Origin of the sequence: Cupriavidus sp. IDO (genome assembly GCF_000812465.1) — a bacterium.
GTDB lineage: Bacteria > Pseudomonadota > Gammaproteobacteria > Burkholderiales > Burkholderiaceae > Cupriavidus.
Genome location: NZ_JWMA01000040.1, coordinates 1 through 55,590 on the forward strand (window position 1 = coordinate 1; position 55,590 = coordinate 55,590).

Annotated in this window: 55 protein-coding genes and 3 pseudogenes (1 of these 58 only partly in view); 29 read left to right on the forward strand and 29 right to left on the reverse strand. The window is 66.8% G+C overall.

Annotation, left to right across the window (positions count from 1 at the left end; genetic code table 11):
* The first annotated feature begins 155 nt into the window (after positions 1–155).
* Positions 156–776, forward strand: coding sequence for a hypothetical protein (locus RM96_RS13445; RefSeq protein ID WP_052279497.1), 621 nt, complete (start codon positions 156–158; stop codon positions 774–776).
* Between the two features lie 203 nt (positions 777–979).
* On the opposite strand, the gene RM96_RS13450 is transcribed toward RM96_RS13445, so the two are convergent.
* Positions 980–1,642, reverse strand: a complete 663-nt coding sequence (locus RM96_RS13450) for a DUF429 domain-containing protein (protein WP_039011148.1) — start codon at positions 1,640–1,642, stop codon at positions 980–982.
* 822 nt (positions 1,643–2,464) lie between these two features.
* Between RM96_RS13450 and RM96_RS13455 the strand changes: the two are divergent.
* From RM96_RS13455 to cobA, 10 genes and pseudogenes are all read left to right on the forward strand, one after another.
* Positions 2,465–3,181, forward strand: a pseudogene (locus RM96_RS13455) (cytochrome D1 domain-containing protein); the annotation flags it as partial.
* A 65-nt stretch (positions 3,182–3,246) separates the two neighbouring features.
* Positions 3,247–3,543, forward strand: a complete 297-nt coding sequence (locus RM96_RS13460) for a c-type cytochrome (RefSeq protein WP_193752452.1) — start codon at positions 3,247–3,249, stop codon at positions 3,541–3,543.
* A 46-nt stretch (positions 3,544–3,589) separates the two neighbouring features.
* Positions 3,590–3,916 (forward strand): c-type cytochrome, encoded by a 327-nt coding sequence (locus tag RM96_RS13465; protein ID WP_039011151.1) that lies wholly within the window; start codon positions 3,590–3,592, stop codon positions 3,914–3,916.
* Positions 3,847–5,085, forward strand: coding sequence for a cytochrome D1 domain-containing protein (locus RM96_RS13470; protein ID WP_082016540.1), 1,239 nt, complete (start codon positions 3,847–3,849; stop codon positions 5,083–5,085). The genes RM96_RS13465 and RM96_RS13470 overlap by 70 nt, the downstream gene beginning before the upstream one ends.
* Positions 5,086–5,095: 10 nt before the next feature.
* The gene (ahbB, locus tag RM96_RS13475) at positions 5,096–6,082 is read left to right on the forward strand and encodes a siroheme decarboxylase subunit beta (protein ID WP_039011152.1); all 987 of its coding nucleotides are present in this window, start codon (positions 5,096–5,098) and stop codon (positions 6,080–6,082) included.
* Positions 6,079–6,540, forward strand: coding sequence for an Lrp/AsnC family transcriptional regulator (locus RM96_RS13480; protein WP_039011153.1), 462 nt, complete (start codon positions 6,079–6,081; stop codon positions 6,538–6,540). The genes ahbB (RM96_RS13475) and RM96_RS13480 overlap by 4 nt, the downstream gene beginning before the upstream one ends.
* A 5-nt stretch (positions 6,541–6,545) precedes the next feature.
* Positions 6,546–7,055: a siroheme decarboxylase subunit beta gene (gene ahbB / locus RM96_RS13485; RefSeq protein WP_039011211.1), complete on the forward strand. Its 510-nt coding sequence runs from the start codon at positions 6,546–6,548 to the stop codon at positions 7,053–7,055.
* Positions 7,056–7,057: 2 nt separating this feature from the next.
* Complete coding sequence (gene nirJ, locus RM96_RS13490; RefSeq protein WP_039011154.1) at positions 7,058–8,221, forward strand: heme d1 biosynthesis radical SAM protein NirJ; 1,164 nt, start codon at positions 7,058–7,060, stop codon at positions 8,219–8,221.
* Positions 8,218–9,723, forward strand: coding sequence for a nitrite reductase (locus RM96_RS13495; RefSeq protein WP_274520185.1), 1,506 nt, complete (start codon positions 8,218–8,220; stop codon positions 9,721–9,723). Before nirJ ends, RM96_RS13495 begins: the two co-directional genes overlap by 4 nt.
* A gap of 9 nt (positions 9,724–9,732) precedes the next feature.
* Positions 9,733–10,486: pseudogene (gene cobA, locus RM96_RS13500) on the forward strand (uroporphyrinogen-III C-methyltransferase).
* Here the strand turns inward: cobA and pobA are convergent.
* Positions 10,487–11,656 (reverse strand): 4-hydroxybenzoate 3-monooxygenase, encoded by a 1,170-nt coding sequence (gene pobA / locus RM96_RS13505; RefSeq protein WP_039011155.1) that lies wholly within the window; start codon positions 11,654–11,656, stop codon positions 10,487–10,489.
* 127 nt (positions 11,657–11,783) lie between these two features.
* On the opposite strand from pobA, the gene RM96_RS13510 reads away from it, so the two are divergent.
* Entirely contained in the window at positions 11,784–12,677 is an 894-nt protein-coding gene (locus RM96_RS13510; protein WP_039011156.1) for a helix-turn-helix domain-containing protein, read from the forward strand.
* Between the two features lie 4 nt (positions 12,678–12,681).
* On the opposite strand, the gene pcaDC is transcribed toward RM96_RS13510, so the two are convergent.
* The 4 genes from pcaDC to pcaH form a co-directional block, all read right to left on the reverse strand.
* Positions 12,682–13,857: a bifunctional 3-oxoadipate enol-lactonase/4-carboxymuconolactone decarboxylase PcaDC gene (pcaDC, locus tag RM96_RS13515; RefSeq protein ID WP_039011216.1), complete on the reverse strand. Its 1,176-nt coding sequence runs from the start codon at positions 13,855–13,857 to the stop codon at positions 12,682–12,684.
* A gap of 28 nt (positions 13,858–13,885) precedes the next feature.
* A complete protein-coding gene (locus tag RM96_RS13520) occupies positions 13,886–15,274 on the reverse strand; it encodes a 3-carboxy-cis,cis-muconate cycloisomerase (protein ID WP_082016541.1) in 1,389 nt (462 codons plus the stop codon).
* A gap of 91 nt (positions 15,275–15,365) precedes the next feature.
* Positions 15,366–15,935 carry a protocatechuate 3,4-dioxygenase subunit alpha gene (pcaG, locus tag RM96_RS13525; protein ID WP_039011158.1) on the reverse strand — a complete coding sequence of 190 codons (570 nt, stop codon included), beginning with the start codon at positions 15,933–15,935 and terminating at the stop codon, positions 15,366–15,368.
* 4 nt (positions 15,936–15,939) lie between these two features.
* Positions 15,940–16,641 carry a protocatechuate 3,4-dioxygenase subunit beta gene (pcaH, locus tag RM96_RS13530; RefSeq protein WP_039011159.1) on the reverse strand — a complete coding sequence of 234 codons (702 nt, stop codon included), beginning with the start codon at positions 16,639–16,641 and terminating at the stop codon, positions 15,940–15,942.
* Between the two features lie 94 nt (positions 16,642–16,735).
* Here pcaH and RM96_RS13535 point away from each other — a divergent pair, with 94 nt between their 5' ends.
* Positions 16,736–17,683, forward strand: coding sequence for a LysR substrate-binding domain-containing protein (locus RM96_RS13535; RefSeq protein ID WP_039011160.1), 948 nt, complete (start codon positions 16,736–16,738; stop codon positions 17,681–17,683).
* 16 nt (positions 17,684–17,699) lie between these two features.
* On the opposite strand, the gene RM96_RS13540 is transcribed toward RM96_RS13535, so the two are convergent.
* Positions 17,700–19,085: an MFS transporter gene (locus RM96_RS13540; protein ID WP_039011161.1), complete on the reverse strand. Its 1,386-nt coding sequence runs from the start codon at positions 19,083–19,085 to the stop codon at positions 17,700–17,702.
* A gap of 450 nt (positions 19,086–19,535) precedes the next feature.
* Here RM96_RS13540 and RM96_RS13545 point away from each other — a divergent pair, with 450 nt between their 5' ends.
* Both RM96_RS13545 and RM96_RS13550 read left to right on the forward strand, forming a co-directional pair.
* On the forward strand, positions 19,536–20,930 hold the full coding sequence (locus RM96_RS13545; protein ID WP_039011162.1) for a selenium-binding protein SBP56-related protein: 1,395 nt from the start codon (positions 19,536–19,538) through the stop codon (positions 20,928–20,930).
* Between the two features lie 13 nt (positions 20,931–20,943).
* Entirely contained in the window at positions 20,944–21,615 is a 672-nt protein-coding gene (locus RM96_RS13550; protein ID WP_238587255.1) for a hypothetical protein, read from the forward strand.
* Positions 21,616–21,628: 13 nt separating this feature from the next.
* Here the strand turns inward: RM96_RS13550 and RM96_RS13555 are convergent, their stop codons facing one another.
* Positions 21,629–22,057, reverse strand: a complete 429-nt coding sequence (locus RM96_RS13555; RefSeq protein ID WP_039011163.1) for a RidA family protein — start codon at positions 22,055–22,057, stop codon at positions 21,629–21,631.
* Positions 22,058–22,166: 109 nt separating this feature from the next.
* On the opposite strand from RM96_RS13555, the gene soxR reads away from it, so the two are divergent.
* Positions 22,167–22,658 (forward strand): redox-sensitive transcriptional activator SoxR, encoded by a 492-nt coding sequence (soxR, locus tag RM96_RS13560; RefSeq protein ID WP_039011164.1) that lies wholly within the window; start codon positions 22,167–22,169, stop codon positions 22,656–22,658.
* A gap of 24 nt (positions 22,659–22,682) precedes the next feature.
* On the opposite strand, the gene RM96_RS13565 is transcribed toward soxR, so the two are convergent.
* Positions 22,683–23,363, reverse strand: coding sequence for a Crp/Fnr family transcriptional regulator (locus RM96_RS13565; protein WP_052279498.1), 681 nt, complete (start codon positions 23,361–23,363; stop codon positions 22,683–22,685).
* Between the two features lie 110 nt (positions 23,364–23,473).
* On the opposite strand from RM96_RS13565, the gene RM96_RS13570 reads away from it, so the two are divergent.
* Complete coding sequence (locus tag RM96_RS13570) at positions 23,474–24,244, forward strand: class II aldolase/adducin family protein (RefSeq protein WP_039011166.1); 771 nt, start codon at positions 23,474–23,476, stop codon at positions 24,242–24,244.
* A 13-nt stretch (positions 24,245–24,257) separates the two neighbouring features.
* Positions 24,258–25,187, forward strand: coding sequence for a 2-hydroxyacid dehydrogenase (locus RM96_RS13575; protein ID WP_039011167.1), 930 nt, complete (start codon positions 24,258–24,260; stop codon positions 25,185–25,187).
* Between the two features lie 764 nt (positions 25,188–25,951).
* On the opposite strand, the gene RM96_RS13585 is transcribed toward RM96_RS13575, so the two are convergent.
* Together RM96_RS13585 and ytfE are read right to left on the reverse strand one after the other, a co-directional pair.
* Positions 25,952–28,240 carry a nitric-oxide reductase large subunit gene (locus tag RM96_RS13585; RefSeq protein WP_039011169.1) on the reverse strand — a complete coding sequence of 763 codons (2,289 nt, stop codon included), beginning with the start codon at positions 28,238–28,240 and terminating at the stop codon, positions 25,952–25,954.
* 35 nt (positions 28,241–28,275) lie between these two features.
* Complete coding sequence (gene ytfE, locus RM96_RS13590) at positions 28,276–28,959, reverse strand: iron-sulfur cluster repair protein YtfE (RefSeq protein ID WP_039011171.1); 684 nt, start codon at positions 28,957–28,959, stop codon at positions 28,276–28,278.
* 157 nt (positions 28,960–29,116) lie between these two features.
* Here ytfE and norR point away from each other — a divergent pair, with 157 nt between their 5' ends.
* Entirely contained in the window at positions 29,117–30,640 is a 1,524-nt protein-coding gene (gene norR / locus RM96_RS13595; protein WP_039011173.1) for a nitric oxide reductase transcriptional regulator NorR, read from the forward strand.
* Between the two features lie 55 nt (positions 30,641–30,695).
* On the opposite strand, the gene ubiT is transcribed toward norR, so the two are convergent.
* Genes ubiT through ubiU form a run of 3 tightly spaced genes read right to left on the reverse strand, consistent with a single transcriptional unit; the run spans position 30,696 to position 33,172 of the window.
* On the reverse strand, positions 30,696–31,163 hold the full coding sequence (ubiT, locus tag RM96_RS13600; RefSeq protein WP_039011174.1) for a ubiquinone anaerobic biosynthesis accessory factor UbiT: 468 nt from the start codon (positions 31,161–31,163) through the stop codon (positions 30,696–30,698).
* Positions 31,160–32,101: a U32 family peptidase gene (locus RM96_RS13605; RefSeq protein ID WP_238587256.1), complete on the reverse strand. Its 942-nt coding sequence runs from the start codon at positions 32,099–32,101 to the stop codon at positions 31,160–31,162. Before RM96_RS13605 ends, ubiT begins: the two co-directional genes overlap by 4 nt.
* 42 nt (positions 32,102–32,143) lie before the next feature.
* Entirely contained in the window at positions 32,144–33,172 is a 1,029-nt protein-coding gene (ubiU, locus tag RM96_RS13610) for a ubiquinone anaerobic biosynthesis protein UbiU (protein WP_039011178.1), read from the reverse strand.
* 250 nt (positions 33,173–33,422) lie between these two features.
* Between ubiU and RM96_RS13615 the strand changes: the two genes are divergently transcribed.
* Both RM96_RS13615 and RM96_RS13620 read left to right on the forward strand, forming a co-directional pair.
* Positions 33,423–34,601: an NAD(P)H-dependent flavin oxidoreductase gene (locus RM96_RS13615; protein WP_039011179.1), complete on the forward strand. Its 1,179-nt coding sequence runs from the start codon at positions 33,423–33,425 to the stop codon at positions 34,599–34,601.
* 47 nt (positions 34,602–34,648) lie between these two features.
* Positions 34,649–35,437, forward strand: coding sequence for an SDR family oxidoreductase (locus RM96_RS13620; RefSeq protein WP_039011180.1), 789 nt, complete (start codon positions 34,649–34,651; stop codon positions 35,435–35,437).
* Between the two features lie 52 nt (positions 35,438–35,489).
* Here RM96_RS13620 and RM96_RS13625 read toward each other — a convergent pair whose 3' ends face one another.
* Together RM96_RS13625 and RM96_RS13630 are read right to left on the reverse strand one after the other, a co-directional pair.
* Positions 35,490–36,164: a Crp/Fnr family transcriptional regulator gene (locus RM96_RS13625; protein WP_039011223.1), complete on the reverse strand. Its 675-nt coding sequence runs from the start codon at positions 36,162–36,164 to the stop codon at positions 35,490–35,492.
* Positions 36,157–37,495: pseudogene (locus RM96_RS13630) on the reverse strand (hypothetical protein). The gene RM96_RS13625 and the pseudogene RM96_RS13630 overlap by 8 nt, the downstream one beginning before the upstream one ends.
* 420 nt (positions 37,496–37,915) lie before the next feature.
* On the opposite strand from RM96_RS13630, the gene RM96_RS13635 reads away from it, so the two are divergent.
* From RM96_RS13635 to RM96_RS13645, 4 genes are all read left to right on the forward strand, one after another.
* On the forward strand, positions 37,916–39,925 hold the full coding sequence (locus RM96_RS13635) for a type IV pili methyl-accepting chemotaxis transducer N-terminal domain-containing protein (RefSeq protein ID WP_039011182.1): 2,010 nt from the start codon (positions 37,916–37,918) through the stop codon (positions 39,923–39,925).
* Entirely contained in the window at positions 39,922–40,578 is a 657-nt protein-coding gene (locus RM96_RS13640) for a response regulator (RefSeq protein WP_039011183.1), read from the forward strand. Before RM96_RS13635 ends, RM96_RS13640 begins: the two co-directional genes overlap by 4 nt.
* 218 nt (positions 40,579–40,796) lie before the next feature.
* Entirely contained in the window at positions 40,797–40,955 is a 159-nt protein-coding gene (locus tag RM96_RS37085; protein WP_082016542.1) for a DUF3309 family protein, read from the forward strand.
* A 113-nt stretch (positions 40,956–41,068) separates the two neighbouring features.
* A complete protein-coding gene (locus RM96_RS13645; RefSeq protein WP_039011184.1) occupies positions 41,069–41,257 on the forward strand; it encodes a DUF3008 family protein in 189 nt (62 codons plus the stop codon).
* Between the two features lie 84 nt (positions 41,258–41,341).
* Here the strand turns inward: RM96_RS13645 and RM96_RS13650 are convergent, their stop codons facing one another.
* The 3 genes from RM96_RS13650 to RM96_RS13660 all read right to left on the reverse strand — a co-directional run bounded on the left by RM96_RS13650 (position 41,342) and on the right by RM96_RS13660 (position 43,414).
* Positions 41,342–41,983, reverse strand: a complete 642-nt coding sequence (locus RM96_RS13650; protein WP_052279499.1) for a ParB-like protein — start codon at positions 41,981–41,983, stop codon at positions 41,342–41,344.
* A complete protein-coding gene (locus tag RM96_RS13655; RefSeq protein WP_039011185.1) occupies positions 41,976–42,407 on the reverse strand; it encodes a hypothetical protein in 432 nt (143 codons plus the stop codon). The genes RM96_RS13650 and RM96_RS13655 overlap by 8 nt, the downstream gene beginning before the upstream one ends.
* A 149-nt stretch (positions 42,408–42,556) precedes the next feature.
* Positions 42,557–43,414: an SDR family oxidoreductase gene (locus RM96_RS13660; protein WP_039011187.1), complete on the reverse strand. Its 858-nt coding sequence runs from the start codon at positions 43,412–43,414 to the stop codon at positions 42,557–42,559.
* Positions 43,415–43,687: 273 nt separating this feature from the next.
* Here RM96_RS13660 and RM96_RS13665 point away from each other — a divergent pair, with 273 nt between their 5' ends.
* Entirely contained in the window at positions 43,688–44,572 is an 885-nt protein-coding gene (locus RM96_RS13665; protein WP_039011188.1) for a BON domain-containing protein, read from the forward strand.
* A 23-nt stretch (positions 44,573–44,595) separates the two neighbouring features.
* Positions 44,596–45,249, forward strand: coding sequence for a ParB-like protein (locus RM96_RS13670; RefSeq protein WP_039011189.1), 654 nt, complete (start codon positions 44,596–44,598; stop codon positions 45,247–45,249).
* 14 nt (positions 45,250–45,263) lie between these two features.
* Here RM96_RS13670 and RM96_RS13675 read toward each other — a convergent pair whose 3' ends face one another.
* The 4 genes from RM96_RS13675 to RM96_RS13690 are packed head-to-tail and all read right to left on the reverse strand — an operon-like array spanning position 45,264 to position 49,053.
* Positions 45,264–46,316 (reverse strand): DNA topoisomerase IB, encoded by a 1,053-nt coding sequence (locus RM96_RS13675; protein ID WP_238587262.1) that lies wholly within the window; start codon positions 46,314–46,316, stop codon positions 45,264–45,266.
* 52 nt (positions 46,317–46,368) lie between these two features.
* Complete coding sequence (locus RM96_RS13680; protein ID WP_039011190.1) at positions 46,369–47,301, reverse strand: alpha/beta hydrolase family protein; 933 nt, start codon at positions 47,299–47,301, stop codon at positions 46,369–46,371.
* Positions 47,288–48,460, reverse strand: a complete 1,173-nt coding sequence (locus RM96_RS13685) for a DUF3182 family protein (protein ID WP_052279500.1) — start codon at positions 48,458–48,460, stop codon at positions 47,288–47,290. Before RM96_RS13685 ends, RM96_RS13680 begins: the two co-directional genes overlap by 14 nt.
* 32 nt (positions 48,461–48,492) lie before the next feature.
* On the reverse strand, positions 48,493–49,053 hold the full coding sequence (locus RM96_RS13690) for a low affinity iron permease family protein (protein ID WP_082016543.1): 561 nt from the start codon (positions 49,051–49,053) through the stop codon (positions 48,493–48,495).
* A gap of 293 nt (positions 49,054–49,346) precedes the next feature.
* On the opposite strand from RM96_RS13690, the gene RM96_RS13695 reads away from it, so the two are divergent.
* Positions 49,347–49,688, forward strand: a complete 342-nt coding sequence (locus RM96_RS13695) for a BON domain-containing protein (protein ID WP_039011191.1) — start codon at positions 49,347–49,349, stop codon at positions 49,686–49,688.
* 151 nt (positions 49,689–49,839) lie between these two features.
* Here RM96_RS13695 and RM96_RS13700 read toward each other — a convergent pair whose 3' ends face one another.
* The 5 genes from RM96_RS13700 to RM96_RS13720 form a co-directional block, all read right to left on the reverse strand.
* The gene (locus RM96_RS13700) at positions 49,840–50,295 is read right to left on the reverse strand and encodes a PRC-barrel domain-containing protein (RefSeq protein WP_039011192.1); all 456 of its coding nucleotides are present in this window, start codon (positions 50,293–50,295) and stop codon (positions 49,840–49,842) included.
* A gap of 69 nt (positions 50,296–50,364) precedes the next feature.
* The gene (locus tag RM96_RS13705) at positions 50,365–50,952 is read right to left on the reverse strand and encodes a hypothetical protein (RefSeq protein ID WP_039011193.1); all 588 of its coding nucleotides are present in this window, start codon (positions 50,950–50,952) and stop codon (positions 50,365–50,367) included.
* A gap of 41 nt (positions 50,953–50,993) precedes the next feature.
* Positions 50,994–51,326, reverse strand: a complete 333-nt coding sequence (locus tag RM96_RS13710; protein WP_039011194.1) for a hypothetical protein — start codon at positions 51,324–51,326, stop codon at positions 50,994–50,996.
* 219 nt (positions 51,327–51,545) lie between these two features.
* Positions 51,546–52,391, reverse strand: a complete 846-nt coding sequence (locus RM96_RS13715; protein ID WP_238587257.1) for a sensor histidine kinase — start codon at positions 52,389–52,391, stop codon at positions 51,546–51,548.
* A gap of 137 nt (positions 52,392–52,528) precedes the next feature.
* A complete protein-coding gene (locus tag RM96_RS13720; protein ID WP_039011196.1) occupies positions 52,529–53,932 on the reverse strand; it encodes a sigma-54-dependent transcriptional regulator in 1,404 nt (467 codons plus the stop codon).
* Between the two features lie 271 nt (positions 53,933–54,203).
* On the opposite strand from RM96_RS13720, the gene RM96_RS13725 reads away from it, so the two are divergent.
* Positions 54,204–55,226 carry a sigma-54 interaction domain-containing protein gene (locus tag RM96_RS13725; protein ID WP_039011198.1) on the forward strand — a complete coding sequence of 341 codons (1,023 nt, stop codon included), beginning with the start codon at positions 54,204–54,206 and terminating at the stop codon, positions 55,224–55,226.
* On the opposite strand, the gene RM96_RS13730 is transcribed toward RM96_RS13725, so the two are convergent.
* Positions 55,211–55,590, reverse strand: the final stretch of a protein-coding gene (locus RM96_RS13730; protein WP_082016544.1) for a PAS domain-containing hybrid sensor histidine kinase/response regulator. It continues 1,660 nt past the right edge of the window; the window shows 380 of its 2,040 coding nt (coding positions 1,661–2,040); its start codon lies beyond the right edge, outside the window; the stop codon is at positions 55,211–55,213. The genes RM96_RS13725 and RM96_RS13730 overlap by 16 nt on opposite strands.

Below are 55,590 nucleotides of genomic sequence, written 5' to 3' on the forward strand. Positions count from 1 at the left end.
CTCCATTACGCCGGTGATCTGCTGGCGCCATTACGCCGAAGATCTGGTGGCACCATTACGCCGGCGACGGATTGGCACCATCATGCCGGCGATTCACACGCCCTGATGAATTCTGGGGCAAGGTCAAAGGGAACTTGCAGGCGGGAAGAATCCGAATGCTATTTGTCGCTGACCACATCCCCAAGGAACTCAAGCGCATCGTCGAGTTCTTGAACGTCCAAATGGACCCTGCGGAAGTACTTGCGCTCGAAATTCGGCAATACATAGGCGAGAACCTCAAGACCTTTGTGCCTACCATCATCGGTCAGACATCCGAGGCTGAGGTTCGCAAGAGTGCAACCAAAAAGGAGCGCCTCTGGGATGAGTCTTCATTCATGGTCGCACTTCGGGACAAGGACCCTAAAGGCGAGCCATATGCCAGACGGCTCCTGGACTGGGCATCTGCACACAGCACGATTTGGTGGGGGCGAGGCTCGTTGCACGGTTCCTTTGTGCCGATGATTAGCTCGACGCCTAAGGCACAGGCTCTTCTGGCTATGTATACCTTCGGGAAGGTACAGCTGTATTTGAAGCCTCTCTCCGCGAAAGCCCCATTTAGCGACGCAGAGAAGATGCAACAGGCCATTGAACTCATTAATGCCGCACTGCCAAGTCCACTGCCCTCCGATGCCGCTGCCAAGACACCTCAAGTCCGTCTGGCTGACCTCAGCGAGCAGGAGTTTGCTCGGTTCCTCAGCGCTCTTGAGTGGATGGTTCAGACGATTCATGCTGCATAGCATGCGTCTAACCATTCCATGACCACCTCAGCGCGCCGTTACGACAGAAAATGCTTGCCAACTTGATTGGCCTTTCGCGAGCAGAGTTGAGTCTTCTTCATCATGCAGCCAACGGAAGACGTCAACCTGGCGCCAGCGAAGCGGGAAGTTGGGGCCAAGCGTTGGGGCCAGTACCGTAGAGGCTTCTTTCCGTGGCGCGGAGCTCAAAGGAGGGAGCGAATATCCCAGATGTCAGCATCGGGCACAAAGATGTATCCGCCAGGGGCGTCCCCGTAGGCTCGCGTTTTCCCCAAGAGCAAGAGCTGTGCTGTCAGTGCACAGAGCGCAGCATCCACGGCATCAATAGAGGTTAGAGACCTGGTATCGATGCCCGCATCTTCCAGCAACATGCGTCGCTGAACGCGCTTCAGTTTGGCCGAGGCGACCTCTTTGCCGAGAAGCGAACAGGTAATAGCGTGCGGAAACGTCTCGAAGGTGACCCGTCCCCCGGGGTAGCGCCTTTCGGGCAGAAGCGGGTGTGTCGGTGCAAAGGTCTTGAAGACCCCCTCGCCGCTAAACATCCAGCCATAGAATCCGCTGGTACTTGCCCGGGCTCGCTCCTCTATCGGAGTCGAAAAGCAGAATATTCTCTCCTTGGCGAGTTCTTTCTCGGCAAGCCGTCCCGCTCCATCCTGACTCCACCGGCATGGCGAGTCGATGCCGACGGCTGCAACGTTGTGCCGAAGACATTGCTGGTACAAATCGTCCGGATTGCTGCTCTTCCCGACGCAGACAACGTCGCGGCCTCGCAAGATGACAAGGTGACATCCCTTTCTTGCGCCTCCGATATCGATGCCAGCAACGGTGCCTGAAGCATTCGTTTCCAATAACGTCTCCTACTCTCGCTGACAAATTTGGCTTGACTACGGTCGTGCTAACGAGGCCGTTGGCGCAGTAGCATAATAACCGGCCTCTCCGCACTTACTTGGCAAGCACGCTGACCTGGAGACTTGCCATGCTCCGTCGCACGCAAGGATGCTGCCGACCCGTCCCTTGCACGTAGGCTTGAGGACTGGCAGCTGCACTACAACGGTGTCCTGGCCTGCGGGCCGGCAGCGACGCCGGGAAGCCGCAGCCGACGCAGTTAAGGCGCATTCGACGTTAGCCAGAAAGCGACATCCGTCTGGCGCCAGCGAAGTGGAAAATTGGGACCAAGATGCGCAGGTGGTGGCAAAGAATGCGGCTTGGTTTTCGCGCGACGAAGAATGGTGGCAGGGGTGACCGTGAAGATGGCTGCAAGGTCGTGGGCGTCGAGATAGGTGGGAAGCTCGCTGGGATGCGAACCTAGGAAAGCGGAGAGTGTCTGCATCCTCCGTATAGCACTCCGCTTGCGGAGCCGAATGTGAGTACAGACATATAAATCTCGGGGCTAGACTCGCCAACTCCGCGGGAACCGAATCTGGAAGTCAGGTTTTGAATCTGGCCGTAGTTGCCTGCTGCTCCGACGCAAGGTCTCGACAGTCAGCGGTCAATGCAACCGGGCAAGAAAAATCTAGGGTCGAGGCGGCCGCCATGAAGCCTCTATCCTTGCCTGGCTCTGCAACATTAGAAGCGCCCAATTCGGCTCCACGCTTGGCTCTTCAGTCTTTTCAGGGGTGGCCTTTGGTCACTTTTAATGCAGACTTTGGCCACTTGTAATGTAAAGAGCCATCAACTACTCCGACCTGAAGAACCTCAAGACCACGACCATTGACTCGGCCAAGTTCCTGCATGACGGCGGTTTCGATTCCACCGGGCGCTACTTCCTGGTGGCGGCCAATGCCTCCAACAAGATCGCCGTGGTCGACACCAAGGAAGACAAGCTCGCGGCGCTAATCGACGTGGGCAAGACACCGCATCCGGGGCGCGGCGCCAACTTCGTGCATCCGAAGTTCGGCCCGGTCTGGGCTACCAGCCACCTCGGCGATGAAACCATTAGCCTGATCGGCACCGACCCCACCGGCCACAAGGCGCAGGCCTGGAAGGTGGTGCAGACGGTCAAGGGCCAGGGCGGCGGTTCGCTCTTCATCAAGACGCATCCGAAGTCTTCCAACCTGTGGGTGGACACGCCGCTGAACCCGGACGCCAAGCTCAACCAGTCGGTGGCCGTGTTCGACACGCGCAACCTCGATGCCGGCTTCAAGGTGCTGCCGATCGCGGAATGGGCGAACCTGAAAGGCGAAGGCGCCAAGCGCGTGGTGCAGGCCGAGTACAACAAGGCCGGCGACGAAGTCTGGTTCTCGGTATGGGGCACCAAGGACGGCGAGTCTGCCCTGGTGGTGGTCGATGACAAGACGCGCACGCTGAAGACCGTCATCAAGGACCCGCGCCTGATCACGCCAACCGGCAAGTTCAACGCCTACAACACCCAGCACGACATCTACTGAACGCGCGCCGCAGCGGGACGGCCACGTGCCGCTGCGCCGCTCTCCGGAGCCAAACCATGAACGCAATGAAAGCCGTCATCGCCATGATCGCCGCCGCCGTGCTGCCCGCCACCGTCCACGCTAGCCAGGAACTCGCCGCGGGCAAGGCCTGCATGGCCTGCCATGCCATCGACAAGAAGCTGGTCGGTCCGGCCTTCAAGGACGTAGCCGCAAAGTACAAGGGCAGCAAGGATGCCACCGCGCAGCTTGCCAATTCGATCCTCAAGGGCAGCAGCGGCAAATGGGGAGTGGTCCCCATGCCGGCCAATCGCGTGAGCGAAGCCGAAGCCGACACGCTGGCCAAATGGGTCCTCACGCTCTGAGCCGCATCGCCGGGCGCGCCGTGCGGCGCGGCATCATCGTCGCCGCATGGCTGTCGGCAGCGCCTGTCCTTGCACAAGCCCCGCCCCGCCCACGCCGGCCCGCCAGGTACAACTGGCCCACTGGCTGCGCGACGACTGCGGCGCCTGCCACGGCATGACGTTGCGCGGCGGACTCGGACCGCCGCTCACCGCTGCTGCGCTTGCAGCCAAGCCGCGCGACGGACTGGTCGCCACGATCCTGTACGGCCGGCCCGGCACCGCGATGCCGCCCTGGCAACCCTTCATGACGCAAGACGAAGCCCAATGGCTGATCGAACGACTACAGGCAGGGCAGGCACCTGCCGCTGCTTCCTACGCTTCTCCGGCCGACTGATCGGACTGCTCGCGGCTGCCTTGCTCGTCGCGTGCGCCAGCCTGACCGGGACACCAGACACCGTACGCGGGACCGGCGATCTCGGTGTCGTGATCGAGCGCGCCGCAGGCCGCGTCCAGGTGGTTGAGACCTCCGGCATGACCCGCCTCGCCACGGTTGACGGGCTGGGCGACCTGTCCCATGCCAGCGTCGTGTTCTCGCGCGACGGGCGCTTTGCCTATGTCTTTGGCCGCGACGGCGGGCTCTCGCGCGTCGATCTGCTGCAAGGGCGAATCACGCATCGCGTGATGCAGGCCGGCAACAGCATCGGCGGCGCAATCTCGCAAGACGGCAAGGTGGTGGCTGCGCAGAACTACGCGCCGGGCGGCATCCGCCTGATCGATGCCACCACGCTGGAGCCGCTGGCCGACATTCCGGCAATCGGCAGCGATGGCCGCCGCTCCAAGGTGGTCGGGCTTGCAGACCTGCCCGGCCGTCGCCTGGCCGCCAGCCTGTTCGAATCGGGCGAGATCTGGATCATCGACATCGCCGATCCGCGCCACCCGCAGGTCACGCGCCTGCCTGCAGGACGCGAACCCTACGATGGCCTCGTCACGCCAGACGGCCGCTGGTACCTGGCCGGCCTGTTTGGCGAAGACGGCCTGGCACTGGTCGACCTGTGGCAGTCGCCGCCCCGCTCGCGCAAGGTCATGTCCGGCTACGGGCGCGGCACGGCGCCGCTGCCGGTCTACAAGATGCCGCACTTGCGCGGCTGGGCGATGGCGCAAGGCCTGGCATGGCTGCCGGCGGTGGGACGCCACGAAGTGCTGATCGCCGATCCGGCCCACGGCTGGCAGGAAGCCGGCCGCGTCGAACTGGCCGGGCAGCCGGTCTTTGTCATGGCGCGCCCGGACGGCCGCCAGGTCTGGGTCAACTTCGCCTTTCCGCACAACGACACCGTGCAGGTGATCGACACCGCCACGCGCGAAGTCGTGCGCACACTGCGCCCTTGTCGCGGCGTACTGCACATGGAGTTCACACCCAAGGGCGAAAGCGTCTGGCTGTCGTGCCGCGACGATAACCGCGTCGAGATCTACGACACCGCCACCTTCGACCGCCTCGCCACGCTGCCGGCGGACAACCCCAGCGGCATCTTCTTCACCGTCCGGGCGCAGCGCTTCGGCATGTAAGGCAACTGCCATGTACGACGAACGACAGCTATATGACAGCATCCAGCATGACTTCCCGCTGCATCCGAGTCCCTACCAGCTCGTGGCGGGCGCGCATGGCCTGTGCGAGCACGACGTGCTGAGCCTGCTGGCGCGCGACCTCGGCGCCGGCCGGATCAGCCGCATCGGGGCAGTCTTCGCGCCCAACGTCATCGGCGCCAGCACACTTGGCGCGCTCGCGGTGGAGCCTGCGCAACTTGACCGCGTGGCCGCGCGCGTCAGTGCCTGTGCCGCCGTCAGTCACAACTATGCGCGGCAGGGGCACCGCTACAACCTGTGGTCCGTCGCCGGTGCATGCGATCGCATCGCGCTGGACGCCACGCTCGCCGCCATCGCGGCGAAGACCGAACTGACGCCACTGGACCTGCCACTGGAGCGCGAGTACCACATCGACCTCGGCTTTTCGCTGAGAGGCCATGCGGCACACAGGCGGCACCGCATGACGAAAACCCCGCCACGGCAACAGCTCACCAATGACGACTGGCGGCTGGTTGCGGCACTGGAAGCCGGCCTGCCGCTGACGCCGCGCCCGTATCACGAGCTGGCGCTGCGATGCCGCATGCCGCTGGATCGCCTGCTCGACCGACTGGCGCAATGGTCGGACAGCGGCGTGATCCGGCGCCTCGGCGTGATCCTGCATCACGGCGGCTTCGGCTACACCCACAACGCCATGTGCGTATGGGACGTTCCCGACGGACGCGCCGATGCGCTTGGCATGCGGCTCGCGCGCATGCCCCGGGTCACGTTGTGCTACCGGCGTGCGCGGCGCCTGCCGGACTGGCCTTACAACCTGTTCGCCATGATCCACGCGCGTGATGCGCAGGATCTCGAAACCGCCATGCAGCGATTCGACGAACAGGCGGGACTCGGACAGGTACCGCATGCCGTCCTGGTCGGCACCCGTTGCTACAAGCAGCGCGGTACGCGCTACGCCACCCAGCAGCCGGTGCACGCATGAGCGTCACGCCGCAACTGGATGACCTGGATCGCCGCATCGTCAACGCGCTGCAGCGCGGCCTGCCGCTCACGCCCCGCCCCTATGCGGACGCCGCGCGGCCGCTCGGCATCGACGAGGCAACGCTGCTGGGCCGGCTGCAGTCGCTGCTGCGCCGGGGCGTGCTGACGCGCTTCGGCCCCCTGTATCAGATCGAGCGCGCCGGCGGTCGCTTCGTGCTGTGCGCCTGCCACGCGCCCGCCGAGCGGCTCGAGGCCGTGATCGGCGCCATCAACGCTCATCCTGAGGTGGCGCACCACTATGCGCGCACGCACTATCTCAATCTCTGGTTCGTGCTGGCGGTCGGCCATGCCGCGGACGTCGCGCCAGCACTGCACCGCATCGCTGCCGATGCCGGCGTGGAGATCCTGCCCTTTCCGAAGGAGCGGGAGTTCTTCGTCAATCTTTACCTGCCCGCATGACGACCATGACCGATACCGCCGGGACGCCGGACGCCATCGACCTCGTCCTGATGCGCGCCACGCAAGGCGGCTTGCCGCTCGTGCCCGCGCCATATGCCAAGATCGGCGCCTTGCTGGGCATCACCGAAGACGCGGTGATCGCGCGGCTGGCCGCGATGCAAGCGCGCGGCACGCTGCGCCGCATTGGCGCCGTACCCAATCACTATGCGCTGGGCTGGCGCGCCAACGGCATGACGGTGTGGGACGTGGACGACGCCCGCATCGATGTGCTGGGCGAGCAGATCGGCATGCTGCCCTTCGTCAGCCACTGCTACCGCCGTCCGCGACGCCTGCCGCACTGGCCGTACAACCTGTTCGCCATGGTCCACGCGCGCACCCGCGAGGAGGCCGCGCCACTGGTGGCGCGCATTGCCGCCGTACTGGGCGACGCCTGCCATGCGCATGACGTGCTGTGGTCCACCCGCATCCTCAAGAAGACCGGCCTGCGCCTGCCGCCGGCCACGGAAAGAGACTGATCATGTTCCGCCTGTCCCGATTCATGGAAGCCCTGCGCCACGCAGGCCCGGTGCCACCGCCACGCAGGCCCGCCGGCCCCGTAGTGATCTGGAACCTGGTGCGCCGCTGCAACCTCAACTGCAAGCATTGCTATTCGACCTCCGCCGACACCGAATTCAAGGGCGAGCTGAGCACGGCGGAAGCGCTGGACGTACTCGGCCAGCTCAAGGCCGCACGCGTGCCCGCGCTGATTCTCTCCGGCGGCGAGCCGCTGTTGCGCCCGGATCTCTATGAGGTGGCCGCACGTGCGCGGGCGCTGGGCCTTCACCTCTCGCTGTCCTCGAATGGCACGTTGCTCGATGCTTCGCATGCGGAGCGGCTCGCAGCAACCGGCTTCGACTACGTCGGCGTGAGCCTGGATGGCCTGCAGGCCACGCATGACCGCTTCCGCCGCAGCCCCGCCGCGTTCGAGCGGGCCCTGGCCGGCCTGCGCGCAGCGCGCGATGCCGGGCTGCGCGTGGGCGTGCGCATGACCCTGACCGAGGCCAACGCCGCCGAGCTGCCCGCGCTGGTGGGCCTGACCGAAGCCGAAGGCATCGACAAGTTCTACCTGTCCCACTTCAACTATGCGGGACGCGGCCGCAGCCACCAGTCCGACGACGCCCGCCACGCCGGCACGCGCGCCGCGCTCGACTGGCTGTTCGATCACGTCTGGGCACGCACGCAGCGCGGCCACGCCGGCGACTTCGTCACCGGCAACAATGACGCCGACGGCGTGTACCTGCTTCATTGGATCGCCCGCCGGCATCCCGCAAGGCTCGCCGACATGCGCCAGCGCCTGCTCAACTGGGGCGGCAACGCCACCGGCGTGGGTGTGGCCAATATCGACAACCTCGGCAATGTGCACCCGGACACGATGTGGTGGCAGGTCACGCTCGGCAACGTGCGCGAGCGCCCCTTCGGCGACATCTGGGCCGACCGCAGCCATCCGCTGATGGCGGGGCTCGCCGCGTCGCCGCGTCCCTTGCAGGGCCGATGCGCGCGCTGTGCGCACCGCGCCATCTGCAACGGCAATACGCGCGTGCGCGCGTGGGCGGTCAGCGGCGATCCGTGGGCCGAGGATCCCGGTTGCTACCTGCGTGATGACGAGATTGCAGCGTCGCCTGACGCGGAGGCGCTGGTATGAGTGTGCGCACGTTGATGCGAGTCATCACAGCCCTTGCCGCGGTCCACGCGTCGCTGGCGTCCTCAGCTGGCACAACCGCGCCCGCTGCTGCGGTGCACTATAGCCAGCACTGCGGGGCCTGCCATGGCACGGATCGTCTGGGCGGCATGGGGCCGGCCCTGCTGCCGGAAAGCCTGGAGCGCCTGCGCCCAGCAGAACTTGCCGATGTGTTGCGCCACGGCCGCACTGCCACGCAGATGCCGGGCTTTGCAGCACAGCTCGACGAAGCGGCGCTCGACGGCCTCGCTGTGTGGCTGCGCACCGCGCCCGCCATCGCGCCGCACTGGGACGCCGCCGACATCCGAGCCTCGCACGTTGTCTACCACGCCCCCGGGGCACTCCCGGCTAAACCGGTATTCACCGCCGATCCCACCAACCTGTTCCTCGTGGTGGAGGCCGGCAGCCACCACATCAGTGTGCTCGACGGCGACCGGCTCGAACGCATTCACCGCTTCCGCACGCGCTTTGCCCTGCACGGCGGCCCCAAGTTCAGCCAGGACGGCCGCTACGTCTATATGGCCAGCCGCGACGGCTGGGTGAGCAAGTACGACCTGTGGAACCTGACCTATGCGGCCGAAATTCGTGCGGCGCTCAACACGCGCAATGTCGCCGTGAGCGATGACGGCAAGTGGGTACTGGCCGGCAATACGCTGCCCGGGACCCTGGCGCTGCTTCGCGCCGACGACCTGTCGCTGGTGCGCGTGTACGACGTGCGAGGACGCGACGGCAAGCCTTCGCGCGTCTCGGCCGTCTATGACGCGGCGCCCCGCCACAGCTTTATCGCCGCGCTCAAGGACGTTCCGGAGGTGTGGGAACTGCCCTATGGCGATGCCGGCGTGCCTATGCAACCGCGCGTCATCGTGCTGGACGACGTGCTCGACGATTTCTATTTCGACCAGGGCTACCGCCATATCCTCGGCGCCTCGCGCGACGGACGCGGGCAGGTGATCGACATGGCCCGCGGGCGCCAGGTGACGGAACTGGAGGTGTCCGGCATGCCTCACCTTGGCAGCGGCATCACCTGGGTGCGCGATGGCCGCGAGGTAATGGCTTCGCCCAACCTGAAGCAGGGACGCATCAGCGTGATCGACATGGAGGACTGGCATACCGTCGGCACCGTGCAGACCAACGGGCCGGGCTTTTTCCTGCGCAGCCACGAAGACACGCCATATGTCTGGACCGACGCCATGATGAGCCCGCGCCGCGACACACTGCAGGTCATCGACAAGCAAAGCCTGCAAGTCGTCGGCAGCGTGACCCCGAGCCCCGGCCGCACCGCCGCGCATGTCGAATTCACGCGCGATGGCCGCTACGCGCTGGTCAGCCTGATGGAGCGCGACGGCGCCATCGTCGTATACGACGCGCAGACGCTGCGTGAGGTCAAGCGCATTCCGATGGACAAGCCCATCGGCAAGTACAACGTATTCAACAAGACAACCCGCTCGTCGGGCACCAGCCACTGAGGACGTCACATGAACAAGCCACTCCAATCAGGCAAGGTCTGGCTGGTCGGCGTCGGGCCGGGCGATCCTGACCTGGCAACGGTCCGCGCCACGCGCGTGCTCGCGCAGGCGCAGGTCTGGCTGGTCGACGACCTGGTCTCGCCGGAGATGTGCCAGCTCCGGCACGCATATCGAATGGGTCGGCAAGCGCGGCGGGCGCTGCTCGGTCAGCCAGGCGCGCATCCAGCAACTGACGCTGATGCACGCGCTGGCCGGCAAGGACGTGGCGCGGGTGAAAGGCGGCGATCCGCTCCTGTTCGGGCGCGGCGGCGAAGAATCCGCCTTCCTGCGCGCGCATGGCATCAGCGTCGAGGTGGTCAACGGCATCAGCAGCGGCATGGCGGCAGCGCAGGCGCTGGGTATCGCGCTCACGCACCGCGCGCACTGCCATGGCGTCACGTTCGTCACTGCGCACACCAGCAAGGACGGCAGTCCCGACTGGCGTGCGCTGGTCGCCGGCGGCACCACTCTCGTGATCTACATGGGCATGAGCCGGTTGGCCGCGATCCGCGATGCGCTGTTCGCGGCGGACATGCGGCATGACATGCCCGCCGCTATCGTCATGCAAGCGGGCGGCAAGGGTGAGCAATGCTGGACTGGCACGGTTGCCACGCTCGGCGATGCGATTGCTGCAGGGCTGGCCAGCCCTGCTGTGGTGATGGTGGGCGGTGTTGTATCGGAGGCGAACGTTCCCGTGCGGACGAGTGCGGTGGCAAGCGCCTGATCAGTACGGCAGGCCCACGTAGTTCTCCGCCAGCGCCCTGCAGGCCGCCTCCGAACTGATCAGGTAGTCCAGTTCCGCCTGCTGCATGCGTCGCGCGAAATCGTCCGCGTCCGGGAAGCGGTGCATCAGCGATGTCATCCACCAGGAGAACCGCTCGGCCTTCCAGATCCGGCGCAGGCATCGCGCGGAGTAGGCATCCAGCTCGCGCTTGTCATCATGCCGGTAGACGCCGACCAGGCCGTCGGCCAGGGTCAGCACATCGCTGGCGGCCAGGTTCAGTCCCTTGGCGCCGGTGGGCGGCACGATATGCGCGGCGTCGCCGGCCAGGAACAGGTTGCCGAAGCGCATCGGCTCGCAGACAAAGCTGCGCAGCGGCGCGATGCTCTTCTCGATGCTCGGGCCCGTCACCAGCGACTGCGCCGACTGCGGATCGAGCCGGCGGCGCAGTTCATCCCAGAAGCGCTCATCGGACCAGTCTTCCACCCGCTCGCTGGACGGCACCTGCACGTAGTAGCGGCTGCGCGTGCGGGAGCGCATGCTGCACAGCGCAAAGCCGCGCTCGTGGCTGGCGTAGATCAGTTCATCGGCGACCGGCGGGGTATCGGAGAGCATGCCAAGCCAGCCGAACGGATAGACGCGCTCGAAGGTCTGCGTGGCGGTCTGCGGCACGCTCTGGCGGCTGATGCCGTGGAAGCCGTCGCAACCGGCGATGTAGTCGCAGTGGATCTCGTGGGCCATGCCGTCCTTGCGGTAGCGGACGACCGGCCGGGCGCTGCCGAAATCATGCAGGCTGACATCCTGCGCCTCGTAGACCGTGGTAATGCCCGCAGCCTGTCGTGCCGCCATCAGGTCGCGCGTGACTTCGGTCTGTCCGTAGACGGTAACGCTGCGACCGACCAGCACATGCAGGTCGATGCGATGCCGGCGGCCGTCGAACGCGAGTTCGATGCCATCGTGCACCAGCCCATCCTCGCGCAGGCGCGCGGCCACGCCGGCGCGCTCGAGCGCATCGACGGTCACGCTCTCCAAAATGCCGGCGCGAATGCGCCCCAATACATAGTCGGGACTGCGCTGCTCGATGATGATGTTGTCAATGCCCGCCTTGGCGAGCAACTGGCCGAGAAGCAGGCCGGCGGGGCCGGCGCCGATGATGGCAACCTGGGTGCGCATGTCTTGTCTCCTTGTGGATATCGCTCTTCTGGCGCTAAAGATAGTCGCTGAGGGCCCGCACAGGAATGGACAGATCGAACCATTGACAGGACAATCGGAACATTGCTGGTAAACACCGAATACGCCCCTGAGACCCGTCCCGACCTACTCGCTGTATGGCGTGAATTCCTCGGAACCGCTGTCAGATCAGCTACATTTCGAGTCCATCGCCGTGCGCAGCCGCCTGCACGGTTGGGAGATCAAGCCCCACCGCCACGAGCGATTCCTGCAAATTCTGTACATCCATGGGGGCGGCGGCGAAGCGCTGCTGGAAGAACGCCGCGAGCCGCTGCGCAGCGGGTCGCTGGTGACGATGCCGCCGCGGCACATCCACGGCTTCGTCTTCACACCGGACACCGACGGCATGGTCGTAACCATGACCGACAGCCACCTGCGAACGCTGCTGGCCGGGGTGCCGGATGCGCTACCGCTGTTCGAGCACCCGCGCCACGACCGCGTGCGGCGTGGCGATGCGTTGGCGGAAGCCCTGTCGCTCTTTCGTGGGGAGATGGAAACGGTGTCCGCGTGGCGCGGGGCGTCGCTGTCGGCACTGCTGACGCTGGTACTGATCGGCATCTCGCGGCTGGCGAACGCTTCCGCGCCGGCCGCCGAGCGCAGCAGCAGCCGGCCCGCGCGGCATTTCCAGCATTTCCAGCAACTGCTGGAGGCGGACTACCGTGAGCAGAAAGAGATTAGCTATTACGCCGGCGCGATCGGCGTCACGCCGACACAACTCAACCGTGTGTGTCGCCAGACCTCAGGACAGTCGGCGCTGCAGATGATTCACGCACGCGTGCTTGCCGAGGCGCAGCGCGACCTGCTCTTCAGCGACCTGGAAATCAAGCACATCGCGCTGTCGCTCGGGTTCTCCGATGCGGCGTATTTCTCGCGCTTCTTCGCGCGGCTGGTGGGGCAGGCGCCGACGGAGTTCCGGCAATCGGGGCGGGCACGATTGCCGGCGTTTGCGGTGCAGTCAGGCTGATCGATCAGCCTGCCTTGTCCATCTCCGCAAAGACTTCCTCAGCCATGTGGAACGCTGAATTCGCCGCCGGCACCCCACAATAAATCGCGACCTGCAGGAGCACCTCCTTGATCTCATCGCGCGTCACGCCGTTGTTGGCGGCGGCACGCAGATGCAGCTTCAGTTCTTCCGAACGGTTCAGCGCCACCATCATGGCGATGGTCAGCAGGCTGCGGGTATGCCGCGGCAGGCCTTCGCGCGTCCAGATCTCGCCCCAGGCGTAGCGCGTGATCAGGTTCTGGAACTCCTCGTTAAGCGGCGTCAGCCGTGCGAGCGAGCGATCGACGTGGGCGCTGCCGAGTACGTCGCGGCGGACTGACAGGCCGGCTTCGTAGCGCGCGTGGTCGTCGGTCACCGGCAGGCGGCCGTTCACGAAATCGATCAGCGCAGCGGTGAAGCGGCCGGGCTGCTCGAAGCTGGAGATATGCGCGGCGGGCAGTTCAACCAAGCGCGCACCGGGAATCGCGTCGGCCAGCGCGCGGCCTTCCTGTGCGCTCGTGGACGGGTCGTGGCTGCCGGCGATGACCAGCACCGGCACCGTGATGGACGATAGCCCCTCGCGAAAATCCGCATCGCGCACGGCCGCGCAGTTGGCGGCATAGCCGCGCGGATCGAGTCCCGCGAGCACGTGGCGCAGGCCGTCCAGCGCGCGGTCGGCGGTGGCGGCAAACCCCGGCGTGAACCAGCGCTCGATGGAAGGCGCGACCATCACGGCCATGCCGTCGCGCATCACGGTGTCGATGCGCGCATTCCATCCGTCCGCATTGCCGATCTTTGCGGCGGTATTGGCCAGCACGATCCGCGAAAAGCGCTGCGGCGCATGGATGCCAAGCCACATGCCGGTGAGCCCGCCCATCGACAAGCCGCAGAACACCGCCTGCCCGATGCCCAGCGCGTCGAGGATGGCGATGACATCCTGACCCAGTTGCTCGATGTCGAAGGCATCGCCAGGCGCCGTCGAACGGCCATGGCCGCGCGTGTCATAGCGCACGACACGAAAGCGGCCCGCCAGCGCGGCGGCCTGTGGCTCCCACATGGTGTAGTCGGTACCAAGGGAGTTGGAGAAGATGATGGCCGGCGCGGACTCCGGGCCGTCGACGGTATAGAAGAGCCGGGCACCGGCGTGATCGAGATAGGGCAATGCAGTCTCCTTGGGGGGCTTTGGCCAGTCAGTGCGCTGCGCGCGCAGCAAGCGCGGCTTTCCACGCCTGCACCGACGCATCGGCAAATGTCGCTGACTGGCCCGCGTAGTTGGCGGGATCGGCAAGGCGATCGAGCGCAGCATCATCGAGCAGGCCCGCGTGGGCAGGATCCTCCTGCAGCGTGCGGGCCAGCGCGTCGCGCAGGCTGGTGCCTTCGGCCACGGCGCGCTGCGAGGCGCGCTCCACCAGGTGGTGCGCCTGCAGCCGGCCGATCCTGCCGCCGAGTTCCAGCATCGCCGCTTCGCCGAGGATCAGGCCGTGGGTGATGTCGAGGTTGGCACGCATGCGCGCCGCATCGACCTGCAGCCCGGCTACCACCTCGCCCATCTGGCGCAGCGCGCCGGCAGCGAGCGTGACGATCTGCGGCAGCGTGTCCCACTCCGCCTGCCAGCCGCCGAGCGCGCGCTCGTGTTCCTGCACCATGCCGGCCAGCATCGTCGCCACCAGCGGCGGCACGCGGACCGATGCCGTCAGCACCGCCGCGCAGCCGACCGGATTGCGCTTGTGCGGCATCGTGCTGGAGCCGCCGCGGCCGGGGCCAGACGGCTCGGCCACTTCCGCCACTTCGGTCTGCATCATCAACGAGATATCGCGTGCCATCTTGCCGAGCGTGCCGGTCAGCATGCCGAGCGTGGTGGCCACTTCGACCATGCGGTCGCGATGCGCGTGCCAGGGCAGTACCGGTGCTTCGAGGCCGAGTTCGCGGGCCAGCGCGGCCGTCACGCGCGGCGCGGCATCGCCAAGGCTGGCCAGTGTGCCGGCGGCGGCGCCGAACTGCAGCGAGCGGGCCTGTGCTCGCGTGGCGCCGAGGCGGCCGAGATCGCGGCGCAGCGCGTCGAGCCAGCCGGCGGCCTTCAGGCCGAAGGTGGTCGGCAGTGCGTGCTGGAGCCAGGTGCGCGCCACCATCGGCGTGGTGCGATGCGCCGCAGCCAGCGTCGCGCAGGCTTCGCCCAGGCGGACCAGGTCGGTGTCGAGCGCGCGCAGCGCGTTGCCGATCTGCAGCACCAGCGCGGTGTCGATGATGTCCTGGCTGGTGGCGCCCCAATGGACGAATCGCGCTGCTTCGGCATCGCGCGCGGACACGGCGGCGGTCAGCTGCCGGACGAAGGGAATCGCGAGGTTGCCGGCGGCGACTGCAGATTGAGCCAGGGCATCAAGGTCGATGACGCCGATGTCGCGGCAGACTTCAGAGATGACCTCCGCGGCAGCGGCCGGGATCACGCCGCACTCCGCTTCCACGCGCGCGAGCGCGGCCTCCACGGCGAGCATGCGTTGCACCGTGCCGGCGTCGGAGAAAATCTCCAGCGCGGCCGGGCTGCCGAACATGGGGTCGGTAAGGCGCGTAGCAGTTGGCATTGGGGCGTGAGGGGCGTATGGGGTCGTGACGTTGACGACAACCTGATTATGCGACGCGCTTTCGCGCCGGGGCGCATGCCCCGGCATATTTTCAGATATCGAAGAAGACGGTCTCGCCCGGCCCCTGCAGGACGATGTTCCAGCGCAGCGTGCCGTTGCCGGCGTCGCTGGCGATCAGCGTGCCGCGCCGCTCGGCCGGCACAAGCGCCAGCACGGCGTCGGCGGCGTTGGCCGCGGCCTCGTCCGGAAAGTACATCCGCGTAGCCACATGCTTCACCAGCCCGCGCATGAACACCGACACCATGATGTGCGGCGCCTGCGGCTGCCCGTCTGGCCCTGGCACGGTGCCGGGCTTGACGGTGACGAAGCGGAACGAGCCGTCGGCCTCGGTCGGCACGCGGCCGAAGCCGGTGAAGCCGGGCACCAGCGGCAGTTCGCGGCTGTCTTCGGGGTGGCGATAGCGGCCGGCCGGGTTGGCCTGCCAGATCTCGACCATGCCGTCCGGCACGGGCTCGCCGTTGCCGTCGGTCACGCGGCCTTCGATCACGATGCGCTGGCCGGCCAATTCCGGCGCGCTGGCGGTCAGGTCGGCGCAGTTCAGCGCGCTCAGGCCGATATGGAGATAAGGGCCGACAGTCTGGGATGCGGTGGCGTACAGCATGGGCTTACTCCGTCGGCGTGGCATCACGGCCACGCAGCACGATATCAAAATGGTAGCCAAGCGCGTATTCGGGCTGGGTGGTCTCCCAGTCGAACGCGGCGATGAGGCGGTTGCGCGCCTTCTCGTCGGGCACGCAGTTGAAGATCGGGTCGAACGGCAGCAGCGGGTCGCCGGGGAAATACATCTGCGTCACCAGCCGCGTGGCGTAGGCGTTGCCGAACAGCGAGAAGTGGATATGCTGCGGCCGCCAGGCATTGTGGTGGTTGCGCCAGGGATAGGCGCCTGGCTTGATGGTCTTGAACTGGTAGTGTCCGCTGGCATCGGTGACGGTGCGGCCTTCGCCCGAGAAATGCGGGTCGAGCGGCGCGTCGTGCTGGTCGCGCTTGTGCACGTAGCGGCCGGCGGCATTGGCCTGCCAGATCTCGACCAGCGCGTTCGGCACCGGGCGGCCGTTCTCGTCCAGCACGCGGCCGGTCACGAGGATGCGTTCGCCGATGGGCTGGCCACCGTTGCCGACGGTCAGGTCGTTATCGCCTTCGCGCACGAACTCGGCGCCGAAGGTCGGCCCCGTCACCTCGGACAAGGACTGCGGCAGCGCGATCAGGGGCTGGTCCGGCGAGCGCTTCTGGGTGGAGGCGTAGGGATCGAATCGGTATTCGGGCTGGGTGTCCCAGTAGGGACGACGGTACTGGGCAAGGCGGGTCATCGCGCAGTCTCCTTGTCGTTGGAATGTTCAGACTTTAAGCAACGCATAAAGTCATGTAAATTGAGATTTCAGCGAATTACGATGAATTTTTAGCATGACGACACCCTCTCCGCCCGCACTGGAAATCTTCCGCAACCGCGTGCGGCTTCGGCATCTCTACTGCTTCGTCGCGGTGTCGCAGACGCAGCACCTTGGCCGCGCCGCGGACCGCCTGGGGCTGACGCAGCCGGCCGTTTCCAAGACGCTGACCGAACTGGAGGAACTGGCCGGCACGCGCTTGCTGGTCCGGCAGCGCGCCGGCACCGAGCTGACCACGGCGGGCACGCGGTTCCTGCGTCACGCACTGCGCATCCTTGCCGATATCGACGCGGCCGCGGACAGCATGGCCGGCGCGGAATCGCTGCCGCAGGAACGCGTCCGGCTGGGCGCGCTGCCGAGCGTCGTGCCGGCAGTGCTGACCGACGCCCTCCTGCGCTTTCGGGCCGCACACCCGGAGGTCGGCCTTGCCGTGCAGACCGGCATGAACCGCAACCTCATCGACCAGCTCAAGGCGGATGTGCTCGACCTGGTCATTGGGCGCATGGATGACCCGGCCGCCATGGAAGGGCTGTGGTTCGAGTCCCTCGGCCCGGACTCACTGGTGCTTGCCGTGCGTCCCGGTCATCCGCTCGCCGCCAAATCGCGCCCGGCCCTGGTCGACGCCCTGTCATGGCCGCTGATCATTCCGGCCGTGGGCTCGATTCCGCGGCACAACACGGAAAGCCTGCTCGCCCGGCACGGCCTGCCCGTGCCGAACGGATGCGTGGAGACCTCCGATGCCTACCTGGGACGTCTGCTGGCGAGCCAGAGCGATAGCGTGTGGGCGGCGCCCCACTCTGCCACGAAGCGCGCGGTGGCCGCGGGCGAGCTGGTATTGCTGCCGGCCGATATGCAAGGCACCGAGGAGCCGATCGGCCTCCTGCGCCACCGCGACCGTACGCTGACGCCGATGGCGGAGGCGCTGGCGAACTGCATTCGCGCCGTGGCCCAGCCGCTTGCCTAGGGTCCTGTTCCGCCGCTCAGTGGCTTGCCATGCTTTCCCTGCCGCTGGCCGATGCCTCAGTGCCGGTCAGCGGCCGGCTGCCGAACTGCTTCACCATCAGCGCGCCCGCGGCAACAAACGCCGGCACGGCCAGCAAGGTGAAGATCGTATCGAAGCCGAGATGCTGGCGCAGCAGCTCGGCGCCGAGCAACGCACCGGTAATCCCGCCGAAGCGGCCGATGCCGAGCATCCAGGCCACGCCGGTCGCGCGCCCTTGCGTCGGGTAGAAGGCCGCGGCCAGCGAAGGCATCGATGACTGCGCCCCGTTCATCGCCGTGCCGGCCAGGAAGATCAGCACACCCAGCAGCGCCTGGCTGCCGGTGCCGTGGCCCACTGCGAAGATCAGCACGCCAGTCGCGGCATACGTGATGGCGATGACCTTGTTCGGATTGAAGCGGTCCATGAACCAGCCGGCCGCGATCGTGCCGATGCCGCCGCCGAGCGGAAAGAGCGCGGTCAGGAATGATGCGCGCTGGATCGTGAAGCCCGCATCCTTCATCAGCGTGGGCATCCAGCTCGTCAGCAGGTAGAAGATGACCAGGCCCATGAAGTAGGTGCACCACAGCATCACCGAACCCAGGCGAACACCGGGCGCCAGCACGGTGCCGATCGGGGATTTTGTCGCGGGGGCCTGTTCGCCGATCACGAACGCATTCGCCTCGCTCAGTTCCGCACCGGTCACGCGCCGGAGCACGTTGCGGATCTGGCCGGCCGGATAGTTGCGCAGGACCATGTAGCGCACGGACTCAGGCAGCAGCAGGACGAGCAGTACCGCGAGCACAAGGGGCAGGATGCCGCCGAGCAGGAGCACGCTGTGCCAGCCGAGGTGGGGAATCATCGCGGCCGCGACAAAGCCGCCGGCCGCGGAGCCAAGCGGAAAGCCGCAGAACATGGTGTTCACGAGCACCGCCCGGCGGCGCTGCGGCGCGAATTCCGATGTCAGCGTCACCGCATTGGGCATGGCGGCGCCCAGTCCTAGTCCGGTCAGGAAGCGCAGGACGGTCAACCAGCCGAGCGTTGGCGCGAACGCCGTGGCCAGGCTGCAGGCGCCAAAGAAGAAGACCGACAGCACCAGCACCTTCTTGCGGCCAACACGGTCGGCCATCGGGCCGGCAAAGATCGCGCCGAACGCGAGCCCGAACAGGGCCGCGCTCATGACCGGCCCGAGCGCCGCCTTCTCGATCCCCCAGTCCTGCACCAGGGCCGGCGCGATGTAGCCCATCGCCGCGGTATCAAAGCCGTCTATGGCAACAATCAGGAAGCACAGGACAAGAATGAGCCACTGGTAGCCAGTGAAGCGCTGGCCGTCGATCAGGGCCTGGACGTCTGCGACGCCGCCCGGCGTTTGGGTGGATTGGGGCACTGTTGTCTCCGTTTGCCTCGGGATGGCACGGCCCGCTCGTTGGCGGGGTGCGCGATCATGTTCTATTAGCGAACTGATGTTCCCTGGTTGAACGCATCTTAGGCAACCGGCATTGCAGCGCAGAATTAGCGTTAACCCGGCGGGAGGGTGCTGAATTTGTCGACTCTTCTAACGAGAGATATGCCATTTTTTCTAACAAATCGCCGAATCATTCGTATCTTTTGACATTTATCGGCTATTTCTATCTACAAATACGACATACGTGGAATTTATGGCCCGGCAATACAAACGCCCGCTTGATTGAGTAAGGAAATTTCATGCAAAAGGCGTGAATTCTCAATTTACATCCCAATTTCACGCATCCGGAGTCCGAACACGCTGACGAGGCTTGCGTCGCCTGCGTCTTGATGTGTCCTATATTGGAATGCCCGCGGTACACGGAGGCGCATCATGGCAACCTGGAAGCCGGACCCGAGCTTTTATCCCTCTCCACGCCTTGCTGCCAAGGCGCCGGCCGAAGGCATCGCCTACGTGGCAATGTTCGATCCCGAGCGAAAGCAGCCCGACGGTATCGCCGTGGTCAACGTGGATCCCGCCTCCGCCGGGTATTCGACGATCGTCGGGCAGGTCGCCATGCAGCACCCCGGCGACGAACTGCACCACTTCGGCTGGAATGCCTGTTCGTCCTGCCTGTGCCCCAACGCCCCGCACCCGCATATGGAGCGGCGCTACCTGGTGGTGCCAGGCCTGCGTTCGTCGCGCATCTATATCCTCGACACCAAACCCGATCCGCTGCATCCGGCCATCGTCAAGGTGATCGAGCCCGAGACGCTGGCCGAGCGCACCGGCTACACGCGGCCGCATACCGTGCACTGCGGGCCAGGCGGCATCTACGTCACGGCATTGGGCAACGCCGAGGGCAAGGGCCCGGGCGGCATCCTGATGCTGGATCCCGAAAGCTTCGAGCCGCTGGGGCGATGGGAAGTCGAGCGCGGACCGCAGTACTTTGCCTATGACGGCTGGTGGCACCTCGGCTACGACACGCTGGTCACCAGCGAATGGGGCACGCCGGACATGGTCGAGGACGGCCTGGTTGCCGACATCCTGCTCGGCGCGCGCTATGGCCGCCGCCTGCACTTCTGGGATTTCACGCGACGCAGGCACCTGCAGGAAATCGACTTCGGCGAGGAATACCAGCTCGTCTTCGAACTGCGCCCGGCGCACGATCCGACCAAACCCTACGGTTTCGTCAACTGCGTGATCAGCCTGAAGGATCTGTCGTCCTCGATCTGGACCTGGTATCGCGACAAGGACAAGTGGGCGGTGAAGAAGGTCATCGACATTCCCGCGGAAGCCGCCGACCCGGACCTGCTGCCGCCATTGCTCAAGGGCTTCAAGGCGGTGCCGCCGCTGGTAAGCGACATCGACCTGTCGATGGACGACCGCTTCCTCTATGTGTCGTGCTGGGGCACGGGCGACCTGCTGCAATACGATGTGTCGGACCCGTTTGCGCCAAAGCTCACCGGCAAGGTGCGCATTGGCGGCATTGTCTCGCGCGCCACGCATCCGGGCGCGAAGAACGGCGCGCTGAACGGCGGCCCGCAGATGGTGGAAGTCAGCCGCGACGGGCGCCGGATCTACTTCACCAATTCGCTGTATGGTGCGGTGGACCCGCAGTTCTACCCGGACGGCATCGACGGCTGGATGGTCAAGCTAGACGCCGCGCCCGAAGGCGGGATCTCGTTCGACCAGCGCTTCTTCATTGACTGGCCGAAGGGCCATCGTCCGCACCAGGTCAGGCTGCAGGGCGGCGACTGCTCGTCGGATTCCTACTGCTATCCGTAGCCGGGAGGCAGCGTTGAACGCCATCACTACAACGTTCGGCCCTGCCGCCGAGGTGCAATGGGCCGCATGGTGGCCGTGGCTGACCGTTGCCGCACTCGGCCTGTTCCATGGCATCAACCCTGCCATGGGCTGGCTGTTCGCGGTGGCGCTCGGCCTGCACCGGCGGCAGCGCCGCGTGGTGCTGCTTTCGCTGCTGCCCATCGCCATCGGTCACGCCGTGGCCGTGGCCGTGTTCGTGGCATTGGCCCTCTATCTTGGCAGCATGCTCGATCCCCGCCTCTTCGCGAGGCTGGGCGGCGCCGTGCTAATCGGCTGGGCACTCTGGCACGTCTGGCGCGGCCATCGCATGCGCCCGCGCGTGGGCATGCAGGCGGGCATGGCGGGGCTGGCGTTCTGGTCGTTCCTGATGGCCGGCATGCACGGCGCCGGGCTGATGCTGGTGCCGGTGCTGCTGCCGCTGTGCGTGTCGCCGGTGTCGGGTGCCATCGCCGGCAGCAGCGCCGTTGCACCCGCCATCCTTGCGCTCGTGCTGCATACCGGCGCGATGCTGCTCGCCATCAGCGCCATCTCGCTGCTGGTGTACGACCGCATCGGCGTGGGCTTCCTGCGCACCGGCTGGATCAATCTCGATTTGCTGTGGACCGCCGCGCTGCTGCTGTGCGGCGCGCTGCTCCTGCTCCACTGAGATCGATGGCGCTTCACGCTGTCAGCACCGCAGTCGCCTCGATCTCGAACAGCATATTGTCGAGCGCTAGCCGTGGCACCGGAATCAGGGTGCAGGCAGGCGTCGGCCGGTCACCCCACATCTCGCGCAGGGCTGTGCCGAAGATCTTCAGCCGGTCCATGGAATGATCGACTACCAGCACCGTCAGGCGAGCCACGTCGCCGACGTCGGCGCCCGCGGCGTCCAGCGCCACCTTCAGGTTCTTCATGGCCTGCGAAACCTGGCGGTGGAAATCCGTCGACAACCCGCCCGCGGCGTCCTCGCCGCCCTGCCCCGCGATATAGACGATGCGGCCAGGCCCTTCTGCCACCGCCACGTGTGAATAGCCGTTGGGACGGGGATCATACAAGCCCGGCGGATTGATAAAGGTGAGGGCGTTGCTCTTGCTGGCTGCTCGCGACATGGTGCGGCTCTGGAGTGGAAGAGCCCCCAGTATTCAACCTCAACTTAGCTTGAGGTCAAGCCAGACCCTGCTAGCATTGTGGGTCCGGAATCGTCCAGCGGGTAAAGCCATGGTATCCAACGCAAGCCCCCCCCGCGCTACCTCTCCCCGCGCCGTGCGAAAGAGCGACCTGCTGCCCGTGGGTGAAGTCGCGGCACGCACCGGCATCGCGGTCTCCGCCCTGCATTTCTACGAAACCAAGGGCCTGATCGCCAGCACCCGCAGCGACGGGAACCAGCGGCGCTATCCGCGCAGCGTGCTGCGCCGGCTCGCCGTCATCCGTGTGGCGCAGCGGATGGGACTGCCGCTGGCAGTCATCGCCCAGGCAATGCAGACGCTGCCGGCCGGACGTGCGCCGACGGTGGCAGACTGGCGCCGTCTGTCCGCAGGCTGGCGCGAAGATCTCGACGAGCGCATTCGCACGCTCACGCAACTGCGCGACCAGCTCGACGGCTGTATCGGCTGCGGCTGCCTGTCATTGAAGGAATGCCCCTTGCGCAATCCGCAGGACACGCTGGCGGGCGAAGGGCCGGGGCCGCATTTCCCGCCGGTGGTGGAATGAGCGCCGGCGGCCGCAACACCGCGCTCACGCCCTGACCAGCCGCTTCAGCTCGGCGGGCGCCAGCAGTTCGATCTGCCGGTAGTGCCGCCGCACCCAGCCCTTCTCTTCCCATGCCTGCAGATACTTGGCCACGGTCTGCCGCGAGCGGTTGACCATGTCGCCCAGGTCTTCCGCGGTGATGTGCACGACGTGGTCCGTGCGGTCGGCGAGTTCGAGCAGCCTTGCCGCCATCCTGGCATCCACAGGTGCCTGCTCTGCGCTCTCGGCGTTGTCGAAGGCCACGCGAAGGCGTGCGCAGATCTGCTGCACGATCAGTTGCATCCCCTCAGGATGCGCTGCCAGGATACGGTGGAACTCCCGCCTGCCCAGCACCAGCAGCTCGGTGTTCCCTACGGCAATGGCATCGTGCGTGCGCGGCTTGCCGTCGAGCAGCGAGATCTCGCCGAACCAGCGGCCGCGGCCCACCACCGAATACACCGACTCGCGCCCGCCGGTGCTGACGCGGCTCATGCGCACGCGGCCCGACAGCACCATGCAGAAATTGGTTGGCGCATCGCCGCGCGCAAAGATCATGGCGCCGCTGCTGAAGCGCTGGCGGCGTGCGGCCTTCGCCACGGCATCGAGCACGGCGGCCGGCGCATTGCGCAGCCAGCCGCTGGCCAGCACGCCGCGCAGCAGCGTCTTGTCGGGTTCCACGCCCTTCATATCGCCCTCCTTCCAGGAACCGAGATTGTCCAATACTTAACAGACTTTCACCCGCTGTGACGCCAGAATGCACCCCGTTCATTGACCCACATGGCCCGGGAGACCTTCACATGGCGCAGATCCAGTTCGTTGACTCAGTCAAAGACCGCGTGTCCGATGCGGAATGGCAGATGCGCGTCGACCTCGCAGCCGCGTACCGCCTGGTCGCCCACTTTGGCTGGGACGACCTCATCTTCACGCACATCTCGGCGCGGGTGCCGGATGCGCCCGACCAGTTCCTGATCAACCCCTACGGGATGATGTTCGACGAGATCACGGCATCGAGCCTGGTCAAGGTCGATCACGAAGGCCAGCCCGTGCTGGAGACGCCGTACGACGTCAACCCGGCCGGCTTCATCATCCACAGCGCGGTGCACGAAGCGCGCCCCGAGATCGGCTGCGTGATGCACACGCACACCATGCATGGCGTAGCGGTCTCTGCCCAGCAGGCCGGATTGCTGCCGATCTCGCAGCAGTCGATGTTCGCGCTGACCGGACTCGCCTATCACGACTACGAAGGCGTGGCGCTGCGCGAGGACGAGAAGGCGCGGCTGGTGGCCGACCTCGGCTGCTGCAAGCAGATGATCCTGCGCAACCACGGCCTGCTCACCTGCGGCCGCACGGTGGCCGATGCCTTCCTGACGATGTACACGCTGGAATCCGCCTGCCGCATCCAGATCCTGGCGCAGAGCGGCGGCACGCCGCTGACGATGGTGCCGGAAGCCGCCAGCACGAACATGGGCCAGCAGGCGCGCCAGGCCACCAAGGGCAAGGGCTCCAACCTCGCCTGGCCGGGGCTGCTGCGCCGCCTGGACCGCATCAACCCCGACTACCGCAACTGAGCCGCATCTGACCATGGCCATTCTCGTACACCTGCCTTCCTTCATGGCCGGCCCGATCACCGCTGCCCTGCAGCGCACCGCGCCGGATATCCCGGTGTGGAACGGCCGCGAAGCCGCGCCGCCGGAAGCGGTAGAAGCCATCATCGCCTGGGGACTGAAGCCCGGCGTGCTGCCCACGTATCCGAACCTGCGGCTGGTCTGCGCCGCCACCGCGGGCGTCGACAAACTGCTGGCCGCGCCCGACCTGCCCGAAGGCATGCCGGTCACCCGCATCGTCGATCCCGGCCAGCAGACCGGGATTGCGCACTACGTGCTGGCAACCGCGCTGCGCCATGCGCGAGGGCTCGGCACCTACGCCGAGCAGCAACGGCGCGGCGAATGGAAGCGCCATCCCGGGCGCGATCTCTCGCGCTGCCGCGTCGGCGTGCTCGGGCTTGGCGAGATCGGCAGCGCGGTGGCGCGCATGTTCGCGGCGATCGGCTACCCGGTGGCTGGCTGGAGCCGTAGCGGCAAGGGCATTCCCGGCGTGACTGACTACACCGGCGATGAGGGATTCGCGGCTATGCTCTCGAAGAGCGATATTCTGGTCTGCGCCCTGCCGCTTACCTCGCAGACCAACGGCTTGCTGAACCGCCAGACACTGTCACTGCTGCCGGCCGGCGCGTTCTTCATCAATGTCGGACGCGGTGAGCATCTGGTCGAAGCCGATTTGATTGCGTTGATCGACGCCGGCCATCTTGCTGGTGCGGCGCTGGATGTATTTGCGAAGGAGCCTCCCGCAGCGGACGATCCGATCTGGAATCACCCTCGCATCGAAGCCACGCCTCATATCGCGGCGGACCCATCGTATGAGTTGGTTGCTCAGCAATGCGTCGAGAACCTGCGGCGTGCGCGCGATGGGCGCGAGTTGCTGAATCAGGTGGATCGGAACGCCGGGTACTGACGATTCACGAGGCAAAAGAAATGGCTCTTCGCTGGATTGCGGGGATGAGGTCGTGGCGGGGCTGCTGATTCGCATCAGTGGTGGGTTGCCTGCGGCTTTGCGTCTGTGGTTGATCGACGTTCCGGTTTCGCCCTGAAGGGCGAGTCACTTTCTGTCCGAGCGACAGAAAGTAACCAAAGAACGCGTTACTGTCCTCGGCGGACGGCCAGTCTTATCGTAGTGTTCGACGGTTTTTGTACGGGTACGAGCTTCAGGGCATAGCTACGATGCCTGCCACGTTGGGACGAGACGGCGCGAGGCATTGACAGGCCGTGCTCCCGACCTCGTGAGAGCGGAGTGGTACGCAGCTTGAGGCCCGTCAGCATGCGCAGTTGCATCGCGCACCACGGTTGCCGCGCTGTGACTCTTGCCGCAGGCACGCCGCTCGATCACGGAGCCACTCCGCTCTCACGAGGTCGGGAGGACAGCGCCGTTCCCGGCGTTGCCCCTGGCGATCTGCGCGGCAGGCAGTCCAGCTATGCCCTGAAGCGAATACCCGTACAAAAATCCGCGCACGCTACGATAAGACTCCCGCCCGGCGGGCAAGAAGGCGCTTTTTGCTTCCTTTTTGGCGCAGTCAAAAAGGGAGTCGCCGGCTACGCCGGCGAAACAGCAGAGCATCCAAGAACCCACACACCCGCATTTCAGCGAAGGGCCGTTAAAAAAAATCGCCTCCCGAATGAGGAGGCGATTCTGCGGTGGCTCAAACCCGGAAACCCAGGCGACTACCTTGCTGTCGGCTCCAGCCGCGCAGGCACCGCTTCCGCAACAGCCGGCCGATTCGCCAGCCCCAACACCACCTGCAACGCAAACGACACAGCGCCAACAATAAACACCACATCGCCAAACGTCCGCACCCACCGCAGCGTCTGCAGGATCGGCTGCTGCATGAACGCCTCGCTGCGCGAATACCAGGTGCCATACTCAACACTGGCCAGGAACTGGATGATGCCAACCGGCAGCAAGCTCGTGCCGATCATCAGCACCAGCCCCGCGTTCATGCCCCAGAACGCCGTCTTCATCAGCCCCGGGCTGAGCCGGTAAGCCGGCCGCACATAACGCAGCACCAGCAGCGTGAAGCCCAGCGCCAGGAAGCCATAGACCCCGAACAGCGCGGCATGCGCGTGCACCGGCGTGGTGTTCTGCCCCTGGATGTAGTACAGCGAGATCGGCGGATTGATCATGAAGCCGAACACGCCTGCGCCCAGCATGTTCCAGAACGCCACGGCGACAAAACACATCAGCGGCCACTTGAGGTCAGCCATCCACGGTGCACGGTCCTTCAGGCGCCAGTTGTCCCAGGCTTCGTGGCCCAGCACGATCAGCGGCACCACTTCCAGCGCGCTGAATGACGCGCCGACTGCCATCACCGGCGTGGTGGTGCCGGCAAAGTACAGGTGGTGGAACGTGCCCGGAATCCCGCCCAGCATGAAGAGCGAGGCCGAGGCCAGGCTTGCCGCCGTCGCCATCGGGCGCGACACCAGTCCAAGCGTGGAGAAGATGAAGGCCAGCGCCGTGGTGGCGAACACTTCGAAGAAGCCCTCCACCCACAGGTGGACCACCCACCAGCGCCAGTACTCCATCACCGTCAGGCTGGTGCGCTCGCCGTAGAAGAGGCCGGCGCCGTAGAACAGGCCGATCGCCACCACCGACGAGGTCAGCAGCGCCAGCAGGTTCTTGTCGCCGCCGCTGCGTGCGCGCAAGGCGGGCGCGATGCCGCGCATCATCAGCACCAGCCAGATCAGGATGCCGGCGAACTTGCCGATCTGCCACAGCCGGCCCAGGTCCACATACTCGTAGCCCTGGTGGCCAAGCCAGAAGTTCAGGTTGGGCGGCAGCTTCTGCGCAATCGCCAGGTAGTTGCCGGTGAAGGAGCCCACCACCACGACCACCAGCGCCCAGAACAGGATATCCACGCCGAGCCGCTGGTACTTCGGGTCCTTGCCGCCGTTGATCAGCGGTGCCAGGAACAGGCCGGCGGCGAGAAAGCCCGTCGCGATCCAGAACAACGCGCTCTGGATGTGCCAGGTGCGCACCAGCGAGTACGGGAACCACTGCGAGACATCGATCCCGTAGAACTTCTGGCCTTCGACCGTGTAGTGCGCAGTGAAGCCGCCCAGGAACACCTGGAACACGAACAGTGCGACCACCAGGAACAGGTACTTGCCGAGCGCGCGTTGCGACGGCGTGAGCGCGAAGCTCAGCAGCGGATCGCGCGCGGGCGCCTGCGGCAGGCCTTCTTCGTGTCCGTGCAGGAAGGCCCACGCCCATACCAGGAAGCCCACGCCGGCCAGCAGCACCACCACGCTGACCACCGACCACACCACGTTCTCGCTGGTCGGCTGGTTGCCGATCAGCGGTTCATGCGGCCAGTTGTTGGTGTAGGTGGCCGCGTGCCCCGGGCGCTCGGTGGCGGCGGCCCAGGCGGTCCAGAAGAAGAAATGCGTCAGCTGCTGGCGGCGTTCCGCGCTCGGCAGCGTGTTCTCCTTCATGGCGAAGTGCTCGCGGCTCGTGTGCAGTTCGGGCGCATCCGAGAAGAGCTTGTCGTAGTAGGCGCCGGTGGCCGCAATGGCCTGCGCGCGCCGGTTCGAGACGGTCAGCACGCGCGTCGCCGGGTCTGCGGCGTTGCCGCGGTATTCGGCCCGCAGCTGCTCGCGCAGCGCGCCCCTGGCTGCGGCATCCAGCTTGTCGTAGGGCTTGTGATAGGCATCCTGCGCGGCAAGATCGAGCCACGCCGTCAGCTCGCGATGCAGCCAGTCGGCGGTCCAGTCCGGCGCCTGGTAGGCGCCGTGGCCCCAGATGGAGCCGAGTTGCATGCCGCCCACCGACTGCCAGGCGGTCTGGCCGTCGAGGATGCCTTCACCGGTGAAGAGTGTCCGGCCGTCGGCGGCGACCACCTTGGCGGGCATCGGCGGCGCCTGCCGGTAGACCTCGGCACCGTAGTAGCCGAGCAGGGAAAACGTGACCGCCAGCACGGCGATCAGCAGGAGCCAGAGTCTGCGATAGGGACCCATGATGAGATTCGCTTGTCGTTGAGAGTGACCGGGGTTCAGTCGTTTGCGGCGGACGCTGCAGGCAGGACCGGCTCGAACAGCACGTTGTTCTCCAGATGGATGTGTTCCATCAGGTCTTCGCGCAGCGTGCGCAGCCCGAGGTAGAGCGCGCGCCAGGTATTGCAGGCCGCGCGCGGCAGCGTGATGTCGTTGGTGAGGTCCGCCAGCCGCTGCAAGGCCGCGCCGTGGTCGTCATGCTCCATGCGCATCACGGTGATGGGCGCGCTGGCTGCGCCATGTAAGCCGCGCGCGAGCATCGGGAACAGGACCTGCTCCTCCTTCTGCATATGGGCTTCCAGCTCGCCCTGCATTTCCGCCAGGTGATCGGCCAGCCCGAGCGGGCAGTCGGGGCGGTCGCCATGGACGTGCTCCACGCGGCGAGCCAGCCGGATCAGCTCGGGCAGCTGCTCGCGATGCCGGTCATGGAAGCGCGTCTGGATATGCGCGATCAGCGCAGCGGGCGATGCGACGTTCCAGTCGTTCTCTGCCGGCTCTGCATCGCCCTGGAGCATCAGCAGGCGCGCCTCGATGGCGGCGGCGTCAAGGCCCTTTTCCTGCGCCGCGTCGCGCAGCGTGTGCTTGCCGCCGCAGCAGAAATCCAGCGCGTAGTCGTGAAAGATTCGGGTGGCGCCGGGAATGCGGCGGGCCAGCTGGCCGAGGGATTGGTCTTGCAGGGTCATGATGGTTCTCCGTCTGAAGTTACGCATGCATGACTTACGCGAGGACCGTGCCAAATAAAAACCGCGTTGGATCAATGGGTTACAAATCCAACGGTCATATTTACCCTATACTTTCCATGGTGAATTTAACCCCAACGGTATTTATCACCATGACGCGATGTCCCCGGATTTGCTGACGGACCTGGTCACCGAGCTGCCGCATGCGGTACGCCTGCAGCGGCTGGTCAGCGGACTACGTACGCATTTCCGCTGCGGTGCGGTAGCGTTGCTGCGGCTGGAAGAAGAGCACCTGCGGCCAGTGGCGGTCGACGGCCTGGTACGCGACACGCTCGGGCGCCGCTTCGCCGTTGGCCTGCATCCGCGGCTTGCCGCCATCCTCGCGCGGCGCGATGTCACCTGCTTTCACCATGACAGCATGCTGCCCGACCCGTACGACGGCCTGATCGACGAGCATGTGGGCGAGCCGCTGCCGGTGCACGACTGCATGGGCACCAGCCTGCATGTGGAAGGCCAGCCATGGGGCGTGCTAACGCTCGACGCACTGACGGTCGGCACCTTCGACGCCGCCGCGCAAGCCGAGCTGCAACGGCTGACCGTGATCGTCGAAGCGGCCATCCGCACCACCCGCCTGGAGGCCGAGATCCGCGCCCTGCAGTTGTCGCGCGGCAAGCAGCCCGACGAAGGACCGGCCGACGACGGCGAGATCATCGGCCAGAGCCCGGCCATTGCCGGGCTGCTGCACGAGCTGGAGGTGGTGGCCGACACCGATCTGCCGGTGCTGCTGCTTGGTGAAACCGGCGTCGGCAAGGAGCTGTTTGCGCACCGCCTGCACCGCCGCTCGCGCCGGCGCGGGCATCCGCTGGTGCACGTGAACTGCGCGGCATTGCCCGAGTCGCTGGCCGAAAGCGAGCTGTTCGGCCACGCCCGCGGCGCGTTCTCGGGCGCGACCGGCGAGCGCCCGGGCCGATTCGAAGCCGCCGAAGGCGGCACCCTGTTCCTCGACGAAGTCGGCGAGCTGCCGCTCTCGATCCAGGCCAAGCTGCTGCGCACGCTGCAGAACGGCGAGATCCAGCGGCTGGGCTCGGACCGCCCGCGCCGGGTGAATGTGCGCGTGATCGCCGCCACCAACCGCAACCTGCGTGAGCACGTGCGCGACGGCTCGTTCCGCGCCGACCTTTTCCACCGCCTGTCGGTCTATCCGATCCCGATTCCGCCGCTACGCGAGCGCGGCAACGATGTCCTGCTGCTGGCGGGCCGGTTCCTGGAGCTCAACCGTGCGCGGCTCGGCATGCGCAGCCTGCGCTTGTCCGGGGCCGCGCAGGATGCGCTGCGGCGCTACCGCTGGCCGGGCAATGTGCGTGAGCTCGAGCACGTGATCAGCCGTGCCGCGCTGCGTTGCGTGAGCCGCGGCGCGAACCGGAATGACATCGTGACGCTGGAAGCGGACCTGCTGGACCTGGACGGGCTGGAGTTGCCGACGGGGCATTCCCACCATGCCGTTACGGCACGCCCGGAATTGCCCGCAGGCGCTACGCTGCGCGAAGCCGTTGAGCAGACTCAGCGCGCCTGCATCGAGCAGGCGCTGCACACGCATGACGGCAACTGGGCGCAGGCCGCGCGCCAGCTGGGCGTGGATGCCAGCAACCTGCACAAGCTGGCAAAGCGGCTGGGCTGCAAGTGAAAGGTCATTTCAGGGAAGGCCCGAAGACAATGCAAGACGAATAACGCCCTGCCACTCAGGGCACACGCATATCCGGCGCAGGCGCGGCTGCCTGGAACGCCGCCAATCGCGCCGCCGCCTTGCTAACCCACGCCGGCCGCGGCGCGGCATCGAGCCAGTATTTTACTTCCAGCCCGAGCGCGGTGTCGCCGCTAATCACCAGCTTGCGCTGGAAAAACAGCGTATCGGTATCCGCCTCGCCGCCCAGCAGGCGAAGATAGTCGACCGCGCGTGCGCGCAGCGTCAGGGCGGGGGCGGAGCCATCCGGGCGGCCGGTATGGAAGCGCCCGCCCTCGCAGCGAAACTGCACATCCAGCCCGAGATCTTCCACCGTCAGCAGGAAGCTATGCCCATCGAGCGCCACCGGCGGTTCGAGCCAACCGGCACGGCGCGCGATTTCCAGCGCGGCAACCAGCGGCAGCGCGCGGGCGCGCGCCGGCATGCGGCGATGTACGCCCGCCATCAGCGAGTTCAACGCGCTCATACCCGCGCCTCCCACACGATGCCGGCCGCGCCATGCCAGTAGCCATTGCAGGGCTGCGCGCCGGCGGGTGTGATACCGCTCGGAGCGGCAGGACGTTCGCCCGCGCGTATGGCCGCAAGCATGGCCACCACTTCCAGCGTTCCCGATGCATGCGGACTGACACGCAGCATATCGACGCCCATCGCCGCCATCGACACCGCTTCCCCGCACAGGTCGAGGCAGGTGGCGGACTGCGTCTGCACCCCGTTGAGGGTGAAGAACGGCTGCCCCTCGCCGGTGGCGGCGACCAGCCCGTCCGGATAGTCGAGGCAGCGAAACTCGCAGCTGTCCTTGCGCAGGCGGTGATGGCGAGCTGTGAAGCAGCGCGCCGAGAACGCGAGCGGCATGCGGCCCCAGACCATGGCCTCGAGCGAGACGCCACCGGGGCGCCCCGCTGCCAGCGCGCAAAGCGTGGCGCCATCCATCTCCACTGGCACCGCGCAGCCCCTGGCGCCCAGACCCGCAAGCCAGGCGAGCGTATCGGCGTGGTAAACATTCAGGTGCAGTCCGCCGACAAATGGCCTCGCGCCCATGCAGCGCACTGCACCGAGGTCGTTGGCCTCGACCATGTAGTCATCCTGCTCGCATACGCGCCGCATCCAGGCGATATCGGTGTCGGACTCGACCAGCACCGGGGTGGACAGCACCACTTCCTTGCCGGCCTCGCGCAGCATTGCGGCAATCTCCAGCCAATGCGCGTGGCGCAGTTCATGCCGCCGCGTGCAAACGGTCTCACCGAGATAAACACGGTCGATCGCCGAATCGGCCGCCGCTGCATAGAACTGCATCACGGCTTCGCGCGGCCAGTAGTAGAGCAGCGGACCGAGCGCGATGCCGAAGCGCGGCACGCCGGCCGCTTGCTGCGCCGGGACAAAGGTTTCAGGCATTGGTGCACCCATGGGTAGTCGCACTCCTGTTCGGGAAATTATCGGTTGGCGCAGTCAGCGCCACGGCCGGTCGTAGGCGCCTTGCGTGACCTGGTCTCCTTCGGCATGGCGCCCCAGCGTGCTCTGCCATTCCTGGCGCGGCGCAAAGCGTGCCGGATCGGCGCACGCTGCGTCGATGGCGGCGCGCAGCACGCCCACCACATCGCCCACGTAGCGCGGGCTGCGCTGGCGTCCTTCGATCTTGATGGCGGCGATGCCCATGTCGATCAGCGACGGCAGCAGCGACAGCGCATTAAGGCTGGTCGGCTCCTCCAGCACATAGCCGCGTTCGCCTTCCACTTCGAAGCGCCCCTTGCACAACGTGGGATAGCCGGCCGGCTCGCCGGGCGCATAGCTGTCGATCAGGATGCCAGACAGCCTGGCGTGCATGGTGCCGTCCTGCTCGGTCCAGCGCACCGCGTGCGCGGGCGAGCAGACGCCCTTGTTGTTGGGCGAATCGCCGGTGGCGTAGGACGACAGCAAGCAACGTCCCTCGGCCATCACGCACAGGCTGCCAAAGCCAAAGACTTCCAGCTCCACGCTGGTATGGCGCGCCAGCTTGCCGATCTGCGCCAGCGACAGCACGCGCGGCAGCACCACGCGGCGGATATTGAAGCGTTCGCGCATCAACTCGATGGCATCGGCATGCGTGGCCGAGCCTTGCACGGACAGGTGCAGGCGCAGGTCCGGATGGCGCTGGCTGGCATAGCCCATCAAGCCGGCGTCGGCCATGATGACGGCGTCGGCACCGAGGTCCGCCGCGGCGTCCACGGCCCGGTGCCATTTGCCGACTGCGCCCATCTGCGCAAAGGTGTTGATGGCGAACAGCACCTCGGCGCCGCGCGCATGCGCTTCGGACACGCCGGTGCGAATGTCGGCCTCGGTGAAATTCAGGCCACCGAAGTTGCGCGCGTTGGTGGCGTCGCGCAATCCGAGGTAGACCGCGTCGGCGCCGTGCTGCAGCGCCATGCGCAAGGCGGCCAGCGAGCCGGCCGGCGCCACCAGCTGCGGCCGGCGCGGCGAATCAGAGAAGGAGGACTTCATGTCGGGGGTGGCCGCTGCCGGCCCAGGGATCTGACCAGCCGAGATGCTAACGCGACGTCACGCGCCCGGGCTTGATCGCGCGCAAATCGCAACGGACCGTGCCAGCCGGGCCTGCCCGCCTATGCCAATCGGCGTAGGCCGTTGGGCATCCACTGGTGCGGCATTGACCTGCGGCAAACGCGGGGCGCCGCCGCCGTGCCACGCTTCGCCAGTTGCCCGCACGCGGCAGCATCATTTGAGTGAGACGTTCATGAAAGAGCATTGGCTGAAGCTGGCCGGGCGCCGGCTGGTGCCCGTCGTACAAGGTGGGATGGGCATCGGCATCTCCGCGCACCGGCTCGCGGGCGCGGTGGCCAGCCAGAACGGCATGGGCACCATCGCCAGCATCGACCTGCGCCACCATCATCCGGACCTGCTCGCGCAGACGCGGGGCACGCGCGACAAGCCGCGCATCGAAGCGGCCAACCTGGTTGCCCTGGACCGCGAGATCAAGGCGGCACGCGAGCTGTCGGGTGGGCGCGGCATGATCGCGGTCAACGTGATGAAGGCAGTCGGCTCGCATGCGGCACTGGTGCGCCAGTCCTGCGAAAGCGGTGCCGATGCCATCGTGATGGGCGCGGGGCTACCACTCGACCTGCCTGAGCTCACCGCAAGCCATCCCAAGGTTGCCCTGATTCCGATCCTGTCCGAATCGCGCGGCATCGGGCTGGTGCTGCGCAAATGGATGAAGAAGGGCCGGCTGCCTGACGCCATCGTGATCGAGCACCCCAACCACGCTGGCGGCCACCTCGGCGCGCCGGCCATCCAGGAGCTGGGCGAATCGCGCTTCTCGTTCTCGCGCGTGCTGGCGGAATGCCGCGAGCTGTTCGCATCGCTGGGCCTGGCCTGGGAAAGCATCCCGCTGATCCTGGCCGGCGGCATCGACAGCCACGCCAAGGTCCGACACTGGCTCGGCCAGGGCGCCGCCGCCGTGCAGCTGGGCACGGCGTTCGCCGTGACCGAGGAATGCGATGCGCACCCCGCTTTCAAGCAGGTGCTGGCCACCGCGCGCCCGGAATCGTTGCGCGAATTCACCAGCGTGGCCGGGCTGCCGGCGCGCGCAGTGCTCACGCCCTGGCTCAGCCGTTACCTGTCGAGCGAAGCCAAATTACAGCGCCGTGCCAAGGTACGCGAGTGCCTGGAAGGCTTCGACTGCCTGCAGTCATGCGGCCTGCGCGACGGCATCGCCCGTATCGGCCAGTTCTGCATCGATCTGAAACTGTCGCAAGCGGTGCGCGGCGATGTCGAGCGCGGCCTGTTCTTCCGCGGCAAGGGCGCGCTGCCCTTCGGCGAAGCGATCCGGCCCGTGGCGGAGTTGATGCATTACCTGCTCACCGGCGAGAAGCCCGCTGCCCTTACTGCATCACCGGTACAGGCCGCGGCCGCCTGACACAGCGTGGCACATTGCTGCTTCCCATTTCCTGACCACACATCCCTATGGGTTTTCTCAACGGCAAGCGCATCCTGATCACCGGGATGCTCTCCAACCGGTCGATCGCCTTTGGCATCGCCACCGCATGCCGGCGCGAAGGCGCCGAACTGGCCTTCACCTATGCCGACGGGCGTGTCGCGGCGCGCGTGCGCGAGCTGGCGGCGGGCTTCGGCAGCGAACTGGTATTCCCTTGCGACGTCGCCTGCGATGCGCAGATCGACGCCGCCCTGGCTGCCCTGCGTGCCCACTGGCCGCAGCTCGACGGCCTGGTCCACGCGATCGGTTACGCACCGCGCGAGGCGTTATCGGGTGAATTCCTCGACGGCCTGTCGCGCGACGGCTTCCGCATCGCGCATGATGTCTCGGCCTACAGCTTCCCCGCACTCGCCAGCGCCGCGCTACCGATGCTGGCGCCGCGCGCCGCACTGCTGACACTGTCCTACCTGGGCGCGCAGCGCACGCTGCCGCACTACAACGTGATGGGCCTGGCCAAGGCCTCGCTCGAAGCCAGCGTGCGCTACCTTGCCGCCGCACTGGGTGAGCGCGGCGTGCGCGTGAACGCCATTTCGGCGGGCCCGGTGCGCACCCTGGCCGCCGCCGGGATTCGCGATTTCGGCAAGATTCTGGAACACGTGGCAAATACCGCGGCACTGCGCCGCAATATCGACAGCCAGGAAGTCGGCAACGTGGCGGCATTCCTGCTGTCCGACCTTGCCAGCGGCATGACGGGGCAGATCAGCTACGTCGACGCCGGATACCGCAGCATGGCGGCGCCGCTGGACCTGGCAGACTGATCTGCCGCGCAGCGCCGCCGCGCCCGGTGGCGCGCTGCGATATCCCTCGGCTTCAGGCAGCCGCCTGCCGCGCCAGCCCTTCTGTATCAAGCAGAAAGATCTTCCCCCGCTCCAGCTTCACCAGCTTCTCCGCCGAGAACCGGCTCATCACGCGCGAGAATGTCTCCGGCGTAATGCCGAGCTTCGATGCAATCACGCGCTGCGTGCAGGCCAGCCAGGTACGCCGGCTGGCCTGTGCCTGCTCCTGCAGGAAGCTCGCCACGCGTTGCAGGGCATTCTGCAGGCTGACCGCTTCGATATCGCGCATCAGCGTATGCAGTCGTCCGGACAGGTTGCGCAGCAGCCGGGCAGACAGCAGCGGATCGCGCTCGACCGCGCCCCACAGCGCAAACTTGCTGACATGCAGCACGGTGGTGCGTGCCTGTGCCTGGCAATCCGCGACCTGCGGCGTATTGAGGAACAGCACATCCTCGCCGAAGGTGGCGCCCGGCCCGAATACCTCGATGGCGCGCTCCACCGTCCGCTCGCTGCCCGGCGCCGACGGCAGGGCCAGTTTCACCAGGCCCTCGACGACGGTATAGAAACCCTGGCAGGGCTCACCGCGTCGGAACAGGAACTCGCCCTTGCGCAGGCGCAGCGGCGTCGCGGCCTCGCGCAGGGCATCCAGGACATCGCCATCAACGCCGCGAAAGAGCGGCAATCGCGCGAATATGATCGGTTCAGCCATGACGGCCTCCTTCGACGGGCAATGTTGCGGGGCGCGGCGCACGTGGCGGCAGCCCACCCTGTGTGCGCATCCGGTGCATGCACAGCAGCGCCCGTCAGCAGTTGTACGGCCAGCCATGTATTGGCGGCAGCGAAGGCCAGCCCGCCGGCGCGTGCCAGCCATGCCGGTGCGAGCGGTAAAGCCAGCAACAAGGAATAGGCCGCCAGCAGCAGCATCGCCTGCCACCGCTGCCTGCCGGGAACGATGATCGCCTGCATGGCAGGCACCCGGGCGCGTGGCGGCAGCAGCTTGCGCAGGTGCAGCCAGACCAGGAACGGCACGATCTTGCCGAGCATGGCCGTCACCGGCAGCACGCCGCCGCCAATCAGCGCGAGCGTGCCGATCCACCAGGCCAGCGGAGCCTGGCTATCCGGCACGAAGGGCATGGCTGCGGCAAGCACGGCGGCGGCCAGCATGCTTGCGCACGCCACGGGCTACAAAGGCCAGACCGGATCGTGCCGGCGCTTCGCCTTCAGCGTGCCGGCGAGTCCGATGCCGGCAACGACCGCGGCCACCAGCAGCCAGGGCAGCAAGGCCCACTCAGGCAGCGCCGGCGATTCCGGCCGCACCGCTACCGCAGCGGAGTACCCCAGCAGCGGCACCCAATGCGCCAGCGGCAGCCACCGCTCCACGCCGGACGGCAGGCGCGCCGTTTGCCAGAATATCGGCAGGACCGTCGTGGCCACGCCAGTCACCAGCGCGGCGAGCCAGCCGCCCAGGCCCCACGCCATATGCAACGCCAGCAACGGCGCTGGCGACAGGGACCACAGTCCACCGAACAGCCCAGCCAGCGCTCCGCCGCACAAGGCCGTCATCAGGAGCGGGGCACCGATCCGCGCGAGAGTACGTGTGGTGGCATCGACGGTCACCACGCGCCTGCCGGCCACGAGCAGCAGCAGGCCTGCCATGACGAGAAACGGTGCGCCCAGCCATGCCCCCCAACGGAACGCGGTTGCACTCCCGCCGAGAAATCCCGTCGTCAACGCCAGCGCGCTGCCCGCGGCGAACAATGCGACCAGCGGTGCCATCCAGCCTGCACCGGGCACGGTCACGCCCGCGACGACCGGCATCATCTGCAGCAGGGCGCCGATCATGACCGGGAGCAGCATACCCAGCGCCAGCATATGGGCCACCGCCAGCGCAAGCGGAGCAAACCTGTCGGGCAAGCCGTCCGCCGGCCCGAATGCCAGCAGCAGGCCTGCGGCGGCGCCCAGCCATGGCGCCGGCAGCAGGCAGCCGAATATCACGCCAGGACGCGGCGCACGGTCGTAGTTGAGGTTCAGCGCTTTCACGGCGTCGACTCCCCGCGGGCAATCTCCATCTGGCCAGGCACATCGTCGCAGCCGCGGCGCTGGCGCACCAGTGATTCGATTCCCGTGGACATTGTGATTCTCCGGTTCAGTGTCAACGCATCCTAGGTTCCGGCCTGCGGGCCGGTTTTGATCCTGAATAAGTTCACCGGGGAAAAAATAGCAAGACCCGCCGGCTGGTGGGGATGGTGAAACCGGCTGCCTGAAATGATTTCGGGGCCGATATATCACATCGTGATTTATTTTTTCGGCGCGGCCGCTGCTGGCCCTTCCGATCTGCCGGAATGCGGTGCTTCAGGCACTCGCCCGGCCGTGCACTTCGGCAGTTCTTGATCTGGCTCATGTCCTGGCCCGGGTCATGCACCCAAAATTCAGGCAGCCTCCGCCCCCGAGCCCCGCCCTATGTCCCTGACCACGCCCGACCTCGCCGATCACGAGGCGCCTACACTGCCCGCGCTGCGGCACCGGCTGTCCACCCGGATCATCTCGCTGTCGCTAGCATCGCTGCTGGTCGTGCTGGCCATGATCTCTTGCACGCTCTGGCTGTCATGGAAGCTGGAAGGCGCCGGCGCGGCCATCAACGATGCCGGCAGCCTGCGCATGCGCGCCAATCGCATCGGCATCGAGCTGGCACGCGCGCAGGCGGCCAGGCCGAATGCGCTGGAAGACCAGATTGCCGCGCTCGACGGCACGCTGGCACTGCTGCGCAGGGGAAACCCGGCCAGGCCGCTGTTCCTGCCAGACGAGCCGGCCCTTCATGCGCAGCTCGACCGCGTCGCGGATGACTGGCGGCACCGGCTGAGGCCACTCGCGCAGGACGGCGGCAGGGTCGGCGGCCTGGTCGCATCCGCCTACATCGATGCCCTGCCCGGCTTTGTGGCGGAGGCCGACCGCCTGGTCGGCATGATCGAGCACGACAGCGCGCGCAAGACCGACCTGCTGCGCCTGTCGCAGGCCGGCCTTGCCGCCATCGCCTGTGTGGGCACGGTGGCGGTGATCTACCTGCTTTATCTGTGGATCATCCTGCCCGTGCTGCGGCTGCAGGACGGCCTGCGCCGCATGGCGGCGCGCGAGTTCTCGCTGCGGCTGCCGGTGGAAACCCGCGACGAGTTCGGCACGCTGAACGAAGGCTTCAACCGCATGGCCGGCGAGCTGCAGGACGTCTACCAGGACCTGGAGGCGCGCGTGGCGCAGAAGACCGCCGAGCTGGCGCGCCAGAACCGCGACCTGGAAGCGCTCTACGAGATGGCCGCGTTCCTCAACCAGGCCACCGACGCCGAATCGATGTGCAACGGCTTCCTGCAGCGCGTGATGCAGCAGTTCGGCGCTGACGGCGGCAGCGTGCGCGCCCTCGACGACGGCCGCGGCAAGCTGCCGCTGGTCACGTCGATCGGCCTGCCGGCAGCGCTTGCCGGCGCCCCGCAATGCGTGTCGGTCAGCGCCTGCCATTGCGGCGACGCCACTACGCAGTCCGTGGTCGCCATCCAGGACCTGCGCAAGGCGCCCGCTCCGTCCGGCAATCCGGCACCGGCAAACCCATCGGCATGCACGCGCGACGGCTTCCAGGCGCTGGCGGCGTTCCGCATCGGTAGCCTGCGCGGCGCAACCGGCGTATTCGCCCTGCATTTCCGCGAGCCGCGCGAGCTGCCGGCGTCGGACCGGCAGTTACTGGAAACGCTCGGCCAGCACCTTGGCACCGCGCTGGAGCAGCTGCGCCTGTCCGCCACCGCGCGCCAGCTGGCCGTGGTGGAGGAACGCAACCTCGTCGCCCAGGGGCTGCACGACAGCATCGCGCAGGGCCTGAACTTCCTCAATCTCCAGGTGCAGCTGCTGGCCGATGCGGTAGACCGCGACGACCTGCCCGAAACGCGCGAGCTCGTGCCGATGCTGCGCCATGGCGTGGAAGAGAGCTACCAGGACGTGCGCGAACTGCTGAACAACTTCCGCTCGCGGCTGATGCCGGGCGAGCTGCGCCCCGCCGTGGAAGAGACCGTGGAGCGCTTCCGCCGCCAGTGCCGCACCGAGGCCACGCTGATCATCGATGAAGGCGGCGACGGCCTGCCCCTGTATCCGGAGCAGCAGCTGCAGGTGCTGTTCATCCTGCAGGAAGCGCTGTCCAACGTGCGCAAGCATGCGCTGGCGGCCCACGTAACCGTGCGGCTGAGCAATGGGCGGGATTTCCGGCTGGTGGTGCGGGACGACGGCGAAGGCTTTGATCCGGCCGAACTGGCGCAACGCGGCGACGCCCATATCGGCCTGAACATCATGCGAGAACGCGCCGCGCGCCTGCACGCCCGCCTGCAGATCGAAAGCCGCCCCGGCGCAGGCACCCGCATCGAACTGCTGTTGCCGCGCGGAGACCAGCAAGCCAACGCCGACACTGCCACCCGACTCCAGGAAACCCTGCCATGACCATCCGCATCCTGCTCATCGATGACCACACGCTGTTCCGCTCCGGCATCCGTGCGCTGCTGCAGCGGCAGGCCGATTTCGAGATCGTCGACGAAGCGGCCGACGGCGTGGAAGGCATCAAGCGCGCCAAGCAGCATCGTCCCGACGCCATCCTGCTGGACCTGAACATGCCCGGCCTGTCGGGCTTGGAGGCGCTGCAGCTGCTAGTGGAAGACCTGCCCGACACCGCCGTGATCGTGCTGACGGTGTCCGAGGAAGCCGAAGAGCTGGCCACCGCCCTGCGCAGCGGCGCGTGCGGCTACCTGCTCAAGAACATCGAAACCGAAGCGCTGACCAGCGCCATCCGCCGCGCCGCCGGCGGCGAGCCGGTGATCTCCGACAGCATGACCGCCAAGCTGGTCGCGCAGTTCCGGGCGCCGCAAGTGCCGGCGGCGCCTAAGCACGACGACGCCGCGCGGCTCACCGCGCGCGAACGCGAGATCGTGCAGGGATTGGCCCGCGGCGAAAGCAACAAGGAAATCGCGCGCGACCTGGGCGTGGCGGAAAGCACCGTCAAGATCCACGTGCAGAACATCCTGAAGAAGCTGAACCTCGCCAGCCGCGTACAGGTAGCCGTCTACGCGGTGGAACACCGCCTGACCGAAGCGGGCTGAGCCCGCACTCCGCACGCACCCAGACTGTTTCGCACCGCCGCACGGCGCGGCTGCGTCGTCCCTGCGTCGTCCTATTCCTACACCGATATCAGTCCCCTTCCGGAGGGACTCCCGGTCTCCCTGGCCTACGCTGAAAAGCAAGTGGCAGGCCTTGTGTCCAGGGCCGCTTGAAAACCGGAAGCCACGCGGCTTTCCGCCAACGTCCAAGGAGCATGCGTATGGGAATCGGCACAATCCTCCTGATCATTCTCATCCTGCTGCTGGTCGGCGCGCTGCCGGCGTGGCCGTACAGCACAGGATGGGGTTACTGGCCGAGCGGTGGCCTGGGGCTGATCGTCCTGATCGTGGTACTGCTCGTGGTGCTGGGCCGGATATAGCGGCGCAGGACCGTTTGTGAACGCAGGCAGGCATGCGTACAGGCGGGCACCGGTGGTGTTCCGCCTCGTAGCGCTTGCAGCACTCGCCTGCATCAACCGGAAAGGAGACTGACATGCCAGCCAAATCCAAGGCGCAACAGCAGGCCGCCGGGGCCGCGTTGGCTGCAAAGCGCGGCGACAAAAAGGCGGGGTCGCTCAAGGGCGCGTCGAAGTCGATGTACAAGTCGATGAGCGAGAAGGAACTCGACAAGATGGCATCGACGAAGACCAAGGGGAAGCCGAAGCACGTTTCGGGGTCCTGAGCCCGGAACCGACCGCCAGGCGACACCCGGGCCATAGCGCCACGCGCGGGCCCGGGTTGCTGCGTTTTCCTGTCCGGCAAAGCCTCACTTCTTCGCCCCTCCTCCACAAAACCCGGGCAGCCGCCTCGCCTCGCTGCTCCCGGCAAGCCGGATCGCCTGCGTCAGCGCCAGCGCGAATCCGGCAATGGTGCCGAAGTCCTCCTCCACACGCTCCCGGAAAAACGCCGCCCAGCGAAAATCGCCGTAGGCGTTGCCTGGCTTGCGATAGGCGCCCGCATCGCGCGTGAACGCCGCCAGGCTTCGATACGGGTCGTCGCGCATGCCCATCACGGTGGCGGGCAGCGCCTGGACATCGAGATGATGGCCGCGTTCGTCGTAAGGATGCACGTGGCCAAGCGCGCGCATGCGCTTCCAGAACGCGCCGGGGCTGAGGCGGCTGAGATCCCGCAGGATGCGCACCGGGCCGCAGCGGTAGCCCAGCTCGAGCCACGCGCGCGCCCAGTGATGATGATCCACGATGAACAGCGCGCCGCCAGGCCCGGCAATGGTCTTGATGCGGTGCCGGCGCATGAAGCGCCGCAAGGCAGCCCGATCGTGCGGATCGGCGTGCCGTTGCGTGACTTCCTGCTTCTGCAGCACCTGTGCAAAGCCAAGCGTCAGTTGCGTAGGCCGCAGCCTGGCCAGTTCGGCGATGGCCTTGCCGCGCAGGCTGCCGCCTTCAATCATGGCTGGCGCGCTGCCGGTCGACGAAATGCTCCAGTTCGCTGCCCGGGTCTTCGTTGCCGGTGCTCTCCACCGCGACCGCCTCCCTCGCCAGCGGGCGCGGCCAGTATTCGCCCTGAGCCTCGTCCAGCGGCTCGCCGCTGGCCGCCGGATCAAAGTCCCTCCACTGCCCGCACTCCCATTGCCCCTCGGTGCGCTCCAGGCCGCTCGCGCCGGCCTCGCGCAGCACATCGGCGGCCACGCCGGCGAGGCCGTTGCCGACGCTGGCGGCCAGCATCACGCCAGCGACCGGTGCTTTCGCGGGCTGGCCTTGCGCTACCGACATGATGGAGACGTCCCAGACGGAGAAGCCGCGTGAATAGAGGACGCGAGCGGCTTCCTCGGCCTGGGCATGGGTTTCGAATCGTCCGGCAATGATGGGTGACATGATGGCTCCCAGGAAGATTGAAGTTATTCCGCAACCCTGCAAAAGGTGCGCCGACCCGCCAGCCTGCTGCCGGGCCGCGCGAGCGGGTGGCGCCTCATGCAATTTTTTCAAAAGATGGCCCTGATCTACACGCGCCGCGAAACCCGGTGTCAGCCATTGACCACTTCGCCGCCGTTGATGTGCAGGATCTGCCCGGTGATATAGCTCGCCGCATCGGAGGCCAGGAAGACATAGCCCGCGGCCACTTCGAACGGCTGGCCGGGACGGCCCATCGGCGTCTTCTTGCCGAATTCGGCGACCTCCTCCGCCGTGAACGTGGAAGGGATCAGCGGTGTCCAGATTGGCCCCGGTGCCACACCGTTCACGCGAATGCCGCGTTCGACCACCTGCAGCGCCAGCGAGCGCGTGAACGACACGATGGCGCCCTTGGTCGCCGAGTAGTCCAGCAGGTGCGCGCTGCCGCGATACGCCGTGACCGACGTGGTGTTGAGGATGGCCGACCCTTTCTTCAGGTGCGGCAGCACGGCGCGGGTGAGGTTGAATATCGCAAAGACATTGGTGCGAAACGTGGCCTCAACCTGCTCCGCACCGACGTCCTCGAGCGATTCCTGCGGGTGCTGCTCGGCGGCATTGTTGACCAGGATATCGAGCTTGCCGAAATGCCGCAGCACCTGCTGCGCCACGGCGTTCGCGTGGGTGTTGTCCGCGAGGTCGCCGGCAATGGACAGGCACTTGCGGCCAGAGGCCGCCACCAGCGCCACGGTTTCCTTCGCATCGCCGTGCTCGTCCAGATAGGAGATGGCGACGTCCGCGCCCTCGCGCGCAAAGGCGACGGCAATCGCGCGGCCGATACCGCTGTCTCCGCCGGTCACGAGTGCCACCTTGTTCTTCAGGCGGCCGCTGCCGACATAGTCCTCCGCCCCGCTGTCGGGCTGCGGATGCATGCGGCTCTCCAGGCCAGGCTGGCGCCTCTGGTGCTGCGGCGGCAGATCTTTGGGGGTAGACATGGCGCGCTCCTGGATATGACCGGATGGGCTGCCCCGCGCAAGTTTCATGCCGCGCACCGGCCGTTGCAGCGCCCTGCCGGGCCGTAACCGATACATCGGCCAGCAAGACTTACACCTCGCATGGTGCATTACCCTGCGCGCCATGCTGCCGACAGCCTGTCAGGTGACGATGCACGAGGCGGCATGCTTATTGCGGCAGGGTTGACCATGGACAGTCGCCCCGGCGCTATCGGGCACGCCGTCGGCCGGCGTCGACATCACAAGGAGGCAGATATGTTCAGTTTCCGCAGTCACAGCAGCAGGGAGAGCGACGAACAGCGCCAGCGCGAGCAGGAGGCCCGGGAGCGGCGCGAGCATCATGAGCCCGGCCGCGGCTCGGAAGACTGGGGGCGGGAATGGGGCGAAGACTGGCGTGGCGAGCGCGAAGCCCGCAGCGGCTCCTGGTACCAGCAGGACACCCCGGCAGGCCAGCAGCGCGGGCAATGGGGCCGCCGCGAGTATGGCGCGGCCGACATGGGTGGCAGGGGCCATCCGTACAGCAGCGGCTACGGCGGCTACCAGCCGGCACCGGAAGACGCTGGCTATCGCATCCGTGAGCGCGGCGAACGCAGCTATCCCGGAGACGACCCGCGAAGCGAAGTCCGCGGCGGCCGCGCCATGCACTGGCGCGAAGGCATGGAGCGCGACCGTGCACAGCGCGGCGGCCAGCCCAGCTTCGGCGGCGGCTACTTCAGCGACCTCGGCCAGGGCGGTGGCCAGTCATACGGCGGCGGGCAGCGCGTCTATCCGGACGACCCGGGCTATCGCCAACGCGCCGGCCAGCCCGCCGCCACGCGCCGCCCGGTCGGGCCCAAGGGCTACCATCGCCCGGACGAGCGCATACGCGAAGACATCTGCGAACGTCTGGCGATGAACCCGTATGTGGATGTTGGCGATGTCACTGTGGACGTTGCCGGCGGCACGGTCACGCTGGGCGGCACCGTGCGCGAACGCCGCGAGAAGTACGTCATCGAGGAAATCGCCGATGCCGTCTTCGGCGTGATGGAGGTGGAGAACCATCTGCGCGTGCTGCGGCCGGCAGGTTCGGGCACCGGCGACGAAGCATCGCAAATGGGGGCGGGAACGATCTCCCCTGACCGCACTCTCAACAAGAGCTGACCCAGCGTTCGCGCCCGGTCCTCATGCGCACCGTCCGTACCTTGCGCAAGGGCGCCAAGCTGATGGTGCCGCTTGACGTCCTGCGCCCCACCCAGATCACCATCGGCGCCTATCACGTTGCGCAGAAAATTCACGTCACGCGCCGCGTGCCACCGGACCGGCGCGCGGCCTTCCTTGACCGGCACCGTGTCCACGTCGTGATTGGGCCGGAGCAGGCGCTCTATGTGGTGGATCACCACCACTGGGTGCGGGCCTGGCACGACATGGGCATGTCGCACGTGCCCGCGCTGGTGCTTGCCGACCTGAGCACGATGACCGAGGCTGCATTCTGGCGCTATATGGTCGCCAACCACCTGGTTCATCCCTATGACGAGCGTGGCAAGCGCCGGCCCCTGAGCGAGTTGCCGGATGCCGTCCATCACATGCGCGACGACCCCTACCGCAGCCTGGAAGCCTTTGTGCAGCTGGCAGGCGGATACCGCAAGGTCAAGCAAGCCTATCCGGACTTCCGCTGGGCAGACTTCTTTCGCCGCCATATCGACGGCCCGCTCGACACCCGGCACAACTTCGCGGTCGCGGTTGCCCACGGCTTCCGCCTTGCGCACAGCGCCCGGGCGCGCAAGCTGCCGGGCTATGTCGGCGGCCTTCCGTGTCCCGTCCGGCGAGCAGGGCGATAACGCAGCCCATCGGGCTACTGCGCCGCCGCCCGTTGCGAAAGCAGTTTCAACAGCCTTGCCTCATCCGCACGCAGGCGGCTGATGGTCGCAACGCGCGCGCAGCCGCGTAGCTCGTCATTCAGGAACGCCTCGATCACGTCGGGGTGGACGTAGCACTTGCGGCATACCGCCACCGTATTGCGCAGGCGCTGCGCCACCTCCCTGATGACCTCCGCCACCTGCTTCTTGCGCGCGCTCTCGCTGCTGTCCGCGCTAGCCGTGCGCAGCATGGCCAGCGCATGCACGCTGCCAGCCCAGGTGCGAAAGTCCTTGGCGGTGAAGTCCCCGCCTGTTGCCGCCTGCAGATAGGCGTTGACGTCAGCCGAGCCGATCTCGCGGATCTCGCCGTCGCTGTCGCGGTACTTGAACAGGTGCTGGCCCGGCAGGTCGGCGCAGCTGCGCACGACGCGGGCCAGGCGCGGATCATTGACCGACACGTCGTGCGTGATGCCGCTCTTGCCCGTGAACTGCAAGCGCAGGCGGCTGCCACGCACGGTGGCGTGGCGGCGGCGCAGCGTGGTGAGGCCGTAGGTGCGGTTCTGCTGCGCGTAGCGGGGGCTACCAACGCGCACGAGCGTGGCATCGAGCAGCAGCACCACCGCCGCGACCACTTTCTCGCGCGGCATGCCGTTGCGCCCCAGGTCGCGCGCCACGCGCGCGCGCAGCCGCGGCAGCGCGGTCCCAAAGGCTGGCAGGCGCGCGTACTTGTCTGAATCCCGCAGCGCGCCCCAGTCCGGGTGGTAGACATACTGCTTGCGGCCCCGTGCGTCGCGTCCGGTGGCCTGGAGATGCCCCGCGGGGTCGGGGCAGATCCAGACCATTTCATACGCGGGAGGAATCGCCAGCGCCGCAATGCGGGCCAGCGTCGCGGCGTCGCGCACCGGCTTGCCGTTGGCATCGAGATACGCGAAGCCGCCGCCGCAGCGGCGGCGCGTGATGCCAGGCGCGCTGTCGTCGACATAGCGCAATCCGACCTCGCGCAGCACCGTGCGCAAAGTGTCATCGGTAGCGGACGGCGGCAGGGTAATGTCCACGACAGGCGCCTCAGCGTGATGGCACCGGATGCCGGAAGCAACGGTGCTACGGGTCTTCGCCGCGCGGCGCCGCTGTTATCGCGGACTCCGTCGTACCCGCCGGGTGAGGCGTCTCCGGCGGCACGGCATTCGCCGAGCCGCTTCCGGCTTCCGGCGCTGCGGGCTCAAGCCCCTTCACTGACGGATCGTCATGGGCCGCCGGGGCCGACGCTGGTGCCGCAGGCTCAGCCGCCACCGGACCCGCACGCGCGCCGGTGACCATCTCGCGCAGCCAGTTCACCAGCAGGCTGCTGTAGGCGCGCTGGCTCTCCTCGTCGCTGAGGCCGTGGTCGGCGCCCTTGATCACGCGATAGGTCATCGAGTTCGCCTGCACGCAGGCATCCACGTAGCTGGTGACGGCCGCATGCGGCACGATCTGGTCCTGCTCGGACTCGATGACCAGTACATCGCCCGCGAACGAGGCGCACGCGCGCAAGGCGCGATTGGTATCGGCCGCCACTACCTGCCGGCGGTAGGCGACCAGGTCCTGGTCGCGATGCAGCTGGCGCTTGGGCAGTTCCCAGCCGGCGTCCATGTACAGCGCCGGTGCGCGCAATGCCATCCAGCGCAGCGCACGCAGCGTGCTCAGCACGGCGGCCAGATAGCCGCCGTAGCTGCTGCCGACCACGGCAATCGCGTTGCGGTCCACCTCGGGCTGGCGCACCAGCACATCGTAGGCAGCCACCACATCGGCCAGGTTGCGCATGCGGCTGACGGTCTCGTACTGGCCGCTGGTGCCGGCATGCCCGGTCAGGTCGAAGGTCAGGCACACACAGCCCAGCCCGGCCACCTTGCGCGCGCGCGCCAGGTATTGCTGCTGGCTGCCGCCCCAGCCGTGCACGAACAGCACGCCGGGCAGCTTCGTGGCCGGCGTGATCAGCGTGCCGGCGATGCTGCCGCCTTCGGACTGGATTTCCACGTTTTCTTCATGCGTTGCCATCTGCGTCAGGCTCCAGTAGTGCGTATTTGGTCAATGCGCCGACGTTGCGGTCTTCGCCCTGGAAGTAGATCTCCGCGCCCGGTGGAACTTCCGCGCCGGCGCCATAGATTTCGCGGGTCGAGGCCACCACGCGGCGGCGCTCCGGTTCGGCCTGCAATGCCGCCAGCGCGGCCAGTTCGGCACCGGTGGCGCCACCTACGCGCCATGACTGCTCGAGCACGCCGAGCAGTTGCTGGTCGCTGGCCTTCGCGCCATTGCCTTGCGCTGCGCGTCCTGCTGCCACGTCGTAGTTGCAGCGCGAGAGGAACATGCCCGGAAAGCAGGCCAGCGCCGCATCGTGATAGACCATTGCCGCGCGCACCGCCGCCAGCGCGTGCGCATGAAAAGGCTGCGCCAGCAGCGCATCAAACCCGCCCCGCACCACGGTCAGTGTCGAGCCGCCATAGACGGACTGGCCGCGGTTGTTGCTGGTCAGATCCTGCGTGCCGCAATAGCTGGCGCGCAGTCCGCCCAGTTCGACCTGGCCGACGCTCCAGGTCTGCGGCTTGTCCAGGTCGCGCTCGAGCACGATGCCGTGCGCTTCTAGCGCCGTCTGGTCCATGGCCGCCAGTGCGCGGTCAAGCGCGGCAGCGTCTTCCACCACCTGCTGGCCCAGGCCGCCAAGCCCGCATGGCTCTTTCAGCCGCACCGGTCCGTCCGCGAGCAGCCGGCGGCCGGCAAGCGCCGCAGCGTCGCGGCAGAATGCCGTATAGCCGGGCAACACCGCGTCCCGTGTGCGTTCCGCGAAGCCGCCGCACCAGCCCTCGGGCGCAGCGGCAGCTGGTGCCACCAGTTCGTGGGTAATCGCCTTGGTCGATATAAAGGCAAAGGGCACCACGCCGCCAAACAGATCGGCCGCGCTGTGAATGCCAAGCCTGGCAGCCTGATCGAGTCCGACCACCGTATCCAGCGGCACAAAGTAGAACGGCGGGGTCTTTGGCTTCGCAGATGCCGGGCGTTTCTCGCCGCATGTCTCGAACGCACCCGCGAACGGATAGCCAACCACCTCGGCAACCTTGCGGCCGATTTGCGCGAGCGTCATGCCTTGATGGCTGCCGGCATCGTCATAGTCGGGGCAGCCATACAGGACCACCCGCCGTTGCGTGCTGATGTCTGGCAAGGTGGTCTCCTCGCAGCGTATCGACGCCCGTTTCAATGTGCCGGGATCCGGCTGCCGCCAGGCACAGCGGCGCCGCCACCCGTGGGCCGCGCGGAACGTGCCCTGTGCTTGGCCACGTGGTTCTCGCGGGCTTCATCCAGAGAATGGCTGCACTTGAGCCCGCCCTCCTCGTCGGCAAGTTGCGCCAGCTGTCGATAGAACATGACCAGCTGGCGCAACTCGTCCTCGTCGAGCTCTTCGATCGAGACCAGCATGTTGCTGGCTTCCTTGTGCGAGGCCAGCAGTTCGTTGAGCTTCAGGTGTACGGCCACGGCGTCCTTGTTCTGGCTCTGCTGGATCAGGAACACCATCAGGAAGGTGATGATGGTGGTGCCGGTATTGATCACGAGCTGCCACGTTTCAGAGAAGGCGAAGATGGGGCCCGTTAGCGCCCACGCCACCACGACGCCAACCGCCAGCACGAATGCCGTGGCCGAGCCCAACTGCCGCGTGGCCGCCCCGGCAAGGCGGTCGAAGGCATGAAGAATGGGATGCTCCCTGTGCAGTGCGGGCGCGCTGTCGATCCGATGCACGTTAAATGCTGGCTTGCTCATCTTCCGCTCCTGGCTGTTGGCTGGCTGCCGCCGCCGGCAATGCGCTGCTTACATTGTATGGAGCGCGCCGCCAATGGTTCAGCGGGCGCTGTCCTACAACGCAGGCTGCACTCCGCCACCGCATTGCGGTGCGATAGCGCAGCGCGCCTTTCTGCACCGCACGCAAGACCTTCACACGACGCATACCGCGTACGGCGCTCCCGCCAGCGCTGGCGGGCACTCCGGCGGCGGGAATGCTTTTTGCGCTGTCCTTGCACGCACCGTCGGCGCGATAGCCGCTCAAAGGAGAAACCATGACCGGACCACGTTTTGCCGATGCAACCGGATCGCCGGACCAGACCCTCGACACGCAGGTGCGCGAGCGCATCACCGAAGCGTTCGGCGGGATCTTTCCCGCGGGTGTCACCGTAGCGGTGGCCGACCGGAGGGTCTTGCTCAACGGTTGTGTCGAAGATCAGTACATCGCCCAGCGCATCGAGAAAGCCGCGGCGGTCAGCCCCGGCGTGCTGGGCGTGCACAACGCGCTGCGGACGCGGCAGCCTGCCCCTGTCGAGCCGCCCGGCCAGCCGCCTTCCAGCGGCGCCGATGCGAACCCGGCCGGGCGTCCGTCCGGGCAGATCAACCACAAGGTCTGAGCGCTGGCGCCTGCCGGGCTCTTCGGGTGCTTCGACGGATTGCGAAAGCCGCATCCCTTCACGCGCCGCAAGCACAGGAAAACCGGCGGAAACTCCGCCGGCCTTCCCTCTCGCTCCCACCCTGTTCGCTGCTTCGCAGCTCCCCGGGATATCAGCCCCACGGATCGTAGCGGTCGGATTCCCAGTATGGCGATATGCCGTAGTACTCGTGAATGCTGGTGGCCCACTGCGAATCCGCCATGCTCGGCCAGTGGTCCTTGTCGAAGCCCGGCGCGGCCTTCAGGCGGTCCTTCTCGACCCCGAGCACAAAGCACTTGCGCCGCGTATCCAGCGTGAGCGCGGACCACGGCAGCGCGAACAGCTTTTCGCCGATCCCGAGAAAACCGCCCATCGCCATGACCGCATAGGCCACGCGCCCGCCGAGCACGTCGATCATGATGTGGTCGATGGTACCGATGTCCTCACCGGCCGGGTCCACCACCTTGTTGCCTTCCAGCGTGTCGGCCGCCATCACGAACGGGCCCGGGCCGGGAGAATTCTGGTCAATGCCGCCAACGATGGAGGCGCCTGGCTCTCGGCCAGGAGTGCGTGATTCGACTGACTTCATGGCTGACTCCTTGGTTGCAGAAAGCTCTGTCCGGCGGATGCAATGGGTCGCATGCCGAGAGCGATGCGCTCACGCGCGTTGTTCAGGCTCCGGCTCCGCTGGCACCGGCGGCACCAGCGGGTCGAAGTCAATCCAGCGGCCTTCGCTCCAGCGGCCGTCTGCCCGTTCCACATCCTTCGCACCGCCTTTGCGCAGCAGGTCCGCCACCAGTTCGTCGTTCGCGTGCGTGACGTGCGCGGCAAGCAGGACGCCTGCATTGCGAACGGGCGGCTGGCCGGTGCGCGGATTGCGCCCGCCATCGCGCGCCAGCGCCAGCGCACCTGCCAGTGAGCCCAGGTAGGCGCCGAGCCCGACCCCAAAGACCACGATCAGCACCGACAACGGCGGCAATGCAGACAGCGCTGCCACCGTGGCGGCACCAGCCAGGGCGCCGATCGCCGCGCCGATCACCACGCCGCCGATGGCTCCGGTTCCCGATCTGCGTGCGCCCGAATCGGCGGCATGGTCGCCACCGATCGGATAGGCGCCGTGCTGGCCGGGCGGATTGACATAGAACAGGCTGAGGTCTTCCTCGGGGAGGCCCTGCGCCCGCAGGCGGCTGGCGGTGGTCTCCGCCCGCGCAAAGCTATCGAAGCGCCCGGCAATGATCGACGACATGCTCGCTCCTTCCTTGTTTAGGCTGGGGTCCGTGGTTGCGGTCACTTGCGGCCGGTGGCGCCCTTGCGGTGGCCGGCAGGCTTGGCGCCGGCGGGCTGGTGTTCACTGCCGTGCCTGAGCTTCCAGTCGACATCGTCGCGCGCGGTTTGTGTTTTCTTTTCCGCATGCATGGCGGCGCTGGGCGAGATCGGATCGCTGGCCGGGAAGGTCATTTCCAGCGAGTCGTCGACGGCGGCCTGATAAGTCTTCCTGGCGCCTTTCTCCTTGCCTGCGGCAGGGCGCGCGGCGGGCGCTGCGCGTGACTTGTCGGCACGCGATTTCGACGGCTTGTGAGCCGCCGGCGCGGCCTTAGATGATTTGCGGGCGTCTGGCATGGCGGGTTCCTCCTGGATGGGATTGCCACAACCATTGCAATTGGCGGGCCAGCGAGCATATACGGCGGCATGTAGCGATGCGGGCCGCACAATGACGCCTGTGCGGGCGCCGTCGCGTTCGCAAAGCTTGCCCGTTACGCCGGGCGCGGCATGCACTTTGTGCGCGTATCGGTAAAAACTACAGGAGGAAAAAGCAGGCTGCCGGATATCAGCCGACATTTACGCCAGGACGGCGTGGCGCGGAAACCTCACGGAGATGCAGATGGTGACCTTCTCGTTCTCTCCGTCCAGGCTTTCGGCGCCGGGCTTCGCGCCATGCAGTTCAATCATGCGGCGCGTCAGCAGCAGCGCGGCACTCTGCCGTGAAGTCTGCGAACTCTGCCCCGGCACGCGTCGCCCGAAGAAATCGGACAAGGCGTTCAGCCGCGTGGCGCTGCGTTCGCGATCGAGCGGCGGGCTCTCGGTAATGCGCAGCTTGACGTGATCCGGTTCGTGGCTCAGATGCACGCCCACCGAGCCGCCGGGCTGCGCGCGCCAGATGCAGTGCATGAGGAGATGGCGCAGCAGGGGCACCAGGCGGGGCATGTCGCCATCGATCTGGTAGGCGGATCCCTGCGGCGCGCCGTCGGTCTCCACAGGTGGCAGCAGCACACCGCGTGCTTCTGCCGCAGGGCGGCGATCCGTAATGGCCTGGTCGATCGCGGCGAGCAGATCCAGCTGCTGCCACTGCGGCGGATTTTCATCGGCCAGCAGGCGTACCGCTTCCTCCATTTCCTCGATCAGCGCCTGCTGTTGCTGCATGCCCGAGCGTATGCCGTCCAGCGCACGCTGCGCGGGCGGCGGTGCCGCATCGACCGCGCGTTCGAGGACATAGGCCCAGCTCTGGATGGCATTGAGCGACGAGCGCAGGTCATGGGCGGACTGTTCGATCAGCGTCCCCACCTCGACCACGCTGCGCACGGCGGGCGATGTCACCGCAGTCTGCAGATCAACCGTAGCGGAGCTGCAGGCGGAGAGATCGTGGGATGCGTCCGGCGTACCGGAGGGCGGTGGGTGCTGCGTCATGGTTCTCGGCCGGGTTACCTGCTGGACGTACTTATGCAAGAAGCGTGCTGCGTGGCCGCCGCGCCGGGGCGATTACGCTGGTGTCACACGCGGTGGGAGCCCGTCCAGGCTGGTCGCAGAGCGGTCCGAGGGGCCGGTCAGTTTGGCGCGTTGGTGCCGTTATCGTTGCCGCGCGAAGCCCGCAGCCACTCGGGCAATTCGCCCTTGGCTGCATAATCTTCCAGCCGGTTGTACAAAGTCTTCAGGCTGATGCCGAGGATCTCCGCGGCGTGCTTCTTGACGCCCGCGCACTGCTCCAGCGTGGCGAATATCAGCTGCCGGTCGGCATCCGCAAGCGACATGCCCACGGGTACCGACACTACCGCCGTGCCCGCCGCCTGCGTAGCGGCCACCTGCAGCGGCACCTGTACCTCGGCGATCACATCCTGGTCAGCCATGATGTAGGCGCGCTGGACAAAGTTGCGCAGCTCGCGCACATTGCCCGGCCACGCATGCATGCGCAGGCTGTCAAGCACGCTCGGCGCGAAGCGGCGCTGGGTGCCCTGCTCGGCATTGAGCTGCTCCAGCATGGTGTTGGCGATCTGCACCACGTCATCGCCGCGCGCGCGCAGTGGCGGCAGCTCCACCGGGAACACGTTGAGACGGTGGAACAAGTCGGCGCGGAGCTTGCCCTCGGCAACTGCCTCTTCGGGGTTGCGGTTGGTGGCGGCCAGCACACGCACATCGGCATGGCATTCACGGTTGGTCCCGACCCGCATGAAGGTGCCCGTTTCCAGCACGCGCAGCAGCTTGACCTGCAGCTCGGCCGGCATTTCGGTGATTTCGTCGAGGAACAGCGTGCCGCCGTCGGCGCGCTCGAAGTAGCCCTTGTGCTGCCGGTCGGCGCCGGTGAAGCTGCCGCGCTCGTGGCCGAACATCTCGGTCTCGATCAGCGTGGGCGAGATCGCGCCGCAGTTGACGGCCAGGAACGGCTGGCGCCTGCGCGAGGAGAGCTCATGGACCGTCTGCGCGGCCAGCTCCTTGCCGGTGCCGCTCTCGCCGATCAGCAGCACGGTGGCCTCGGTTGGCGCCACCCTCGCCAACTGGTCGTAGACGACCTGCATGGCTTCGGAGCCACCCAGCAGCCGCCCGAAGCGTCCGTACCGGCGCAGTTCGCCGCGCAGCGAGTGGATTTCCGCCTTGAGCTCGCCCGTGGTGGCTAGCCGCCGGAGCACGGTCTGCAGCCGCGCTACGTTGATCGGCTTGACGAGGTAGTCCGTCGCACCGGCGCGCAGCGCCTCGACGGCACTCTCCACGCTCGCATAGCCCGTCGTCAGGATCACTTCCACGCCTGACGAGCCCAGCTCCGAGAACAGCTCCATCCCGTTGCCGTCCGGCAGGCGCAGGTCCGCCAGTACGGCATCTGGCATATGCCAGCCGATCTGGAGACGAGCCTCGCGCAGGCTGCCGGCGGTCGCGGAAGTGAAGCCTTCGATGGCGACGATTTCCGAAAGTGCGGCGCAGGCGTTCTCGTCATCGTCGACGATGAGGATATGCGGCATGGAATCTCTGACGGCCCGGCCAGCGGGCCTGCACATCAAAAACAGCGGCGGACACAGCAAACCCGGCCTGCTGCGGCGCAATGCTGCATCGCGCGGCAGGCATCCAGGCATGCAACGGGTCTTCAGGTATTGAAAGTCTAAGTGCGGGCCGGTTCCATCGTTGCCGGTGTCCGTCTGACACGGGTGTCGGAAGTTTCCGCGCGCTGCGCCGCCTGTCTGGCAAGGCCCCACGGCAAAGGCTAGCATAGGAACTTCTCATGACAAGGGCCGCATTGTGCCGACCAGCGCCACCAGCCCATCCAGGCGAGCCGCGCCCCACGCCAGCGAGGCGGCGCCGCGCCGCGCCGTTCCCGCGCAGGTCTCCCTGCTATGGGAAAGTACCTCTGCCGCCATGCAGCGGCTGCTGTCCCAGATCGATCGTGTCGCGGCCACCGATGTGACGATGCTGGCGGTGGGCGAAAGCGGATCGGGCAAGGAGGTCGTGGCACGGGCCATCCATGATCGCAGCGCGCGCCGCAACGGCCCCTTCATCGCCGTCAACTGCGGCGCGATCCAGCCCAGCCTGATCGAATCCGAGCTGTTTGGCCACGAAAAAGGCGGCTTTACCGGCGCCATCGAGCAGAAGGCGGGATATTTCGAGCAGGCGCAAGGCGGCACGCTGTTCCTCGACGAAGTTACCGAGATGCCGCTCGAGATGCAGATCAAGCTGCTGCGCGTACTGGAAAGCCTCACTTTCCACCGCGTCGGCGGCGACACCCTGATCGTCAGCGACGTGCGCATCCTGGCTGCCACCAATCGCGACCCGCTGGAGGCGGTGCGGGCCGGCCAGTTGCGCGAAGACCTGCTGTACCGGCTGGCAGTGTTCCCGTTGCACATTCCGCCGCTGCGCGAGCGTCCCGACGACATCGTGCCGCTTGCGCGCCACTTCCTGGCCGAGTACAACGCGATGGAGCAGACCGACAAGGCGTTCTCCGCAGCCTCGATCGAGCGGCTCGCGCGCTACGACTGGCCGGGCAATGTGCGAGAGCTGAAGAACGCCGTGTACCGCGCCTTCATCCTGGCCGACAAGGTGGTCGAGATCGGCAATCCCAACCTTGCCACTCAGCCGCCCCGGCCGACCACCGTCGATGGCGTGGTCAATGTGCGCGTCGGCACCACGCTGGCGGACACGCAGCGCGAAATCATCATGGCAACGCTGGCGCGCTTTGGCGGCGACAAGCGCCAGGCCGCGAAGGCACTCGGCATCAGCCTGAAGACGCTCTACAACCGGCTCGACGTCTACCGCTCCGGCTGACGCGCGCCTCCCTGTACAGACTGGACTACCGGCATCGACAATGCACGGCGCAGGGCTTCGATGCTCAGCGGCTTGACCAGGTGGATGTGGAAGCCCGCTTCCTGCGAGCGGCGCACATCGTCGGCCGTGCCGCGCCCCGTGAGCGCGAAAAACAGCATCGACTGCCCGGCAGGCATGGCCTGCAGCGCATCCAGGACTTCAAAGCCGCTCATGTCCGGCATTTCCAGGTCGAGCAGCGCGCAGTCGGGCAGGAACTCTGCTGCCAGCGCAAGCGCCTGCGAGCCGGTGTAGGCCGGCCGGGCTTCGTGGCCGAGCAGGTTCAGCAGCTCGGCCATGCTGTCGGCGGAATCAGGGTTGTCGTCGA

Excerpts from the sequence above, each read along its gene's own strand:
- RM96_RS13620 (WP_039011180.1), top strand. The coding sequence starts at position 34,649 with ATGGGTTTTCTCAACGGCAAGCGCATCCTGATCACCGGGATGCTCTCC.
- ytfE (WP_039011171.1), bottom strand. The coding sequence starts at position 28,959 with ATGACCCTGCAAGACCAATCCCTCGGCCAGCTGGCCCGCCGCATTCCC.
- RM96_RS13565 (WP_052279498.1), bottom strand. The coding sequence starts at position 23,363 with ATGAAGGGCGTGGAACCCGACAAGACGCTGCTGCGCGGCGTGCTGGCC.
- RM96_RS13495 (WP_274520185.1), top strand. The coding sequence starts at position 8,218 with ATGAGTGTGCGCACGTTGATGCGAGTCATCACAGCCCTTGCCGCGGTC.
- RM96_RS13555 (WP_039011163.1), bottom strand. The coding sequence starts at position 22,057 with ATGTCGCGAGCAGCCAGCAAGAGCAACGCCCTCACCTTTATCAATCCG.
- RM96_RS13655 (WP_039011185.1), bottom strand. The coding sequence starts at position 42,407 with ATGTCACCCATCATTGCCGGACGATTCGAAACCCATGCCCAGGCCGAG.
- RM96_RS13715 (WP_238587257.1), bottom strand. The coding sequence starts at position 52,391 with ATGACGCAGCACCCACCGCCCTCCGGTACGCCGGACGCATCCCACGAT.
- RM96_RS13670 (WP_039011189.1), top strand. The coding sequence starts at position 44,596 with ATGCGCACCGTCCGTACCTTGCGCAAGGGCGCCAAGCTGATGGTGCCG.
- RM96_RS13470 (WP_082016540.1), top strand. The coding sequence starts at position 3,847 with ATGGCTGATCGAACGACTACAGGCAGGGCAGGCACCTGCCGCTGCTTC.
- RM96_RS13585 (WP_039011169.1), bottom strand. The coding sequence starts at position 28,240 with ATGGGTCCCTATCGCAGACTCTGGCTCCTGCTGATCGCCGTGCTGGCG.
- RM96_RS13700 (WP_039011192.1), bottom strand. The coding sequence starts at position 50,295 with ATGAAGTCAGTCGAATCACGCACTCCTGGCCGAGAGCCAGGCGCCTCC.
- RM96_RS13640 (WP_039011183.1), top strand. The coding sequence starts at position 39,922 with ATGACCATCCGCATCCTGCTCATCGATGACCACACGCTGTTCCGCTCC.
- nirJ (WP_039011154.1), top strand. The coding sequence starts at position 7,058 with ATGTTCCGCCTGTCCCGATTCATGGAAGCCCTGCGCCACGCAGGCCCG.
- RM96_RS13615 (WP_039011179.1), top strand. The coding sequence starts at position 33,423 with ATGAAAGAGCATTGGCTGAAGCTGGCCGGGCGCCGGCTGGTGCCCGTC.
- RM96_RS37085 (WP_082016542.1), top strand. The coding sequence starts at position 40,797 with ATGGGAATCGGCACAATCCTCCTGATCATTCTCATCCTGCTGCTGGTC.
- RM96_RS13545 (WP_039011162.1), top strand. The coding sequence starts at position 19,536 with ATGGCAACCTGGAAGCCGGACCCGAGCTTTTATCCCTCTCCACGCCTT.
- RM96_RS13690 (WP_082016543.1), bottom strand. The coding sequence starts at position 49,053 with ATGAGCAAGCCAGCATTTAACGTGCATCGGATCGACAGCGCGCCCGCA.
- RM96_RS13650 (WP_052279499.1), bottom strand. The coding sequence starts at position 41,983 with ATGATTGAAGGCGGCAGCCTGCGCGGCAAGGCCATCGCCGAACTGGCC.
- RM96_RS13625 (WP_039011223.1), bottom strand. The coding sequence starts at position 36,164 with ATGGCTGAACCGATCATATTCGCGCGATTGCCGCTCTTTCGCGGCGTT.
- RM96_RS13695 (WP_039011191.1), top strand. The coding sequence starts at position 49,347 with ATGACCGGACCACGTTTTGCCGATGCAACCGGATCGCCGGACCAGACC.
- RM96_RS13665 (WP_039011188.1), top strand. The coding sequence starts at position 43,688 with ATGTTCAGTTTCCGCAGTCACAGCAGCAGGGAGAGCGACGAACAGCGC.
- RM96_RS13535 (WP_039011160.1), top strand. The coding sequence starts at position 16,736 with ATGACGACACCCTCTCCGCCCGCACTGGAAATCTTCCGCAACCGCGTG.
- RM96_RS13720 (WP_039011196.1), bottom strand. The coding sequence starts at position 53,932 with ATGCCGCATATCCTCATCGTCGACGATGACGAGAACGCCTGCGCCGCA.
- RM96_RS13710 (WP_039011194.1), bottom strand. The coding sequence starts at position 51,326 with ATGCCAGACGCCCGCAAATCATCTAAGGCCGCGCCGGCGGCTCACAAG.
- RM96_RS13705 (WP_039011193.1), bottom strand. The coding sequence starts at position 50,952 with ATGTCGTCGATCATTGCCGGGCGCTTCGATAGCTTTGCGCGGGCGGAG.
- RM96_RS13635 (WP_039011182.1), top strand. The coding sequence starts at position 37,916 with ATGTCCCTGACCACGCCCGACCTCGCCGATCACGAGGCGCCTACACTG.
- RM96_RS13680 (WP_039011190.1), bottom strand. The coding sequence starts at position 47,301 with ATGGCAACGCATGAAGAAAACGTGGAAATCCAGTCCGAAGGCGGCAGC.
- RM96_RS13480 (WP_039011153.1), top strand. The coding sequence starts at position 6,079 with ATGAGCGTCACGCCGCAACTGGATGACCTGGATCGCCGCATCGTCAAC.
- RM96_RS13660 (WP_039011187.1), bottom strand. The coding sequence starts at position 43,414 with ATGTCTACCCCCAAAGATCTGCCGCCGCAGCACCAGAGGCGCCAGCCT.
- norR (WP_039011173.1), top strand. The coding sequence starts at position 29,117 with ATGTCCCCGGATTTGCTGACGGACCTGGTCACCGAGCTGCCGCATGCG.
- ubiU (WP_039011178.1), bottom strand. The coding sequence starts at position 33,172 with ATGAAGTCCTCCTTCTCTGATTCGCCGCGCCGGCCGCAGCTGGTGGCG.
- ubiT (WP_039011174.1), bottom strand. The coding sequence starts at position 31,163 with ATGAGCGCGTTGAACTCGCTGATGGCGGGCGTACATCGCCGCATGCCG.
- ahbB (WP_039011211.1), top strand. The coding sequence starts at position 6,546 with ATGACCGATACCGCCGGGACGCCGGACGCCATCGACCTCGTCCTGATG.
- RM96_RS13465 (WP_039011151.1), top strand. The coding sequence starts at position 3,590 with ATGGCTGTCGGCAGCGCCTGTCCTTGCACAAGCCCCGCCCCGCCCACG.
- RM96_RS13570 (WP_039011166.1), top strand. The coding sequence starts at position 23,474 with ATGGCGCAGATCCAGTTCGTTGACTCAGTCAAAGACCGCGTGTCCGAT.
- RM96_RS13520 (WP_082016541.1), bottom strand. The coding sequence starts at position 15,274 with ATGCCAACTGCTACGCGCCTTACCGACCCCATGTTCGGCAGCCCGGCC.
- RM96_RS13645 (WP_039011184.1), top strand. The coding sequence starts at position 41,069 with ATGCCAGCCAAATCCAAGGCGCAACAGCAGGCCGCCGGGGCCGCGTTG.
- RM96_RS13445 (WP_052279497.1), top strand. The coding sequence starts at position 156 with ATGCTATTTGTCGCTGACCACATCCCCAAGGAACTCAAGCGCATCGTC.
- pcaH (WP_039011159.1), bottom strand. The coding sequence starts at position 16,641 with ATGACCCGCCTTGCCCAGTACCGTCGTCCCTACTGGGACACCCAGCCC.
- pcaG (WP_039011158.1), bottom strand. The coding sequence starts at position 15,935 with ATGCTGTACGCCACCGCATCCCAGACTGTCGGCCCTTATCTCCATATC.
- pobA (WP_039011155.1), bottom strand. The coding sequence starts at position 11,656 with ATGCGCACCCAGGTTGCCATCATCGGCGCCGGCCCCGCCGGCCTGCTT.
- RM96_RS13575 (WP_039011167.1), top strand. The coding sequence starts at position 24,258 with ATGGCCATTCTCGTACACCTGCCTTCCTTCATGGCCGGCCCGATCACC.
- RM96_RS13460 (WP_193752452.1), top strand. The coding sequence starts at position 3,247 with ATGAAAGCCGTCATCGCCATGATCGCCGCCGCCGTGCTGCCCGCCACC.
- soxR (WP_039011164.1), top strand. The coding sequence starts at position 22,167 with ATGGTATCCAACGCAAGCCCCCCCCGCGCTACCTCTCCCCGCGCCGTG.
- RM96_RS13605 (WP_238587256.1), bottom strand. The coding sequence starts at position 32,101 with ATGGGTGCACCAATGCCTGAAACCTTTGTCCCGGCGCAGCAAGCGGCC.
- ahbB (WP_039011152.1), top strand. The coding sequence starts at position 5,096 with ATGTACGACGAACGACAGCTATATGACAGCATCCAGCATGACTTCCCG.